The sequence below is a fragment of the Brevibacillus ruminantium genome (genome assembly GCF_023746555.1).
In the GTDB taxonomy this organism is placed as follows: Bacteria; Bacillota; Bacilli; order Brevibacillales; family Brevibacillaceae; genus Brevibacillus; species Brevibacillus ruminantium.
This window is the reverse complement of sequence record NZ_CP098755.1, coordinates 4,698,190-4,755,860: the sequence shown is the minus strand read 5'-3', so window position 1 is coordinate 4,755,860 and position 57,671 is coordinate 4,698,190. Positions and strand designations below refer to the sequence as shown.

Annotated in this window: 48 protein-coding genes (1 of these 48 running past the window's edge); 33 read left to right on the top strand and 15 right to left on the bottom strand. The window is 50.3% G+C overall.

Annotation, left to right across the window (positions count from 1 at the left end; all coding sequences use genetic code 11):
* From NDK47_RS23365 to NDK47_RS23335, 7 genes are all read left to right on the top strand, one after another.
* On the top strand, window positions 1-424 hold the 3' end of the coding sequence (locus tag NDK47_RS23365) for a peptidase U32 family protein (RefSeq protein WP_251872135.1). The gene continues 500 nt to the left of window position 1, outside the view; only the last 424 of its 924 coding nucleotides appear in the window; the start codon falls outside the window, past its left edge; it ends in the stop codon at window positions 422-424.
* Between the two features lie 18 nt (window positions 425-442).
* Window positions 443-1,684 (top strand): peptidase U32 family protein, encoded by a 1,242-nt coding sequence (locus NDK47_RS23360; RefSeq protein ID WP_251872134.1) that lies wholly within the window; start codon window positions 443-445, stop codon window positions 1,682-1,684.
* 211 nt (window positions 1,685-1,895) lie between these two features.
* A complete protein-coding gene (locus NDK47_RS23355; RefSeq protein ID WP_251872133.1) occupies window positions 1,896-2,795 on the top strand; it encodes a hypothetical protein in 900 nt (299 codons plus the stop codon).
* Window positions 2,795-3,616: an ABC transporter ATP-binding protein gene (locus tag NDK47_RS23350; protein ID WP_322112106.1), complete on the top strand. Its 822-nt coding sequence runs from the start codon at window positions 2,795-2,797 to the stop codon at window positions 3,614-3,616. Before NDK47_RS23355 ends, NDK47_RS23350 begins: the two co-directional genes overlap by 1 nt.
* A complete protein-coding gene (locus NDK47_RS23345) occupies window positions 3,597-4,346 on the top strand; it encodes an ABC transporter permease (RefSeq protein ID WP_251872132.1) in 750 nt (249 codons plus the stop codon). The genes NDK47_RS23350 and NDK47_RS23345 overlap by 20 nt, the downstream gene beginning before the upstream one ends.
* 18 nt (window positions 4,347-4,364) lie before the next feature.
* Entirely contained in the window at window positions 4,365-5,858 is a 1,494-nt protein-coding gene (locus NDK47_RS23340) for a sensor histidine kinase (protein WP_251872131.1), read from the top strand.
* Complete coding sequence (locus NDK47_RS23335; RefSeq protein WP_251872130.1) at window positions 5,855-6,544, top strand: response regulator transcription factor; 690 nt, start codon at window positions 5,855-5,857, stop codon at window positions 6,542-6,544. Before NDK47_RS23340 ends, NDK47_RS23335 begins: the two co-directional genes overlap by 4 nt.
* A 379-nt stretch (window positions 6,545-6,923) precedes the next feature.
* Here NDK47_RS23335 and NDK47_RS23330 read toward each other — a convergent pair whose 3' ends face one another.
* Window positions 6,924-7,436: a hypothetical protein gene (locus NDK47_RS23330; RefSeq protein ID WP_251872129.1), complete on the bottom strand. Its 513-nt coding sequence runs from the start codon at window positions 7,434-7,436 to the stop codon at window positions 6,924-6,926.
* 452 nt (window positions 7,437-7,888) lie between these two features.
* Here NDK47_RS23330 and NDK47_RS23325 point away from each other — a divergent pair, with 452 nt between their 5' ends.
* From NDK47_RS23325 to NDK47_RS23300, 6 genes are all read left to right on the top strand, one after another.
* Window positions 7,889-8,899, top strand: a complete 1,011-nt coding sequence (locus NDK47_RS23325) for a hypothetical protein (RefSeq protein WP_251872128.1) — start codon at window positions 7,889-7,891, stop codon at window positions 8,897-8,899.
* A gap of 100 nt (window positions 8,900-8,999) precedes the next feature.
* Window positions 9,000-9,566 (top strand): sigma-70 family RNA polymerase sigma factor, encoded by a 567-nt coding sequence (locus NDK47_RS23320; protein WP_407653341.1) that lies wholly within the window; start codon window positions 9,000-9,002, stop codon window positions 9,564-9,566.
* Window positions 9,557-11,734, top strand: a complete 2,178-nt coding sequence (locus NDK47_RS23315; RefSeq protein WP_251872127.1) for a peptidase — start codon at window positions 9,557-9,559, stop codon at window positions 11,732-11,734. The genes NDK47_RS23320 and NDK47_RS23315 overlap by 10 nt, the downstream gene beginning before the upstream one ends.
* Before the next feature lie 202 nt (window positions 11,735-11,936).
* Window positions 11,937-13,469, top strand: a complete 1,533-nt coding sequence (locus NDK47_RS23310; protein ID WP_251872126.1) for a YcdB/YcdC domain-containing protein — start codon at window positions 11,937-11,939, stop codon at window positions 13,467-13,469.
* Between the two features lie 38 nt (window positions 13,470-13,507).
* Entirely contained in the window at window positions 13,508-14,047 is a 540-nt protein-coding gene (locus tag NDK47_RS23305) for an RNA polymerase sigma factor (RefSeq protein WP_251872125.1), read from the top strand.
* Window positions 14,031-15,605, top strand: coding sequence for a hypothetical protein (locus NDK47_RS23300; RefSeq protein ID WP_251872124.1), 1,575 nt, complete (start codon window positions 14,031-14,033; stop codon window positions 15,603-15,605). Before NDK47_RS23305 ends, NDK47_RS23300 begins: the two co-directional genes overlap by 17 nt.
* A gap of 128 nt (window positions 15,606-15,733) precedes the next feature.
* On the opposite strand, the gene NDK47_RS23295 is transcribed toward NDK47_RS23300, so the two are convergent.
* Window positions 15,734-17,455, bottom strand: coding sequence for a tetratricopeptide repeat protein (locus NDK47_RS23295; RefSeq protein WP_251872123.1), 1,722 nt, complete (start codon window positions 17,453-17,455; stop codon window positions 15,734-15,736).
* A 201-nt stretch (window positions 17,456-17,656) separates the two neighbouring features.
* Between NDK47_RS23295 and NDK47_RS23290 the strand changes: the two genes are divergently transcribed.
* The 3 genes from NDK47_RS23290 to NDK47_RS23280 all read left to right on the top strand — a co-directional run bounded on the left by NDK47_RS23290 (window position 17,657) and on the right by NDK47_RS23280 (window position 21,208).
* Complete coding sequence (locus NDK47_RS23290) at window positions 17,657-18,061, top strand: PilZ domain-containing protein (RefSeq protein ID WP_251872122.1); 405 nt, start codon at window positions 17,657-17,659, stop codon at window positions 18,059-18,061.
* A 226-nt stretch (window positions 18,062-18,287) separates the two neighbouring features.
* Window positions 18,288-19,988, top strand: coding sequence for a methyl-accepting chemotaxis protein (locus NDK47_RS23285; protein ID WP_251872121.1), 1,701 nt, complete (start codon window positions 18,288-18,290; stop codon window positions 19,986-19,988).
* Between the two features lie 314 nt (window positions 19,989-20,302).
* Entirely contained in the window at window positions 20,303-21,208 is a 906-nt protein-coding gene (locus NDK47_RS23280) for a patatin-like phospholipase family protein (protein ID WP_251872120.1), read from the top strand.
* A gap of 23 nt (window positions 21,209-21,231) precedes the next feature.
* On the opposite strand, the gene NDK47_RS23275 is transcribed toward NDK47_RS23280, so the two are convergent.
* A complete protein-coding gene (locus NDK47_RS23275) occupies window positions 21,232-21,843 on the bottom strand; it encodes a TetR/AcrR family transcriptional regulator (RefSeq protein ID WP_251872119.1) in 612 nt (203 codons plus the stop codon).
* A 69-nt stretch (window positions 21,844-21,912) separates the two neighbouring features.
* Here NDK47_RS23275 and NDK47_RS23270 point away from each other — a divergent pair, with 69 nt between their 5' ends.
* From NDK47_RS23270 to NDK47_RS23250, 5 genes are all read left to right on the top strand, one after another.
* Window positions 21,913-24,195, top strand: coding sequence for a GDYXXLXY domain-containing protein (locus tag NDK47_RS23270; protein ID WP_251872118.1), 2,283 nt, complete (start codon window positions 21,913-21,915; stop codon window positions 24,193-24,195).
* A 231-nt stretch (window positions 24,196-24,426) separates the two neighbouring features.
* Complete coding sequence (locus NDK47_RS23265; protein WP_251872117.1) at window positions 24,427-25,476, top strand: DctP family TRAP transporter solute-binding subunit; 1,050 nt, start codon at window positions 24,427-24,429, stop codon at window positions 25,474-25,476.
* Between the two features lie 198 nt (window positions 25,477-25,674).
* On the top strand, window positions 25,675-26,664 hold the full coding sequence (locus tag NDK47_RS23260) for an asparaginase (RefSeq protein ID WP_251872116.1): 990 nt from the start codon (window positions 25,675-25,677) through the stop codon (window positions 26,662-26,664).
* Between the two features lie 46 nt (window positions 26,665-26,710).
* The gene (locus NDK47_RS23255; protein ID WP_251872115.1) at window positions 26,711-27,205 is read left to right on the top strand and encodes a TRAP transporter small permease; all 495 of its coding nucleotides are present in this window, start codon (window positions 26,711-26,713) and stop codon (window positions 27,203-27,205) included.
* 52 nt (window positions 27,206-27,257) lie between these two features.
* Window positions 27,258-28,523: a TRAP transporter large permease gene (locus NDK47_RS23250; RefSeq protein ID WP_251872114.1), complete on the top strand. Its 1,266-nt coding sequence runs from the start codon at window positions 27,258-27,260 to the stop codon at window positions 28,521-28,523.
* Window positions 28,524-28,630: 107 nt separating this feature from the next.
* Here the strand turns inward: NDK47_RS23250 and NDK47_RS23245 are convergent, their stop codons facing one another.
* The 3 genes from NDK47_RS23245 to NDK47_RS23235 all read right to left on the bottom strand — a co-directional run bounded on the left by NDK47_RS23245 (window position 28,631) and on the right by NDK47_RS23235 (window position 31,729).
* Window positions 28,631-29,509, bottom strand: a complete 879-nt coding sequence (locus NDK47_RS23245) for a LysR family transcriptional regulator (RefSeq protein ID WP_251872113.1) — start codon at window positions 29,507-29,509, stop codon at window positions 28,631-28,633.
* Between the two features lie 71 nt (window positions 29,510-29,580).
* On the bottom strand, window positions 29,581-31,065 hold the full coding sequence (locus tag NDK47_RS23240) for a sensor histidine kinase (RefSeq protein WP_251872112.1): 1,485 nt from the start codon (window positions 31,063-31,065) through the stop codon (window positions 29,581-29,583).
* On the bottom strand, window positions 31,055-31,729 hold the full coding sequence (locus NDK47_RS23235) for a response regulator transcription factor (protein WP_251872111.1): 675 nt from the start codon (window positions 31,727-31,729) through the stop codon (window positions 31,055-31,057). The genes NDK47_RS23240 and NDK47_RS23235 overlap by 11 nt, the downstream gene beginning before the upstream one ends.
* 246 nt (window positions 31,730-31,975) lie before the next feature.
* Between NDK47_RS23235 and NDK47_RS23230 the strand changes: the two genes are divergently transcribed.
* Entirely contained in the window at window positions 31,976-32,722 is a 747-nt protein-coding gene (locus NDK47_RS23230; protein WP_251872110.1) for a stalk domain-containing protein, read from the top strand.
* A gap of 159 nt (window positions 32,723-32,881) precedes the next feature.
* Here the strand turns inward: NDK47_RS23230 and NDK47_RS23225 are convergent, their stop codons facing one another.
* On the bottom strand, window positions 32,882-33,760 hold the full coding sequence (locus NDK47_RS23225) for a LysR family transcriptional regulator (RefSeq protein WP_251872109.1): 879 nt from the start codon (window positions 33,758-33,760) through the stop codon (window positions 32,882-32,884).
* 133 nt (window positions 33,761-33,893) lie between these two features.
* Between NDK47_RS23225 and NDK47_RS23220 the strand changes: the two genes are divergently transcribed.
* From NDK47_RS23220 to NDK47_RS23210, 3 genes are all read left to right on the top strand, one after another.
* Window positions 33,894-34,676: a SagB/ThcOx family dehydrogenase gene (locus NDK47_RS23220; RefSeq protein WP_251872108.1), complete on the top strand. Its 783-nt coding sequence runs from the start codon at window positions 33,894-33,896 to the stop codon at window positions 34,674-34,676.
* Window positions 34,677-34,712: 36 nt separating this feature from the next.
* The gene (locus NDK47_RS23215) at window positions 34,713-35,774 is read left to right on the top strand and encodes a GNAT family N-acetyltransferase (protein WP_251872107.1); all 1,062 of its coding nucleotides are present in this window, start codon (window positions 34,713-34,715) and stop codon (window positions 35,772-35,774) included.
* A 188-nt stretch (window positions 35,775-35,962) separates the two neighbouring features.
* Entirely contained in the window at window positions 35,963-36,283 is a 321-nt protein-coding gene (locus NDK47_RS23210; protein WP_251872106.1) for an MGMT family protein, read from the top strand.
* A gap of 72 nt (window positions 36,284-36,355) precedes the next feature.
* On the opposite strand, the gene NDK47_RS23205 is transcribed toward NDK47_RS23210, so the two are convergent.
* Window positions 36,356-37,399 carry an acyltransferase family protein gene (locus NDK47_RS23205; protein WP_251872105.1) on the bottom strand — a complete coding sequence of 348 codons (1,044 nt, stop codon included), beginning with the start codon at window positions 37,397-37,399 and terminating at the stop codon, window positions 36,356-36,358.
* Between the two features lie 172 nt (window positions 37,400-37,571).
* Here NDK47_RS23205 and NDK47_RS23200 point away from each other — a divergent pair, with 172 nt between their 5' ends.
* The 6 genes from NDK47_RS23200 to NDK47_RS23175 all read left to right on the top strand — a co-directional run bounded on the left by NDK47_RS23200 (window position 37,572) and on the right by NDK47_RS23175 (window position 45,494).
* Window positions 37,572-38,303 (top strand): SDR family NAD(P)-dependent oxidoreductase, encoded by a 732-nt coding sequence (locus NDK47_RS23200; RefSeq protein WP_251872104.1) that lies wholly within the window; start codon window positions 37,572-37,574, stop codon window positions 38,301-38,303.
* A gap of 78 nt (window positions 38,304-38,381) precedes the next feature.
* Window positions 38,382-38,945, top strand: a complete 564-nt coding sequence (locus NDK47_RS23195; RefSeq protein ID WP_251872103.1) for a DNA-3-methyladenine glycosylase I — start codon at window positions 38,382-38,384, stop codon at window positions 38,943-38,945.
* 69 nt (window positions 38,946-39,014) lie between these two features.
* The gene (locus tag NDK47_RS23190; RefSeq protein WP_251872102.1) at window positions 39,015-39,497 is read left to right on the top strand and encodes a GyrI-like domain-containing protein; all 483 of its coding nucleotides are present in this window, start codon (window positions 39,015-39,017) and stop codon (window positions 39,495-39,497) included.
* Window positions 39,498-39,819: 322 nt separating this feature from the next.
* A complete protein-coding gene (locus NDK47_RS23185; protein WP_251872101.1) occupies window positions 39,820-41,343 on the top strand; it encodes an ATP-binding protein in 1,524 nt (507 codons plus the stop codon).
* A 110-nt stretch (window positions 41,344-41,453) separates the two neighbouring features.
* Window positions 41,454-44,006 (top strand): WG repeat-containing protein, encoded by a 2,553-nt coding sequence (locus tag NDK47_RS23180; RefSeq protein WP_251872100.1) that lies wholly within the window; start codon window positions 41,454-41,456, stop codon window positions 44,004-44,006.
* Window positions 44,007-44,132: 126 nt separating this feature from the next.
* Window positions 44,133-45,494 (top strand): amidase, encoded by a 1,362-nt coding sequence (locus NDK47_RS23175; protein WP_251872099.1) that lies wholly within the window; start codon window positions 44,133-44,135, stop codon window positions 45,492-45,494.
* Window positions 45,495-45,824: 330 nt separating this feature from the next.
* On the opposite strand, the gene NDK47_RS23170 is transcribed toward NDK47_RS23175, so the two are convergent.
* Window positions 45,825-46,775 carry a tyrosine-type recombinase/integrase gene (locus tag NDK47_RS23170; protein WP_251872098.1) on the bottom strand — a complete coding sequence of 317 codons (951 nt, stop codon included), beginning with the start codon at window positions 46,773-46,775 and terminating at the stop codon, window positions 45,825-45,827.
* A 194-nt stretch (window positions 46,776-46,969) separates the two neighbouring features.
* Between NDK47_RS23170 and NDK47_RS23165 the strand changes: the two genes are divergently transcribed.
* Complete coding sequence (locus NDK47_RS23165) at window positions 46,970-48,664, top strand: methyl-accepting chemotaxis protein (protein ID WP_251872097.1); 1,695 nt, start codon at window positions 46,970-46,972, stop codon at window positions 48,662-48,664.
* Here NDK47_RS23165 and NDK47_RS23160 read toward each other — a convergent pair.
* The 5 genes from NDK47_RS23160 to NDK47_RS23140 form a co-directional block, all read right to left on the bottom strand.
* Entirely contained in the window at window positions 48,648-48,977 is a 330-nt protein-coding gene (locus tag NDK47_RS23160) for a protein YxiS (RefSeq protein ID WP_251872096.1), read from the bottom strand. The two genes, NDK47_RS23165 and NDK47_RS23160, sit on opposite strands and share 17 nt — an antisense overlap.
* Before the next feature lie 110 nt (window positions 48,978-49,087).
* Window positions 49,088-51,541: an ATP-binding protein gene (locus NDK47_RS23155; protein WP_251872095.1), complete on the bottom strand. Its 2,454-nt coding sequence runs from the start codon at window positions 51,539-51,541 to the stop codon at window positions 49,088-49,090.
* A 13-nt stretch (window positions 51,542-51,554) separates the two neighbouring features.
* Complete coding sequence (locus NDK47_RS23150; RefSeq protein WP_251872094.1) at window positions 51,555-51,920, bottom strand: response regulator transcription factor; 366 nt, start codon at window positions 51,918-51,920, stop codon at window positions 51,555-51,557.
* Window positions 51,921-51,963: 43 nt separating this feature from the next.
* Window positions 51,964-53,580, bottom strand: coding sequence for a response regulator (locus tag NDK47_RS23145; protein ID WP_251876343.1), 1,617 nt, complete (start codon window positions 53,578-53,580; stop codon window positions 51,964-51,966).
* A 290-nt stretch (window positions 53,581-53,870) separates the two neighbouring features.
* The gene (locus tag NDK47_RS23140) at window positions 53,871-55,499 is read right to left on the bottom strand and encodes a formate--tetrahydrofolate ligase (protein WP_251872093.1); all 1,629 of its coding nucleotides are present in this window, start codon (window positions 55,497-55,499) and stop codon (window positions 53,871-53,873) included.
* Between the two features lie 206 nt (window positions 55,500-55,705).
* Here NDK47_RS23140 and NDK47_RS23135 point away from each other — a divergent pair, with 206 nt between their 5' ends.
* Window positions 55,706-56,116 (top strand): ClpX C4-type zinc finger protein, encoded by a 411-nt coding sequence (locus NDK47_RS23135; protein WP_251872092.1) that lies wholly within the window; start codon window positions 55,706-55,708, stop codon window positions 56,114-56,116.
* 57 nt (window positions 56,117-56,173) lie between these two features.
* Here NDK47_RS23135 and pdxR read toward each other — a convergent pair whose 3' ends face one another.
* The gene (gene pdxR, locus NDK47_RS23130) at window positions 56,174-57,613 is read right to left on the bottom strand and encodes a MocR-like pyridoxine biosynthesis transcription factor PdxR (protein WP_251872091.1); all 1,440 of its coding nucleotides are present in this window, start codon (window positions 57,611-57,613) and stop codon (window positions 56,174-56,176) included.
* Window positions 57,614-57,671: the final 58 nt, after the last annotated feature.

Here is a 57,671-nt window from a genome sequence, read left to right as displayed (position 1 = left end):
TATGACCTGCATTTTTCATTCGAAGCGCTCCTTGGTCAGCAATTACCTGCATCTGCAGGAGAGCGGAGAGAGCGATGACAGGGAAAAGGAGATGTTCCTGAAGGAAAATTCGCGGGGCGGGCAGCACTACCCGATCTTCGAGGACAGGAACGGCACCCATGTAATGAGCCACGAGGATATCTGCATGCTGGAGCACCTCGGGACGCTCGTCCAAAGCGGGATCAATTCATTGTATGTGGAAACGCTGGGCAAGCCGCTCTCGTACAATTGCCGCGTGGTGTCCATCTATCGTGAGGCCATCGATCTGCTTTCAGAAAATCCGGAGGCCGCGCAAGATCCGGCATGGATGGAAGAGCTGCAAGCGATTCAGCCGGCAGGTCGTCCGCTGGGGACAGGCTTTTATTTTCGGGGGCAGGTTTACTAGGAGAGGAGTGGAGTTGCAATGACGAATCAGAAGATGGCCAAAAAACCGGAATTGCTCGCTCCTGCCGGCAATCTGGAAAAGCTGAAGTTCGCCGTACTTTACGGTGCGGATGCCGTCTACATCGGCGGGCAGCAATACGGGCTGCGAGCAAAGGCGGGAAACTTCACCTTCGAAGATATGCAGGAGGGTGTAGCCTTTGCCCACGAACGGGGAGCGAAGGTGTATGTGGCGTCCAACATCATGGCGCATAACGAAGATTTTGCAGGGATGGCGGAGTATTTTCAGAGGCTGCAGCAAATTGGCATCGATGCGGTGATTATTGCCGATCCCGCTATCGTAGATGTGTGCCGGGAAGCAGCTCCCGATCTGGAGGTGCATATCAGTACACAGGCGTCCATCACCAACTGGCAAGCGGTGCAGTTCTGGGCGGAGGAAGGGATTCCCCGCGTCGTGCTGGCACGTGAGGTCTCGCTCCAGGAAATTCGGGAGATCAAACAGCATGTCGATATCGAGATCGAAGCGTTCGTACACGGCGCCATGTGCATATCGTATTCGGGCCGCTGCGTACTCTCCAACCATATGACGGATCGCGATGCCAATCGCGGCGGCTGTGCCCAATCCTGCCGCTGGAAGTATGAGCTGTACGAGGAAGCAGAGGGAGGCGAGCAGCCGTTGTTCGCTGAGGGGGATGACGTCTTTACGATGAGCTCCAAGGATTTATGCATGCTGGAGCATATCCCTGAGATGATCGAGGCGGGTGTGGACTCGCTGAAAATCGAGGGCAGAATGAAAAGCATCCATTACGTCGCCACCGTCGTCAATGCCTATCGGCAGGTGATTGACGCCTATTGGGAAAAACCGGATACGTTTGTCTTTCAACCGGAGTGGAAAGAAGAGATTATGAAGGCGGCCAATCGTCCGCTGACTACCGGCTTTTATTTTCACCAGCCAACGGAAGATGATCAGATTTTTGGCGTTCCTCCCAAAATGACAGCGTATGATTTTTCCGGGCTGGTGCTGGCGTACGATGAAGAGACAGGCATTGCCAAAATCGAGCAGCGCAACCACTTTACACGCGGCCAAGAGGTTGAATTTATCGGACCCAAACGGGAGAAGTTCGTCCAGCGGATCAAAGAGATGTGGGATGAAGCGGGAAATCCTTTGGAGGAAGCGCGTCACGCCATGCAAACCGTGTTGCTGAAGGTGGAGAAACCGGTGAAGCCTTATGATTTGATGCGGACGGAGAAAGTACGAAAGTAAAATGTATCGGTAAGCTTTTTGCATCAGTCCCCGCTCGGGGATTTTTTTTATTTCACCATGGTATTGCCCCAATCTTCCGTCCCCCGCATCTTTTTTACACTTTTTTTAGACTTTGTTTAGAGCGCTTTTAGAGCCGAAGGTTAGGATGAGGACAGGAGGCGAACTGGCAGACAGGGAGCTTCCCCCAAAAAACAGACGGAGGTACAAAACCATGAAGAAAAAATGGCTGGCAATGGCGGGCGGAATCGGCGTCGGCGCGGTGCTTTTGGTGACCAGCGGTCTTTCAGCGAGCGCCAATTATACCGGATACGAGGCTTACAAAGACGCATGGAAACAGACAAAAGGGATCGACAGTCTCGGCGGACAACTGCACGTGACAGTCAGTGACAACGGAAAGAGCTTGATTGCGGTGGATTCGCGATTCAAGAACAACAGTGACCAGAAGGCGGCCAGCGCTGCGGTGCAGATCGACGATGGCACCCATCATCATGACTTGAACGTTTATCACCAAGCAGATAAAACGGTGTTCAAGAGCGGTGAGAGCGAAACTTACTATGTGATGGAGAAGCAAGGTCCAGCATGGCAAGCAAAAGGGAAGCATCCGGAGATGGCTGCCGAAGTGGAGAACGTCATTGACGGTCTCGTAGGCAATCTGCGAAACAACGTCACGCTGACGGATGATGCCGATGGCGGCAAGCAGGTATCGCTGCACTTGTCAGGAAGCCAGATTCCGAGCGCGGTTCATGCACTCGGTTCGCTGCTGGTAAAGAACGCTTCGCTGCATGATCACGAGGGCATGAAAGAGCAACATGAAAAGGTTCCATTCGCCCCTGCGCAATTGGATGTTGATTTTCCCAAGCTGACAGATCAAATCCGCGTGCAGGAAATCAATCTCGATGCGACGATTGATGCGGAGAATTATCTGAAGCACCAAACAGCCGTATTCAAGATCGCCGGGAAGGACGCTGCGGGAGCAGAGCATGAGGTAGAGGTGAAAGTGGACGTCGAGTTGAACGGCATCAACCAAACCACACCGGATACAGTCGATTTGAGCGGCAAGCAGGTGGAAACCATTCAGCGGGAAAACGGGAAGCAACACAGACCGTGGTAATGAAACGGCCGGGTAGCATCTGTGCATGCTATCCGGCCATCCATCTCGAAAAAGCGGAGGGGAGAATTGCTGTGGAAACCCTAGTCAAAGTGCAGGGACTGACCAAACAGTATCGAAATGGCCGGGGAGTACGGGATGTCAGCTTTGAAGTCGCCAGAGGGGACATCTTTGGATTATTCGGCCCAAATGGAGCGGGCAAGACTACGCTGCTCAAAATGATGACCGGCTTATGCCGAGCGGATCGCGGAAGTGCTATTCTGTTTGGCTATGAGCTGACGAGTGAATTTGAAAAAGCGATGGCGCAGGTCGGCTGCATGATCCAGACGGCTGATGCCTACCCGTACCTGAGCGCACTGGATCATCTGAAGCTGGCAGCCAGGCTCTATCCGGAGCAGCCGAAGGCGAGAATCCAGGAAGTTCTCGATGCGGTCGGCTTGGGTGCGTACCGTCATGAAAAGGTAAAGGGCTTTTCGACGGGGATGAAGCAACGGCTGGCGCTTGCGGAAGCGCTTTTGTCCGCTCCGCAGCTTGTCATTTTAGATGAGCCGACGAACGGCCTGGATATCGAGGGAGTGGTTGAGTTTCGCGAACTGATTCTGCAGCTTGCTCGGGAAAAAGGGGTGACTTTTGTCATCTCTAGCCATTTGATCGACGAAATGGAGCGAATCTGCAACCGGATCGGGATTCTGAACAATGGCAGGCTCATCAGCCAGGGAAATGTTGACGAACTGTTGAACAGCCAGGTGACGCTGGAGCAATTTTACCTGTCCCAAATCCAAAACAGGAAGGAGAAAACTGCGCATGCAGCTTCTGTACGCTAGTACGCTGAACGAGGCCGAGAAACTGCTTTGGCAGAAGAAAACGAAGGTGGTACTTCTTCTATCTATGCTAGTACCTGTCATTTCCGCGATGCTGCTTTCCCGGTTTCAAAGCAATACCGGGATCGCCTTCGGGGCGGGAACTGCATTTCCGCTTTTGATGCTGAATCTCTTTACCACGGTATTGCTGCCGCTGTTTTTGTTCATGACGGTTGCCGACATGTTTGCCGGAGAAGCAGCGTCTCGTGCGCTAAAAAATGTACTGGTGCGTCCAATCTCCCGGGTAAAAATCTTTACCTCCAAGCTTTTGGCCATGGCACTGTTTCTTTTCGTCCAATTGGCGATTATTTGGGTGAGCTCTACCTTGGCGGGGCTATTTTTGGACAGTTCGGCCGTCTTCTCCGGATTTTTGGAATCCGCAGGTGCTTATTTGGCTGCTTCCCTCCCGCTGATGGCGATGGGTCTGTTCGCTGTTCTTCTTTCTTTGTGCTGGCATAGCAGTGTAGGCGCCTATGCGTCGTGCATGGTTGTGTATCTGGCGGCAAAGCTGTTGCCCTATCTCTTTCCGCAAGCTGCGACCTGGTCGTTTTTCAGCTATACGGATTGGCATATGATGTGGATCGGAAATGCAGCTTCCTTCCAAACCCTGTTTCCCGTTTTCGTCTTCCTGCTTTCCAATTGTATAATGGGGTATACAGCAGGGTGGTACCTGTTTGAGAGAAAACAATTCTAACCAAACGGGAGATGCGTGATGACGATCAGGGTAAAGCTGCTGTTGTCTTACATCGGCATGATTTTGATTCCGATGATCATATTTTTTCCGCTTTCTTATCTGCTCAGCGGATTCTTTCTGGGGGACTTTCAGGAAGGAAGCGAATCTCGTCAGGGGACACCTCAGGAGCTGGGACAGGACATCAAAAAGCTGATGGAGCAGAGAGACGAACTGTTTGCCGGCCTCCAGTTTATGGCCCGCTATGAGCCAGAACGATTGACCGACAGGGGGTTTTTGGAAAAGGCAGATGCGGAGTTCAAACAGCTTCAATCTGGATTTGTCGTGTTAAAAGAGGATAGCGTGATCTATGTCTCTTCTTTTCTGGAGGGGGTGGATTGGGCCGCCGAGCTTCAGTCAGGTTCGAAGCAACGAGACAAAATGAATTTTCACGGCAGAGAAATGGATGGACATCTGGCCGTCAATACCTACGAATTTCCGTTCCAGGATCATCGTCCGGGCACCATCTATCTGTTCACGGATACAAAATCGCTCTTTCAGACATTCAAAAAAGTGATTCCTGCCTTCTTTCTTACTTTTCTAATCGTGATTGGTTTAACCAATGCCTTGTTAACCTATTTGATTTCCCGCAGCATCATCAAGCCTTTATATGCATTGAAACGAGCGACAGAACACATCAAGGAAGGAAATCTCGATTACGAAGTAGGGCTAAAACGGAAGGATGAGATTGGCGAACTGAGTGCCGCCTTTGAAGAAATGCGCTGCCGTTTAAAAGAGTCGATCCATCTGCAGCTGCAGTACGAAGAGAATCGAAAAGAGCTGATCTCGAACATCTCCCATGATCTGAAAACCCCGATCACCGGTATCAAGGGATGTGTCGAAGGGGTGCTGGACGGCATTGCCGACACACAGGAAAAGCAGGAAAAATACATGCGTATGATTTATAAAAAAGCGACGGAAATGGACCGGTTGATCGATGAACTGTTTCTGTTTTCCAAGCTCGATTTGAAACGGCTGCCTTTTCACTTTGAACAGATTGATCTGGTCGCGTATTTGACCGACTTCGTCGAAGAGCTGCGGCATGATCCGCGAAAACAGGGAATCTCCTTTTACTTTTCCCCTGGCGTTAATCCATCCGTATACGTTCTGGCAGACCGCGAGAAGCTGAGCAGAGTCATGACGAACATCGTCAATAACAGTGTCAACTATATGCAAGGAGAAAGCAAAGAAATCCGGCTGGGGCTGCGAGATAGCGAAAAACAGGTTACCGTAGTCATCGAAGATAACGGGGTGGGCATCACGAGCGAAGCGCTGCCGCATATTTTTGAGCGGTTTTACCGGGCGGAACCATCCCGTCAGTCGAAGAACGGGGGCAGCGGTTTGGGACTCGCCATCGTGAAACAGATCGTGGAAGAGCATGGTGGACAGGTATGGGCGGAAAGCAAGCAGGGAGAAGGAACCCGTATCTTTTTTACCCTCCCAAAAACAAACGGGGCAAGTGGTGAGCGAATATGAAAAGGATCTTAATCATTGAGGATGATCCCGTCATTGCAGAAGTGCAGAAGGATTATTTGGAGGCGAGCGGTTTTTCGGCTGACGTGGCACAGAGCGGCGATGTCGGGCTGCAAATGGCGCTGAATCACCCGTACGACCTGATTATTCTTGATCTGATGCTGCCGCATACGGACGGCTACGACATCTGCAAACAGGTGCGGCGGGAAAAAAATATCCCCATTTTGATGGTCTCGGCCAAAAAAGAAGAAGTGGATAAAATTCGCGGTTTGGGCATGGGGGCGGATGATTATGTGATCAAGCCTTTTAGCGTGGGGGAGCTTGTCGCCAGGGTCAAAGCCCATCTGGCCCGTTACGATCGATTAATCGGCAGCGACGAACGCAAAAAAGACGAGATCAACATCAGAGGGATTCGCGTTGACAAGCTTTCCCGAAAAGTGTTCGTGAATGAAAAAGAAGTCCTGTTTACCACCAAAGAATACGACCTCTTGCTGTTTTTGCTGATGAACCCCAACCGAGTGTTTAGCAAGGATGAGCTGTTCGAAAAAATTTGGGGACTCGATTCACTGGGCGATATTGCCACCGTGACCGTTCATATCAGCAAGCTTCGTGAGAAAATCGAGGCGAATCCGTCCAAGCCGCAGTATATTGAGACGATCTGGGGCGTCGGCTATCGGTTTAATCTGTAAGATTGTTTGCGGAGACCACCTGTTGGAGGTGGTTTTTTGTGGAGACGGGGCCGTAGCGAGAAGAAGCATGTTTCCCTGCTAAGCTTCGTATTCCGCCCGCTAGGGAGTATACACTGTCCGCTCCTGGGGGATTCGCAGGGGATCGCAAAAGCCGCATCGCTTCGGAGTCATCCCATAGCTGCGCTCCTTTTTCCCGCGAATCTGATGACAATGATTGATAGCATTTTTGGTGGAAAAGATATATTACCTAAGACAGAAGGACATTTTACCTTAGTTTTCTTCAACCTCCAAAACGTTAATATGTAACAACAGCGGAGAACGTCCAAATTTCAGAATTCGGGCAGATAATGGGCTATAACAATTTTAATGTTTCAACAATTCATTCATCTGATTTAATATTAATAAATTGTGTAATCTTGAAATCATCCCAATACCTATCAATTTTAAAAGTTTCATTTTCCGGTAATAGAGTTACTTGAGCTACTCCTAGTATGACATCATTTTTAGCTAAGTTTTTTAAAGAAATCTTGTAACTAATGTCAATTGATCCGGATACCGTATCTCTTTTGAAATCAGTAATTTCGATACCTTCTACAGTTAAAAAGATGTCATTATAAGCTAAATAGGCAGCGATAAAACCTACGCTTTCTTTATCCAGATATTCTATTTCTTTCCCTGTTAGATAAGGTGTTACTTTTTTTTGTATTACTGATATATAAGCAGTAAAGTCATCGGGTGTTTTTATATAGTCTTCTTTTTTAACTTCGTAATTAGCTTTATGAAAATCAATTAATAATTTTTTAGCTTGTTCATTTAGCTCTTCATTGGAAACGTCAGATGAACAGGCAGTGAGACTAAACAACACAAAAAGAGTTGTAAATAAAATCCTCAAATGTATTCAGACCCCTTTCAAGTTCATTTATTGATTTGTTTCAATTTTATCACTTTAGCAGTATGAATGGAAATGACTGTTAATTTTTTTCAAAATGAACTTTCTTTTCAAATGAAATGATCTTGCTTTTATCATTTAAAAAAGCAAGGAAGAAGCAGTATGTCCGGAGAAGAATCATGTTTCCCTGTGGAGCGGACAGTTGAACCTCCTTTGCGGAGCGGAATACGGAGCCAAGCAGGGAAACATGATTCTTCTCCCTACAGCCTCGTTGACACGAACTAAGGTCAGGAGAGAAGCAAAAGCAAATGTTCAAAAGAACAGACCGAAGACAGGAAAAACGCGGTTGCACATCAACATATCCGCGTTTTTGCTATTTCTCATACGAGTGAGTGTCACAAAATCCCTGTAGCTGGATCAAATGGATGAATCGAAAACAGAAAGGATGATTCCAGATGAAAAAATCACTCGTTTCCATAAGCTTGCTCGCCCTGTTCGCCACCGCTGCCCCGACACTTTCCGGCATGCCTTTTACAGCACAGGCAGCCAATCCCACACCGGCACCAGCTGAACAATGGAAAACGATTGCCGAGCTGGACCCGAAAGTTGTTGAGGCGGCAAGGCAAGCCATGCAGGCGCTGGCAGAGGGAAAGGTTATCGAGATGGATGAGGTCAGAGGGGCCAATCAGGACTGCTGGGTACTGGCGGCGAAAAACAACAGAGGGACAGTTCTTGTTACCAAAGACAAGGGTGAGATTGTCTCTGTGCGCGTGAAATTCACTCTCGACGAAATCAATTCGGAGTTGAGAAAGACTTTCCAAAACACGCTGAAGGAGCTCGATCCCAAGAAAGAGTTTTCAGTAAGTGAGGTAGAGCGGATAAAATGGGAAAAGGAAAACATTTGGTCGTTTTTGGGAGAAAAAGGATATGTGTCGATCGATCCGCAAACGGGGAAGGTGATTTCTGCAAACATGAGCTATTCACTTCAGGAGGTCCCCCCGCAAGTCGTCCAAACCGCTCAGCAGACGCTGAAGGCTTTATCCGGTAACCAAGGAAGTTCACTCTATCCCGCGGTCACGCTCTATCATCATCCGCAGGAATTCATCAGTAAGGTCTGGGCGTTTAGGGATGCGGGAGGGAATTACGGTGTAGAGATCGGGGCAGACACAGGCAAAGCGGTATCACTGGATAAGCTTGCGGAAATCAGTGGAGATAAATTTGTCAACCAACAAGACATTCCGAAGGTATTTGCAAAACCGTTCTATACAACAGAAAAAGCCATTGTGGCTGCCAACCCGCTTGTGAAAAAGCATTTTCAGCTTGATTTGACCGGGTACAGCGTAGCGGTACAGTACGATACGTACACGTTTACCAAACCGGGAAAACCGACAGTGATCGGAAAAATTAATAAAAATGGAATCTTTTGGAATTTTTTGGCGACCCCGGAAAACGGGTTGGCGAAATAGGAATGCTTCAGGATAACAGACAAGGTTTGAAAAGCATCTGTCGTCTTTTGGACCGATGGGGAACAGAGAGGGTCAGGGCCATATGACGGGAAGGGGATCTATGAGCGTGTACCAAGATACCAATCAGGCGGATCAGGCGCTTCGCATGACCCATGAGGCTGTCTTGGAACAGATGATGAGACAGTACGGAGACAAAATCATTCAGATGGTCTATCTCATCGTCAAAGACCGCAGCATGGCAGAGGATATTACCCAAGAGGTTTTCCTGAAGGCATTTCGCAGCTTGCATACCTTTCGGGCGGAGAGCAACATGAAAACCTGGTTGTATCGGATTGCCATCAACGAGTCAAAAAAATACCTGCGTTCCTGGTCCTTTCGCCGCATCTTCTCGACCTTCCTCAAAGATGGACTCCCGGATCGCGAGGACGACGAGCGGGTAGAGCAAGCCGTAATCGGAAATTGGACCAAAGAACAAATTGCGGAGAGAGTCATGGCGATGTCACCGCGGTACAGGCAAGTGATTGTGCTTCATTACTATGAAGACTTGCGAATTAAAGAAATCGCGCAGGTGATGGATGTATCGGAAGAGGTAGTGCGGGCGAAGCTGTCACGGGCGCGCAAACAATTCAGGACACTGTTGGAAAAGGAGGGATTGGAATGGACGTAGACAAAGAGCTTCGCGAAGCGGTCCAAAATTCCAGCCGTAAAGTGGTACAGGATGTGACATTCACGCCCGAATTGGAGAAACGAATTTACGATCAGTTGGCAACCAGGCGAAAAAAGTCTAGCCGGATATACATGTTTGGAACGATTGCAGCTTGCCTGGCGCTTGCCCTCGGTGTGTGGACCGGGATGCCTGCGGAGTTTAAGGAGGGCTGGCAGCAATCGGCCTCCATTCTATCGGAACAAAAAGCCAAGGCAATGGTGCAAAAGGCATTGCAGCCGCTCCAAACAGCAATCCCAGAGCTCAGCAGCTATCAGCTGGAAATAAAGGACACAGCCTCAGGGACGATTCAAGCCGTACTGAGAAAAAGCGACCGTGAGTTTGCCAAAGTGGCGATTAATCGGACCAGTCAGGATGTGGAAGTTTTTAAATGGACGACGGGCGAAACGGACCTGCAAGCGCCGTCGGAAGAGATGGCAAAAGAGAAAGCAACTGCGTTTCTCCGCACATTCCTCGGAGAGAAAAGCGAGCAGTACCGACAGGTGGCCGCGAGGGAAATTTATCGCCCCCAGAATGGCTACCTGGAGCTGGATGTGAACGGCATGTATGTCGCCTTTAAACAGACGGGGAACGGAAAAGGGGCCACGTCTTCCGATCTCTCGGTATGGGTAGACGGTTCCGGCCGCATCGTATCCTACGGTTATATCAACCAGGACGAGCAAGCACTCCTGGCCAAACTGGAGAAAGCACTTCCTGAATGGAAAGCTGATTATGTGCTGGCAAACAAAGATGCCTCATCTTCCGGCCATGCGCTGACATTGGCGGGAGCAGACAAAAAAGGGCATACCGCCCTGGTCAGTGTGGGGAGAGACGGTCATACACTGCTTTCCTACCAGGTTGGGAGAATGGGTGATCAGGTCGATCCGCCGGAATGGGCGCCAAAATCGCTCGCGCTCGAAAAAGCCAATCAGTTTTTACAGCAGATCCTGGAGAAAGACTGGAAAAACTATCGCGAAACGGGTAATACCGATATCCCTCGGTACAGGCGCTATCATGATGGTCTTCCGGTGTTGGAGGATCATCTGTACGTAGCTGTCGACAGGGAGGGGCGTGTATTGGGCTACGGGAAGTCGGTGGATCAGATCGATCTGGCGCGTCTGCCCGACCCGTCAAAGGCGTTGCCCTTGCAAGACGCCAAACAGGCTGTAGCCGAGAACATGAAGCTGCGCTATATCGAAAACGTCGTCTTCAAGCGGGACCCGGTTACCCGCGAGCCGGTCGAGGCCGGTCCGTTGCTGGAATACACACCCGCCGTTGCTTATCTGCAGATGGGAGATACTCGCTCACTCTACTGGTATATTGATGCGGAGACAGGAAAAATCAGATACGGACTGGGGAACAACGGGATGGAGTATGATCAACTCTCCACGCACGAACCAATCCGTATGGGGACAGGAAAGCCTGATCAACCCGCTGTCAAAACGAAGGAAGAAGCCGCCAGATTGCTGACAGATGAATGGGGCGTCCATCTTCAGGGATTGAAACTGCATGAATATGACCGAGAAGACGGTAGAAAACAGAAAGTATACAAATGGGAGACAAAAGATCAGAAGCGATTGGAAGTCGTCACGGATGGACAGACAGGGCGTGTCATTCAGGTGGAAATTCCGCGAACAGACACTCAGATCACGGTCTCACAGCAGGATGCCTTCCAGGAAGCGATTCGTGTCCTCAAAACGTATACAGACCCCGGTGTAGAAGAAGTACAGCTCAGTCAGGTGATAGAGCCGGGCCAGTCTACTCCCGTCTCTTCCGGCGACTGGCAGTTTGAATTCATCAAGAGTCATGAGGGCGTACCTGTTCTTGAGCAAAATGCGAACGAAGCGTATATTGTCACGGTCGACCCGTCAACAGGAAAAGCGAATGGATTCTTGAACAGAACCGATATGACCGCTGCAGTGGCGCTCCCTGACAAGAAGCGGGCAATTTCTGTCGAGCAGGCTGCTCAAGCCTACCTGAACATCATGCCGCTTCAACTGGCCTATACCCTGAAGGGGGTAGAGGGAGAGAAGCTGGTGGAGCCCAAGCTGATTTATGTGCCGATGAACGAGGAATATGCCGAACGCATCATCCATCTGGATGCTATCACCGGTAAAGCAGTCATCCGGTAAGGGCAAATAGCAAAATACAGCATCCCGTTTCACTTTTCAAGTGGCGGGATGTTTTTTTGCTGACAGCATACGGTTTTAGTCCACGTTTAGAAATTTTTTTGGTAAAAGTTGAAACGAAAAACGACTTCATTCGAATAAGGGGTGAGTTCAAACAAAAAAGGAAAAAAACACAAGAAGTAATCAAAAAAGTGAGGAGAATACCATGAAAACATTTTCACAAGGCATGTTGGTACTGCTCGCTGCCAGTATGGTGGCGGCGACCCCGATTGGCGCGAGTTCAACGAATGTCTCTGCTTCGGCAAAAGCAGAAAGCAATGCGTCGGCACAGATCGACCCTCAACTGATGGAGAAAATTGAAAAAGGGTTGGAAAAGGCCAATCGCTTGCTTCCTTATCTGAAGGATTACCCCATCCTGGAAGTAAAGCTGGATGAGAAAGAGGCATTGCTTATCGTAACAAAGTACCAGTCTCAGGAGAAGAAGATCCCAAACGTCTCTTTCACCTTTGATCAGCAGACAGGAGACCCCCTTACCTTTCGCCATGTAAAAGGGACTGGAGGTTTCCAATCTACGTATCCGCCCGAAAAAGCCAAGGAAGCAGCCGTTGCCTTCATGAAAGCGTGGTACGGGGAGGATATGGGCGGCTATCAGGTGAATGAGACAGTGGATATGGGCAAAACCTCTGTTATATTCCATAAAATGGTAAACGGCATTCCTTTTCGCAATGATACGGTCATTCTTACGGTGGACAGTGACGGCTACATGCACTCAAAGGCAGTGGATGGCAACCGAAGAAAAGTGGTCCTCAGCAAGGAGCCGAACATCACGTTTGACGATCCGAAAGAAGCCTTGCCCAAGGAGCAGGTGGAAAAGACGTTTGCTGCCCACATGAAGCTCGTATACGCACGTGAGACAGATGGAAAAACCATCAGACTTCTCTATCGGCCGACGTCAGGAGACATCGATGCGCGTACGGGAAAAGCTCGTTCGGATTCCGGCGGCAGTCAGAGCCAGATGGTGAAAATCCAGCCAAAGGGCTTACAGCCGGCTGTGAAAACAAAAGAGGAGGCCGCTTCATTTCTCGCTGCCAAAACCGGCTTTGACTTTACGAAAGGACGCGTGGCGTTCCAGGAAGTGGAGGAGGGGAAAGAGACGAATTATCTCTGGCAGACAGAGACGGGGATCATCGGCTCCTTGTATGCGGACAAACAAACAGGAAAAATCACGCGGTATCAAGTACTGGACGGCCGGCAGAAAAACGGGGCAGACAAGAAGCTGAACGCCGAGCAGGCATTGAAAATCGCTGTGGCAGAGCTGTCGGAATATTTGCCTTTGGATATCAAAGAGGTGATGAGACTGGGAGCCGAACATTATTCTCAATACGATGAAAGCAAGCTGCTCCACACCTTTCAGTTCAGCTTGACTCATGGCGGGATTCCGGTTGAAGACACGATGCTGCTGGCCGATGTCGACGCGGTGACCGGAAAAGTTCTTCAGCTCGACTGGAGGCTCCAGGATATGGACTCGCAGCTGTCGTCGCTTCCTGACCCCAAGAAAGCGATCTCACCGGAAGCAGCGGCCCAAAAATACCTCAAAAAATATCCGCTCCAGCTCAATTATACCTTGGACGAGGGAACCGAGGAGAAGGCCACCAGGCTGGTTTATGCAATGACCGATATGGATTACGAGGTGGATGCGATCACCGGTGAGCTGTACCGCTATGGAGAGGAAGAGTAGGAACCCGTGATAGGTTCAGAAGACGGGGAGGGAGTCTGTTGTCAGATGATCTGGAAAAGCGGATCAGCGAGATTTACGAAACGTATTACGACGCTATTTACTATTTCCTGCTGTACTTTACGAATAGGCAGGAGGACGCTGAAGATCTGACGCAGGAAGTGTTTTCACGACTGTTAAAGGTACTGCCGCAGTACGATGGGCGTGTGACGATGAAGACATGGCTGTTCACGATTGCCAAATACGTGGCGATCGATCAATACCGCAAGCGGAGGTGGCAGCGGCTGTTTTCGGACAACTGGCTGGCCCGTCTCGTGACCAAAGAAGGACTGCCGGAACCGGAATTGGAGCTGAAGGAGGAGATGCGTCACATCCAGCAAGCGCTGCAAAAGCTGAAGCCGCAGCTTCGCATCATCGTGATTCTCCGATACATTGAGGAGTACAGTGTGAAGGAAACAGCTGAAATCCTCTCCATCCCGGAGACAAAGGTGAGAGTGGACTGTCACCGGGGGCTACAGTCATTAAAAAAAATACTGGCGCAGTCAGAGGAAGGGGGGATGGTCAATGGGTTTGTCAAATGATGAAGATCTCATCCAGATGCTGAGGCAAATCAAACAGGAGGCCAGGCTGCCTCGGCAGGATTGGAAGAGGATTGGCAAGGAACGGCTCATTCGTCAAGCGAGAGGTGTTCAGCGAAAAAGCGGGATGACCCAGTTTGCCGCATACATCGGAACGATTGCCGTAGCAGCGCTGATGGGCTTGTGGATCAACAAGGGATACATGGTTGAGAAGATACCACAGAGGTTGCCGCAGACTTACACGGCACAGACCATCGCGGAGCCTTCCTCTGCCATGTTGTCCCAGGAACAGAAAGAGGGGCAGGAGGCTTCCGCTGCGGCTCCGCCCGTCGAGCCGCTGGAATCAGTAGAAAAGCCGACTGCAGGAGGAAAACTCGCTGCAGGAGAATCGCCCGCTGCCCAAGAAACGGGCATGGGGAGCTTGCCCACTGAACACACTGTTCAAACTGGAGAAGGTGTTGTCCCCAACAAGACAGTGGACGCCACACCGCGCAGGATGACGGCTTTGGAAGAGCAGGCCCAGCGCTATCTGCGGGAGAAGCTCGGCGAGCAAGGCAAGGACTACGAGATCGACCCTGCCCATTCGCGTCAGCCAGAAGGATACATTGCTTTTCGGCGGCTGGTACAAGGCATTCCGCTCCAGCAAAGCAGCGCGGTTGTGGAAATAAATCCGGACAACGGCAAAATAAGTCTCCTGCTCTATCCCGAAGTGGAGAAGCCTCGGGTGACACCGCAGACTCCAGTGATCGACAGGGCAGCTGCGGCTCAGAAGCTGGCCTCTACGCTCGGACTGGTGTACGCAGGCAAGGAGCATCCCGTGCTTCAGTACCGGATCGATCCCGATGCGGTCGTCGATGCCAAGACAGGCGAACTCCTGGTAAGCAGGGAAGAAAAACGGGTAGCTTCCGTTCGGGGAGAGGGAAAAAAGCTCATCGTCAAAGATGCGGGCACGGCTGCTCAAGTCATGCAGCAAGAGTTTGGCATCGAGGTAAAAGGCGAAGCATTTATGACGATCGACGAGCAAGGGCTCTCCTTTAACTGGAGTCTAGGTGAAAATCGCAGGGTACGTCTGAAAACCACGGATGATGGCAGCTTTATCGGCTACTCGTTGGAAGGATCGTTTCAGCCGGCCGTCCAATCGAAGTCATCGCTTCAGCAGGCAGAGAAGATAGCGTTGGCCGGGTTGGCGAAATACCTCCCCGCCAATGTGGATCAGGTCCTGGTGAAGTCAGCCGGTCAGAATCAGGGCCAAGCGACCTTTCTCTTTGCGCCTATGTATCAGGGGGTTCCCGTGTTGGACGAATCTTACAAGGTCGCGGTGGAGATGACTAGCGGGATGGTGACCCGTATCGAGGGTGATTTTTCGCAGAGCTCGTTTGTGCTTCCAGATAAAGCGCAGGCACTCCCACTCAAGGATGCTGCCGCCCAATTTGTGCAAAACGTTCCGTTGGAGCTGGTCTATTGGGCGAAAGACAGAAACGAACCCGTTCTGGTCTACCAGATCAGGCAGGATACCCAACAGCCATGGGCAATCGAAGCGCTCACGGGCAAGATTGACTAAATCTGCTTCGGAATCAGCGCTCACGGATTGACTCCTGTCATGTTTCAATTGAAAGCATTGTTTTGGGAATCCAGCAGAAAAAGGGAGACGGGCTATGCTGCACCGTCTCCTTTCTTTGTAAAGCTCGTTTATTCATTATTCCTCGCTTTTGCGCTCTCTTTGTTTGTCTTTCCTTCTTGTTCATCCAAACCTTCCCGCTCACCTGAATCTTCCGGGTCTTCCGAGTAGTCCGGGTCGTTCTCTTCCTCTGTTTCCTCTTCTTCTTCCCAGTCATAGAGATCCTCAGCGGTCAGAAAGACGATTTTGACAGCGACAATCACCCCGTCCTGGTTCTGGCAGACGAAGGCTTCATAGGCACCGTCACCCAGCCCCGAACTGGAAACAGCACCGCCATTGATCAGGCCCGCTCCCAGCTCGCCCAGCGTTTGATCGCAACAGGAGGAATACCATTTGTCTTCCGGCATGAATTCGGTCGGGCCGATGACCGATTCATCATTGCGATAGACAGATTCGTCGAAGACACCTGCCTGTCCGCTGTCTACGCCAATCACAAACGAGCATGGCTCCCACGTAATATGGCCGAATTCCAAGAGCGATTCATGGTACACCATCAAAGCCGAGCAGCGATCTCCCCAATCACCCATATCCAGCTTTTCTACGACGGCGGTCCATTTACCCCGGGCAGCGTTTTCTACCACACCTTGGCACCAGATGTCCCGTTCATAGCAGGGATCCGATACCAGTAATGTACCGCTGTTGCTCTCAAATTCCCCAAGGGGGAAGCTTCTTGCCAACTGATCATAGCGTTCTTGCAGCTTTCGAGCCCGCTCGCGGATGGATGTTTGAAAGCGATCATTTTCTACGGCAGCCTCGCACACAGGGTCATCGGTGATATTTTCGATTAAACTGCGATCCCATTTAATCGCTTGCAGCAGGTAGTCGACCGCAGCTTCGGGCTGATTCAGAGAGCAAAGCGTTTTTCCCATGCCGTAAAGGAGGTCACCGTCTTCTGGAAACTGCTCCAAAGCCGTCTGATAATGCTCCCGCGCCTCCTCCCACCGGTTTTTTTCCATCAGCAACTTTCCCTTTTTGTAAGGGATCATCACATCGTCGGGCGTGACAGCAGTCCACCTCGTGTAGACATCGAGCAGCTTCTCATGGTCACCCAGATTCTCATAGCAATCCGCGAGAAAATGATAGGCGTCCGGGTCATCGGGGTCTTCGTCCACATAACTGACGAAAGCGGCAGCAGCCTGCTCACCACGATCTATCTCTTCATACAGCTTGCCGAGTCTATACCAGGCTACCCGGCAGCCCCCCAGCTCCGTCGCTTGCAGGTAGGCTGCCTCCGCTTCTTCATAGCGTTGCAAGCCTTTGAGCGCATTCCCTTTGTTGACGTATTCCACAGAGGAGGTGCCTCCCGAATTTTGGATGGCGGCCTCAATGTATGTCAGCGATTCCTCATAGCGCTCCAGGTTGTGCAGGGCCCAGCTTTTGTTGTTCAGTGCCGAGTCGAAAGCAGGCTGAATCCCCAGTGCCTGATCGAGAAGAAGCAACGCCTCTTCATTCTTTCCCTGATAGATGAGATACATGGCTTTTTTATTCAGCGCATGATAGTCGCGCGGGTCCTTTTTCAACTGATCGTCCAGGATCGAAAAGGCCTCTTCGGCTTCTCCCTTTTCCCAGAGTCGATCGAGAAGCTCATGGTCAATCGTATCAGGCTTGGTCTCCAGGAAAGGCGGCCGCAGCTTTTTTATCAATCCGAACGAAAGATAGTGAATCAGGAGGAAGAGCAGGTAGAGGACGAAATAAAATAGCAAATACAAAATCACAAACAACCGCTTTAACAAAAATCTCACCCTTTTTACTTTTTAACGGCCTACGAGATGGTGTATTAATTGTAACATTTCTGAATTGGTTTGGGTAAGCGGGATGTCTGATTGGGAGCCGTTCATACCAATACTTTGAAAAGAAACGCTGCCGTTTATGGGAAGGAGGAAAATGCCGATAAGGAGAATAGTAAAAAAAATGATCGAGTAAGGAGCATGATGGTGGAAACAGATTTCATCCATTTTAAAAGGCAAGAAGGTTTTCGATTCACCTTTCCTGCCCCTTTGGCCGCAACGTTTGCCATCCTGAAAATACAGGGGCGGGAAGTTGAAACCAAAAAAGGAGAAATACATTTGCTGGACATCAGCTTGAAAGGGGCAAAGGCCGTTTCACCGCTGAAAGTCCCGGAACATACGCAGGTCTTGATCGAGTTTACCCTAGAACGGACAGCTTTCAGCATCGTGGGGGAGTTTATCTGGCTGAAGCAAAGCCAAGAGGGATTTGTCTATGGCGTCCGCTTCTTACCGGAGAGTTATTCGGAGAATGAATTGCTGGATGAGCTGAAGTACATCTCCAGAAAGCAGCATGAATCGCGGGAAGAACAATCCGATGCTTCCAAGGCCTGATGTACACCGCCACTGACCCGGACAACACTGGAATAAGCTTGTGAGAGATTATGTCATTTTTGTGGAAAACCTGTCTTTATTGTCATAATCGTGGTATGATTTGGAAAACCCACAGTTGTAGTGCGAAAGTCCTAGTCGCCGACATGCATGTGGGTTTTATATTTGCCGATTTTCAGAAGCAGTGTAAAGAGAGAGAATACCAAGGACAGGTGGGAGTGGATTGACGATGAGTATCAAATGGAAAAACGTAGTGGCCGTTGCAGTTATTTTTGTCTCATTCATTGTGATTCAACTGTTTCAATACGTCACATCGGAGGCGCATTGGCGAGAGCTGAAAAAAGTCGAAGATCAGACATTAAAAGCGGCACTGTTGGCTGACGAGTTGAAGATCTCCGTGATCCAGGTGCAGCAGTGGTTTACGGACATCAGTGCCACGCGTGGAAAAGACGGGCTAGATGACGGCTTTGACATCGCTGAAAAGTACGCCAAGCTGTTCCATGAAAAACTGGACGAGATGGCGCAGATTTATCCGGAAGAAGCCGAGATGCTACAGGAGGCAAAAGCCTCGTTTGATCGCTATTACGACATGGGGAAAAAGATGGCGAATCATTATATAGAGGGCGGGCATGAAAAGGGAAACCAGATCATGGGGGATTTTGACAAAACCGCTGAAGACATCAATCAGCGCATTGACAACATCCGCGACAGCAAGCTGAGTGAAATTACGCAGTCGATCCTCAACATTGAAACAAACAACAAAGCGAATAACCAGCTTTCACTGGTCTTCTTTTTGACGGTGATACTGATCGGAATCGCGGTGGTTTACGTGCACAGCCGGGCGATTATCAATCCTTTGAAAAGATTGATTGCCGATACGAAACGAATTGCGGCAGGGGATCTCACCAGCGTGATCACCGTTTCCTCCAAAGATGAAATCGGACAGTTGAGCACCTCATTTGAAGTGATGAGAGTGAAGCTGGCAGAGCTGATCGGCCGGATTAATATCACCAGTCAGCAGGTAGCCACGTCGACCGAGGAATTGACTGCCGGGATTGGACAAACCACGATGGCTGCTGATCGGATTGCGGCTGCGATGGAGGAAGTCTCGAACAACTCCGAAATCCAGGCAAAGGGAACCAGCGAAAGCAGCAAAGCGATTGAGGAAATGGCGATTGGGGTACATCGGATCGCGGAAATATCCGGGGAGGTGGCGGAGCTCTCCAGTGCGACAGCGAAAGCGGCCTACACCGGGAATCAGTCGATCCAGCTGGCGATCAGTAAAATGGATACCATCAGTGATGCAGTCCACCAGTCAGCTTCAGTCGTAACGGAGCTGGGCGAAAGATCAAAGGAGATTAACCAGATTATCGAGGTGATCACGGAAATCACCAATCAGACCAATCTTCTTGCGCTCAACGCTGCGATCGAAGCATCACGGGCAGGGGAGCAAGGGCGAGGATTTGCAGTGGTAGCAGGGGAAGTCAAGAAGCTGGCTGAGCAATCCAAGCAATCAGCAGAAATGATTAGCGACATGATCCGTCTGGTTCAGGAAGACACAGCCAAGGCGGTCCGCTCGATTGAGCAAGGAACACGGGAAGTAGAGGAAGGAAAAAGCATCGTAAACGAAGCAGGGGAAGTCTTCCGATGTATTTTGCAGGATGCGGAAAACACCGCCAGTCAGATTCAAGAGGTGTCGGCTGCCACGGAGGAGATGTCCGCAGGCTCCGAACAGATATCTGCGTCGATTACAGGATTAAACGACATGGCCAAGGTCTCTTTTGAAAAGAGTCGGGGAACAGCGTCCCATGTACAAGAGCAATTGGCTTCCATGGAGGGTATTTCCGAGGCTGTGCACAAACTGAGCGATATGGCGCAAGAGCTCAATGAGCTGGTTCATACCTTCAAGGTCGAGGGCAGCGAAAAATAGAGCGGAAATACACAAATAGCAAACAGAAAAACTTGGGCAAAGCAGATGCGCTCAGGTTTTTTTGTACTTTCGGAAATTGGATTTCGCTAACGCGTTAAATGATGAAAGTAAAACGGAGGCTATCGCTATTTGACTTGGCGATAAGCCAAGTTTTTTTAATGTCGACAGGAATGGATGAAGAACAGCAACCAAGGCTCCTCCCGGAAGCTTGGGGAAACCAAATTTTTCATATGAAAACGCCGAAAAGAGGAACGATCCGGACCTGCATGAAGAGCTTCTCTCCCACTCATACTACCTGCAAGAACGGGAATTGAATGGGTGATGGTATGGAAAAGGTGGGGCTTGTTTTGCAGGGCGGCGGAATGAGGGGAATCTACACGTCAGGGGTCTTGGACTTTTTTATGGAGCGACAGCTGTTTTTTTCTTATGTGTCCGCCGTATCAGCAGGAGCATGCAATGGCGCAGTCTATCTGGCCAGACAAAAGGGGCTTGGCAGAACCACAATCACGAAGTTTATTCAGGAGCGTCGATTTTTTCATCTGGGCAACCTGCTTCGCAAGCAAACATTGCTTGGCATCGACTTTATTTTTGATGAAATTCTGAGCAAACTGGCACCGTTTGATTATGATCGGTTTCACCAGTCAACCGAACATTTCGTAGTGGCGACAACCGATTGTCTGACGGGGGAGAGCGTCTATTATTCCAAGTCGCAGTGCGACGACATCTTCCTGGCCATTCGGGCTTCGTGCAGCCTGCCCTTTGTTTCACGCCAAGTGAAGATCGGGGAACGGTTTTTATTGGACGGCAGTATTGCCGACCCGATCCCTCTGAAAAAATCAATCGAAGACGGGAACGAGCGGCATGTGATCGTCCTGACGGCGCCGGCTTCTACACCTTCTGCCCGCTTTTTCTGGAACGTAAGCCGGCTGTATGATTCTGTATATCCCCGGGCTTCCGGCATCCGCAAGGCGCTGAGCCGCCACCTCGACACCTTTTACGAGAGCCTGGGAGTCGTAGAGAAACTGCGGGCAGAAAATCGTGCTTTTGTCATCTCTCCCACAGAGAGCTGCATCAGCAGTTTTGAACGAAATCACGGTCGGCTCCAGCAATTCTATGAGCGGGGGTATGAGGATGCCCGGGCGTGCTATCCACACCTGATGGATTGGCTGGAGCAGAGTGAAAGGCAGAAGAATGTCTCAACCAGTAGCCTCCGGACGTGACCACGCGTCCTCCTCCGTATCCGCTAGTCTCCCGGTTTTTCAGTCGCGCTGCGCATACCGTCCAGGAAAAGCTGAACGACCTCGGAAGCGAGCGCTTCTGGAGATTTGCGTCCCGGCAGCAGCTGTGTTGTCGTCAGACGCTCAGTGACGCCGACCAGGCTCTCCGCGACCATTTGCATATCGAGATGGCGGGCAAAATAACCGGCTTCCTGCTCAAAGACGAGGTTCTCGTGGAGGATCGACGTTACTTGCTTCTTCATCGCTTCAGCCTCTTCGGACAGGTAAAAACCAATTCGTGTCAGACTTGGATTTTCACTCAAAAAGCGAAAAATCATGGTGAGACCGCCGGTTATCCGCTCAGAAACAGCGCTTGCTTCCATGCCCGTCTCCAGCCTGCTTTTTTGGGTAAGCTCATATAGTCTGGTGCGAAACGTACCAACCAGTTCCTGAAAGATCGCCTCTTTGTTTTGGAAATACAGATAAAAGGCTGGCTGCGTTAAGCCTGCCTTCGCTACGATGGCGCTGATTTTGGCATCGTGGTAGCCATGCTCGGCAAACTCATCGGCTGCGATGGCAAGCAGCAAAGCCCGGCTTTGTTCTCCAACAGCTCCCTTTTTCCGGCCTCTTTGACTCATGTTTGACAACTCCAAGCTCCGTTTTTTTCTTAAATTATTATGAAGTAATATAATAGAGGAATGATTTTCTTGTCAAGGGAGCTAAAAAGGCTTACGATGCTCTCAAAAGGGTATTCTTACATATTTTTCAAATGGGCGCTGGTGTTGCATGAACGAGTCAAGTATGAAGGGGTGACCGCTGTGAAGCTGACTGCTGTACGTTTGGGCTATTTCTTAGCTCTTGCCTGTCTGTTGTCCGCCATCATGTATTTCTTCGCATCCAACTGGCCGGAGATGGGCAGAGGGGAAAAGATTGGCGTCTGCGTGAGTGTTCTCTTCATTTTTTATCTTGCTTCCTATGTCGGCACTCTGCTGTGGAAGCGGCATATCTTTTTGAGCAATTGGCTGTTGGTGGCGGGCGGCCTCGCCTTCGGGATTTGTACAGCGCTGCTCGGGCAGGTGTACAATTCACATGCTGACAGCTACATGCTGTTTGCGGTCTGGTTTCTGCCCAATGCGCTGTTTGCTTTCTTTACCAGATATCAGCCGTTTTATGTAGTCAGCTATGTTCTGGCGCATCTGGCTATCTATTTCTACCTGAAGCCGTCCGCGACATGGATCGTCTTTGAAGAAGAGTTTCTCTTTTTTGCATTTTTGAGTATCGCTTGCGTAAATGCGCTGCTCTTCTGGTTGACTTCACAGGGGCATCTTCAATCTCGTCCGATCCACTATCTATCGTTCTCGGTTTTTCATCTGGTGATGTTTGTCAGCTCGTTCATGGGCGTGTATGGTGCGTTCCCTGGCTTGCTCTATTTTATTGTCCTTGCGGCTTCCTTCCTGTACTTTTTACGAGTCAGGCCGCATCGGGGTTTTTTAATCGCCACTTCCGCAGTAGGAGCTTTGTTTATCTTGGGAAAATTCCTCTGGTTTATCGGGGAGAATTTCTCAGCAGTGTTTTTGGAGGGGATTCTCTTTCTCGGTCTGCTTCTTGCAGCCGGACTCGTCTGGGGCTCAGTCGCACTCCTGAAATGGCTGCGCCAAGGGGTGGGGCCTCACAGCAGCATATGGCAGCGGGCCTTTCAAGAAGCAATGATTGTTCTGGTGACTGTCGTGGCGTCCCTGATTGGAACGATTTGCATCATGTTTCTGCTCTTCTTGACCTATGCGGGAGAGAATGTGCTCTACTTCATTTTTTTTCTGTCCCTGGCAGCCTTTATTGCTCCCGCCGTATTTTTGCAGACGACGCATGAAACCGTCCGCTATACGCTGCTCAGCATGGGCTATTTGATGGGGGCTGTTTCAGCATTGTTCATTTCCTTAGACGGCTGGATGGGAATCGGGTACTTTTGGCTCTTCTTCCTGGTGATTCTGCTGCTTGTCTGGTGGAGGCTCCCGCAGGTCACTGCCCGCATGCTGACGCAATTCACCTTTTTGCTCGTCTTGTTCGTGCAGGGTGAACAACTGTGGGGAAATCATCGCGCAGTGACATTGCTCCTGATCGGCGTCTTCCAGCTTGCCATGTACTTCGTCCCGAGACTTCATCCGCTGCTGCAAAAAAGTGCGTTGATCTACGGCATGGCCTCCTTGTTGATGCTGGCGGAAACGTTACAGGGCGGATATTATTTTGCCGCGAACCTCGCCTTCTTCCTGATGAGTACCGGCCTGCTTTTCTGGACGCACAGCAAAAGAGGGAAATGGGACTTCGGGATTGTCCTGTTATTCTGGTTTGGATTCCTGGTCAGCAAATACTACGATCTGCTCTGGAGTCTCCTTCACAAATCGGTCAGCCTGTTTGCCTTAAGCATTCTGTTCTTCGTGCTTGGCTACTGGTTTGACCGTAGATTGCCTGTACCTTCGCGAGCGAAGGAGAGAGAGATTTTCTCCATCAAACGATATCCGCTCCTGCTCATCATCCTGCTCCAGTTTGGGTTGATCGGGTATCAGGTGTGGGGGAGCGAAACGATTTTGGCGAAGGGGAAAACGGTCAAGCTGGAGCTTGCGCCGATCGACCCGCGGTCCCTTTTGCAAGGGGATTATGTCAGTTTAAACTATGAAATTTCCAGAATCGATGAAATCGAGGATGGACCAAGCTACGGGCGTGTGCGTGTGGTATTGCGGAAGCAGTCAAATGGGGTGCATGCGTACAGCGGCTATTACCAGTACGCAGGGGAATGGAACCAGCCCTATCAGGCGACGCCGGATGATGTGGTCATCAATGGCCAGGTGATCGGCTGGGGGCGGGTCGCTTACGGTATTGAAAACTTTTTTGTGCCGGAGGGTACGGGCTTGGACGTGGAAAGATCAGCTCGTTATGCATATGTGCGGGTCGGGGAAAGCGGAGATGCGATTATCGAGCGTTTGGCTGAACAGTAGGGATTTCAGCAAAGTCACCTTTGAAGGGTGACTTTTTTCATTTAAATAAAATTTTCTTATTTATTAAATAGAATTTAAGTATTTCACTTATTGTCAAACAAAAAATATAATTCTGTTAAATCGTTTCAACCAAGCTCTACAGAGGTGATACAGCTTAGATTTATCAAGGAGTTTCCAGGCATGAACAAATGTGCAGGGGTCAATCTTTACAGAGAGGAAGGAGTTTTCAACATGAAAAAAATGACAGCGCTTTTTTTCAGTATCGCACTGCTGCTGTCCGGCTGTGGCCAAGCCACGGAAAAGAATCCGACAAGCACGACAAGCGCGGCAAGCGAAGGAGGCACAGCGGAAGGGATTCAAAAATTAAAGATTAAAATCACCCATGTGGTCGCTGAAAACACACCCAAGCATCAAGGTGCATTGGCCATGAAAAATTATCTGGAAAGCCATTCGCAAGGATTGATCAAGGTAGAGATCTATCCAAGCGGCGCTCTCTTCGGCGATCAGGACGAGTATCAAAACCTGATTGCAAACAACGTGCAGTTTATCATGCCTTCTACCAACAAGCTGATTGGTCAGGACCCAAGGTTTTACATACCGGCCATCCCGTTTTTGTTTGATTCCGATGAAAGTGCAATGAATTTTTGGGATGGAGAAAAGGGACAGGACATCCTGCACGGACTTCGCAAGGATGGGGTAATCGGTCTGCAAGTATGGCCAAACGGGCAAAAACATATCACCAATAACAAACGTCCGATTGTTTCTCCCGAGGACTTGAAAGGCTTGAAGCTTCGCGCTGACGGCGGAAAGATCGTCGCGGATATTTATTCTCCGTTTAACGTCAGTACACAATCCATCCCGTTTTCGGAGTTGTACACAGCTCTTTCCCAAGGCGTTGTGGACGGGCAAGAGAATCCGTTCAGCAACATTGATTCACAAAAATATGATGAAGTTCAAAAGTACATGACGGTCACTGGACATACTCGCGTAGATTATGTGCTGCTAACAAATTCAGAATTTTTCGATAGTCTGAATGATCCTACTCGCAAACTTATCGAAGAAGCTGTCAAGGAAGGGACGCAAGTGGCTCGCAGTAAAGCAGCCGAACTGAATGCGCAGGCTTATGAAGCGATAAAAAAACGGGGAGATATCGAAATTACGGAGCTAACCCCCGAACAGCGAGAAGTGTTCCGCAAGGCATTCCAACACGTCTATGACAAATACACGCCGATTATCGGGGAAGACGTGATGGAAGAAATCAAGAAACATAACGGTAAGTAAGCTTTTAGAAAGCAGTTAGCAAGCAGTTAGCAAGCAGTTAGTAAGCATGCAATAAGCAGTCAGTAAGCAGTCAGGCGGGCGGAAGATAGAAGCCGTTTTATTGGGATGTCGTCGCCCGTCTATTCTCGAAAAAAGTATCACAGCTATGGTCTCTCTCAGATATCACGTTTTCGCTACAACAATCATTTGGAGGTTTTTATGTCTAAGGTGGTCATAATCGCAACAGGCGGAACAATTTCAGGTTATAGCGGTGATCGGCTGGACTTGAAGGATTATAAATCAGGCAATTTCACGGCCGAGGACTTCCTGGCTGCCATACCGGAGATTCGGCAATTTACCGAAGTGGAATTTGAACAGGTGACCAATTTTAGCAGTACGAACATTACCCCTTACCATTGGGGACAATTGAAAGAGAAGATCGAGCATTATCTGAATGACCGGGATTACGACGGAGTCGTCGTCACTCATGGAACCAACACATTGGAAGAGACCGCATACTTTTTACATTTGACCGTCAATACGGACAAGCCCGTCGTTTTGGTTGGCGCGCAGCGGCCTTTCACTGCGCTGGGATCGGATGCCGCCATTAATCTGCTGCATGCCGTTAGAGTCGCGGTTCACCCTTCCTCGCACGGAAAGGGCGTGCTGGTTGTCTTGAATGACGAAATCAACAGCGCCCGTGACGTCTCGAAGACAAATACCTACAGGTTAGAGACCTTTCAGTCGAATCAACTGGGATTCCTCGGCTATGTGGACCCGGACGGGACGGTACAATACTACCGCTCGCCGGTCAGAAAGCATACAGCTCATTCCATTTTTGCCTCTCTTCCGCTCCAGGACCTTCCAGAGGTGGCGATCGTCTATTCCTACGCGGGAGCCGATGGGGAAATCATCCGATCGATCACCGCGACGAACAAATACAGAGGGATCGTAACAGCAGGCACAGGCGCGGGTAAAATATCCGCAGAAGAAGAGGCGGCGCTGGCCGAAGCAGCACAAAAGGGGATCGTCATTGCCCGCAGCAGCAGAGTGGGAGCGGGGAGAGTGGTAGATTTGGCGTGCTATCGGGACTATCCGTTCATCAGTGGCGATAATTTACTGCCGCAAAAGGCCAGAATTTTGTTAATGCTCTCCTTACTCGTTAGCGACAAGAGAGAAGAAATTCAGCAACTATTTGATGAATATTGATGCCCTTGCATCAATGATGTGCGAAAAGAGAAGGCGGTGAGCAGGGTTGAGTCAATTTTTTCGAGTCATCAGGATTATAGAGGATGCACTGAGCGGTTCTTTATTCATCCTTGCCGTACTGGTGAGTCTGTACGGTATTGTCACACGTTATATTTTGGAAATATCGCAATTCTGGGCAACAGAAATCTACACATTGTTTTTGGTGTGGGGCATCTTCATCGGATTTGGAACGGCCCTCCGGGATGATGCGCATATCTCCATAGACCTTTTATATGATCGTTTTCCTGAAAAATGGAAGAAGGTTTCCGATTACTTCGTCCTTTTGGTCGGATTCGCATTCAGCTTGTTCTTTATCATTACCGGTCTGAAAATGGTTGCTACCGTATACATACAAGGCGGCAAAACCCTAGATGTAGAGATGCCGATGTGGATTCCGTACCTGTCCATGCCGGTAGGAGGGCTGCTGTTATTCACGCATTTTCTCGAAAAGGCGATGAAACGATTCGCACCTCCGCAAATCGAGGGGAACGCAAGCGAATGAACATAACAGAAACAAAACCTATTTTTACGGATGGCGGGTTAGGGGGATTTGGATGGCAGTAGCTCTATTGATCATTCTTTTTATCGTACTTGCATGTTTACGCGTCCCGATTGCGATCAGTTTGGGAGCCTCCAGCGTGATCGCGCTGTGGATGATTGATTTTTCCATCGAAACCGTTGTACAAAAAATGTTCTCTGCAATCGATTCTACGACGCTGATGGCGATTCCCGGTTTTATTTTAGCGGGATTAATCATGGCGCACGGTGGAATTTCCAAATATCTGATCGAAGCATTAAAAGTGTGGATCGGTCATACCAAAGGTGGCCTGGCTGTCGTTACGGTATTGGCCTGCACCGTCTTTTCGGCAATCTCCGGCTCCAGCCCGGCCACAGCTGCAGCAATCGGCTCTATCATGATCCCGGCCATGGTCACTGCCGGCTATCAGAAAAACTATGCCATGGGCTTGGTAGCCACGGCGGGAACACTGGGTATTTTGATTCCTCCCTCGATCACGCTTATCCTGTATGGAATGGTGACCGAACAGTCGACGAAAAAGCTGTTTACCGCTGGGATTATCCCGGGGCTTTTGCTTTCCCTGCTGCTTGTCATCACCGTGACCATCGTCGCATACCGAAAAGGATACGGGGGACTGCCAAAAGTGCCGCTCGCGGAACGCTGGAAGCCAACATTGATGGCAAGCTGGGGGCTGCTGTTTCCCGTTTTTATTCTGGGGAGCATCTACACGGGGATTGTCACACCGACGGAAGCATCCTTTTTATCTGTAGCGTACGCGCTGCTTGTATCGCTGCTGGTCTACCGTGAGCTTACTTGGTCTTCTTTTCGAAAAATTATGACAGAATCAGTCAATACCACAGCCATGATTTTCCTGATCATTGCCTCTGCCACGATTTTCGGCATGTTTTTGACAACCGAACAGATTCCGCATCATTTTGCAGAATGGATCGGGGAAGCAGGTTTTCACAAATGGACGTTTCTCATCTTGGTCTGCCTTCTGTACTTTTTCCTGGGGATGTTCCTGGAAGCTACCTCAATTCTGTTGATCACTGTCCCGATTTTCTTGCCGATCTTGACCCTGCTGGATATTAATTTGATTCACTTTGCGATTATTCTGGTGATTAACATGGAATTAGCGATGATTACTCCACCTGTTGGCTTAAATATTTTTGTCATCAGTGGAATTGCCAAAGAGAGAGTAGAATCAGTCATTAAAGGAGTCTATCTCTTTTACTTTGTCATGCTGGTATGTCTCGCTTTGATTATTATTTTCCCGGAAATATCCCTGTTCTTAGTGAAGTAAAGTCATAACCACGCCGCAACACGCAAAATCCCCTCGAGATTTCTCGGGGGGATTTGCTCGTATGCTTCGTTGGGCTGAATCGCCCCAGGAGTGAGGCGGTTTGCCAGTTATTCCTGAAGGAGGGCGGGTGTCTGATACTCCGTTAGGAAATGGAAAAAGGAGCGTACGATGGCAAAATTCATGGAAGAGTGATGGCAGTATATCCAGGTTTTCCGATGGAGCGAGGTGCCGTCTTCTTTGTGCAACGGCTGGACAAACAATCCCTGCTCATTTTGCAAGCAGATGCTCGGGAGAATGGTGTAGCCTCTTCCTATTTTTACCATTTCCTTGCAAGTCTCCAGGTTGTCGACAAACATGGTAATCAACGAAGGTTCGTGAAATTTTTGTTTCCACCAGTCATCGATCATCTCTTTCAAATGGGGGTCCATCTGATAATTGATCCGGGGCAGACTAGGCAGCTGATCAATATCCAATGGTTCTTTCGACACGACGCAGATCGATTCATCGGACAGCGGGATCTTTTCCTCATGCCAATGATGAGTGCCTTTGACGATAGCGAGGTGGATATCTCTGGACACGAGAAGCTGCATAATATCACAACTGAAACCGGTGATGATCTGTACGTTCACCTGGGGAAAGCGTCCGAGATATTGGTGCAGCATTTCCGGTAAAATATACTGTCCAAACGTGGAAGAGACGCCAATTTTAATCGTGCCTTTTACCTCTGTGCCCATTGATTCAATCGTATCTCGCACCGTCTGCAATCTTTTCTTCATCTCTTCCGCATACTGCACGACCAACTCCCCTTGGGGCGTCAACTGCACACCGTTTCGATTCCGGACAAACAATGTGCTTTTAAAAAACTCCTCCATATGCTGAATCCGATAGGTCAAAGCAGGTTGTGAGATAAACAGTCGCTGCGAGGCTTTGGTAAAGTTCCGTTCTTCATTTAAAACCGTAAGAATGTCCCAATCTTTGTAATCCATACAGACCCCACCTTCTATGGCCTTCAACGGGATGATAAAACGGCTCGGGTTGCCTGTTTACCAGGCAGTGGCTATGCCTTTTTTCTGATAATGGGGATCGAAACGGTAAAGGTGCTTCCCTGACCGGGTACACTGGAAACGGCAATCGTTCCGTTATGGGATTCCACAATCCATTTGGCAATGGACAGACCGAGGCCGGTTCCTCCCATTTGTCGGGAACGGTTTTTTTGGACACGATAAAAACGGTCGAAAATGCGATCGAGATCCTCCGGCGGGATGCCAAAACCGGTATCCTGTACTTTAATCAGCAGTGCAGACTGCTTTTCTGTCGGTTCTATGGACAGTGTCAGGTGAATCTCTCCACCGGGAGGCGTGTATTTGATCGCATTGTCCAGCAGGATATAGAGAAGCTGATTGATCCGCTCGTGGTCGCCGAACACCGGAAGAACATCGGGAATGTGAGAATGAAGCTTCAGGTTTTGTGACTGGGCAAGTGTAGTGGTAGAGCGAACCAACTGCTGGGCGGACGGGGCCAGATCAAAGTGATCAAAGACAAGATCATCGCTGCGAGCGGTTTCAGAGCGGGCGAGCGTTAACAGATCATTGACCATCTTCGCCATCCGCTTTACTTCATTTTTCAAATTGACCAGCACGTTCTTGGAAAAGTCCGAAAGCTGCTCGCCGTCTTCCATTTCAAACACGTCAAGAGAGGAATGGAGGATGCTGAGCGGTGTTCGCAGCTCATGGGAAGCATCGGCCACAAATTCCCGTTGTCTCTGAAAGGATTGCCGGATGGGGATCATCGCCCGTTTGGACATGTAGTAACTGAGCAGGACCGCTACGCCGAGAAACAGAATGCCAAGAGCGATGAGAACGGTCAGTAAATTTTTCGTCAGCTCGTACGTAAAGGTGATATCTCTCCCTGTATACAGGAAGCCGACCAACTGTTTGTCCTGATAGACCGCCCTGCCGGTGATCATCAGTTGAATGTCGCGCTCTTTCTCCAGCATCTTCTGTTTCTCCAGCATTTTCTGTCTGTCCGGATTCTTCTCCCTGCCCGGGCTTTTTTCTTTGTATGGCGGATACGATGCTGGAGCATTTTCACTACGCTTAAAGGCAATCGGAGAAATCGTGATGCTTTCGTAACGAATCTCCCGTTTTCCAGGGACCCAGCCGTTAACCAGGTTGAGCAAATCGGGCCGCAGGCGGCGACTCCACTCATCGCCGAACTGAAGCTTTCCGTCGGAATTGACATAGTAGTAGAAAAATTGTTTGCCGCTTTCCCGGATCATACTGAGGTCGTCCAAATCCTGCTGATCGACCATCCCTTCTGGAAAAGAATCGCGGATGATCTGTACCTGTTGATCGGTAATCGATTGAAGCTGTTTATCCTGTTCAAAGAAAACAGCGAAATCGACCATAAAATAAACGATCGTAATAAAAAAGGAAAGAAAAATGGACATGACGGCTGTGTACTGCAAGGCGAGGCGGGTCTGCGTACGGGTAAAGACGTCCTTTTTCCAAGGACGATAGCGAGAAAACCATTTAGAGATCAAGTTTGTATCCCACCCCGCGAACGCTTTGAATAAAGTCCTTGCCGTTGTTCCAGTTTAACTTTTTTCGGAGCAATTTGACAGTTGCGTCGATGGTCTTCAGCGATACTTCTGCATCGAAGCCCCAAATTCTTTCATAGATCAACTCCCGGGACAAGACTTGTCCTTTGTTGCGAATCAGCAAATCCAGCAATTGAAATTCGCGCGGAGTGAGCTGTATTTCGACTTGATCGTCAAACACCGTACGGTTGGTAAGGTTGATTTTGATCGTGTCCAGCTCAATCAGTTGCTCCTGAAGCGGTGCGAAATTGCGGCGGCTCACTGCGCGAATACGGGCGAGCAATTCATCAATCTCGATGGGCTTGACCAAATAATCATCAGCACCGGCGTCCAGTCCGTTAATCCGGTCCTCCAGAGCATCCTTTGCAGTCAGCATGATAATCGCCCCTGCGTATCCCTCCCTGCGCAAGCGCTGGCAAATATGTACGCCATCCACTCCCGGCAGCATCCAATCGAGGATGAGGACATCGTAATGGGCGTCAATGGCGTAATCGAAAACCTCATCCCCGGTTGTCACCCACTCAACCTGGTATCCACCCTTTTTTTTCAGGAGGTGGGCAATCAGTTGGCCCAGCACGAGATCATCTTCCGCGACCAATATCTGCACGTCTTCTCCCCCTTTTGTACTGTCGACCCGAACATGATTTCCTATATCTTACCGTATTTACGTGAAAAATGAATGAAAAAAAGCTGGAAAGCGGTCACCTGAATTTCACCGATTTTTCACCATCCCCGGGTACAGTAGTCTTGACCCAAAACGTTCAAGTGCTTCGCTGCTTCGAAAGTTGACGGAAATCTCGTACATAGGGTGCAAGAAACAGCCACACGAAAAATGATGATGGGAGAGATCTGTATGTGGAAGAAGAAATGGGTGCCAATAGTGTCGTCAGTGATCCTGGCGGGAGCTGTTCTCATGCCGATCAGCACAGATGCCGCTGTCGGGAAAAAGACAGTTCAAGCCTCTTACAATAACATTAAAGTAATGTATAACGGTGCTGTCGTCACAACGGACCTGGAGCCGTTCATTATCAATGGCAGCACGTTCATTCCGTTGCGGATGATGGCGAATGTCTTCAACAAGGATGTCGTCTGGGACGGAACCAACTACACGATTAACGTCAAAGACAAGCCGGATACGCGCGTCGCTTCGCTGGAAGCACAACTGGCTGAGCGGGATTCCAAGATCAAATCGCTGGAATCCAAAATCTCTGATCTCAAGGATGAAGTTGACAAGCTGGAACGCAAGAAAGGCAGCAGCAGCAAAGACGATTTTGACGATCAGCTTGCCGATCTGGAAAAATACCTCAATCGGGAATTCGGCGATTTTGAAGACATCTCCTGGGATATTTCGCTGGATGGAGACGACGAAGATGATATCAGCGTAGAAATCGAGGTTGACCTGAGCGATTACGAAGATGAGTACGATGATCTGACCAAAAGCCAAATTCGCGGCTTTGTCGAAGATATCTGCGAAGCCATCTGGGATGAATTTAAAGATGCAGATATTGAGGGTGTCATTATCGACTCCGACGAGGACGAAGACCTGTATGAGTTCGAAGGTGACGGCTACAATAATAAGGTGACACTGTCTGCCGTCTAATCCGGTAGGCGAAGATCACTTTCTTGTAAACATGAAAAAGATCTTGCTTCCTTTGGGGGCAAGATCTTTTTGTGTGCGAATCCCCGCAAACGTTATGCTGCGGAGGTGAAGCTCTTTTATACAGCTGGAGCCCGGAGACATGCCGGAAAACATGCTTCTTCACGGAGCCGGTGCCGGGCCGTGCATGTTCAGATAATGTTGGGTGTGCAGAATAAATTCGGCCGCCACCGGGGAGATCTGATCAAAGCTGCGGGTAGCAATCACCAGCTCACGGGTAATGGCCGGGCGCAGCGGGATGGCGACAACGCGGGGCAGCGTTTCGGGCATGTAAAGCTCCGGCAGGATCGTCACCCCGACCCATTCCTGAACCATGGCGAGAAGCGTGGTCACATCTCTGACTTCCAAAGTAATCGTTGACGCCAGCCCGTGGTCCAGCAGCAGCTTTTTGATGCATTCGTCTTTGGGCATGAGGAAGCATTTGTCCTGAATCTGGGAAAAGGTGAGAGAGGGCTCATGGCGCAAGGGGTGGTCTTCGGGCACGAATACCATCATTTCATCCCGGGTGAGCCGCGTGTAATCCATTTCGGGAGCAGGCTTGGTCGTAAAGGCCACATCGACAACGGAACTGGTTATCCAACTGTTTACTTCGGCGTACTCCCCCTCAAACAGCACGATCTCCACCTGGGGATAGAGCTTTCGAAACGACCCGATCAAGCACGGCAGCAATCTGGTCGACACGGTGTGGATCGAACCGATCCTGAGCGTGCCGGTCTCGATTCCCTTGGAAGCGGAGGCCTCCTGTTTCATGCAGGAGATGATTTGCAAGATTTCACGAGCCTGCTTGAGCATGCGCTCCCCGATCGCCGTGGTGGACACTCCTTTTCGTCCCCGGTTAAAAAGAGGAACGCCCAATTCCTTTTCCAGACTGAGGATCATCTGGGAAACGGCTGATTGGGTAAAGCTCAAAGTGTCAGCGGCACGGGTAAAGCTCTTCGCTTCTGCTACGGCGATAAAGACTTGCAATTGGGCCAGAGTCACGTTGATCCTCCCTTTTCATTAGAGAAATCTAATCACTAATATTACTAACAGTTGTTTTACTAATTGAAATTGTGTTCGTATACTCGATTGTAGCCAGACGGCATTCAAAAGACAAGAGGAGGATGAACATAGCATGCATCCGGAGTGGCAAAGAATTTGCAATGAATTTTTGCAAGCGACATCTTATGCGGTCGGCGATTTGGAAAAAGGGTGGGCAGCCCGCTATGATTTTTCCAAAAGACCGCCTACCTATTTGCGTTATGAACAAGCGCTTGTGCGAATCCCTTTGGGGCCAAGTGAATTTCCTGCTTCCCCCGATCTTTGGGAGCTGATGGGTCATCGTCGCTCCAGACGAAATTTTCTGGATCGGCCGCTTTCCTTAAACGAATTGAATATCCTGCTATGGGGGACACAAGGCATCACTGCGGACATGGGTGATTACCAGCTGCGGACGACACCATCGGCAGGTGCCTTATACCCGATCGAAACGTATTTGCTCGTAAATAACGTGGAAGGCTTGGAAAAAGGATTGTACCATCTCGATATAGAAGAATGGTGTCTGGAAGGGCTGAAGCTTGAGGATGTATCGGAGCTGGCCTACGAGCTGACGGAAAATCAGGAGATGACGCGCCGCGCCGCCGTCAATTTTGTCTGGACGGCTGTGGTCGACCGCACGCGAGACAAGTACAAAGAGCGTGCGTACCGGTACATCTGGTGGGATGTTGGCCATGTGGCCCAGAATCTGCACATCGCGGCCAATGCACTGGGGTTGGGTGTGGCTACGGTAGGACATTGGTTTGATCAGGAAATGAATGAGTATCTGGGGATCGACGGACGGGAGCATTTCTCTGTCTTAATGGCTTCCACTGGCAAGGTAGAGGGAAGGGATTGGATACAGGACCGCCGGCCGACATAAGCTGGCGGACTTGGATTAGTATAAAAGAGGTCCATGTTGAGTGAATTTGATTCACAGTATGAAGAAAAAGGTGGGAAGTCGATGACGGCGATTACGGTTCGTTCCATCAGACCGGAAGAATGGGATCTCTTTTTGCAAGCAGGCAGTTCGGATGCGAAGGGCAGGCAGGAGACAGCACGTTATGTGGAACAAATGATTGCCGTCGGTTCGATGCGCCCGGAATGGTGCTTTGTCGCGGAAAAGGAGAATCATGTGCAGGGACGCGTCGCTTTGTGGACGCTGCCCAAGCTGGAAAAACCGCTTGATTTTGTCCTGCTCGATGTGCCGTGGGAACAGGAGGATTATCTCTGCTATGGAAAAGCTTTGTTGCAAACAGCGCTTGAGGTTTTCCAAAGCATGGGCGTAGAAAAAGCAGGCCATGTGCTGGACACACCTCCAATGACCCCGCAGTGGCAGACGTTCCCCGAACAACGCCAGGCATTGCTTACGCAAATGGGCTTTCTGCTTGAGCGAGAGACCTTCCGCTTTGAGTGGAGGCAGGGAGATCGAGTCGATCCGATACGGTCCGAGCGGGCAGACTTCGATCTGACAGAGCCCGAGGCGACCGACTCCGGTCTGATTTTTCGCTCCCTGGCCGAGGTGGGGAACCAGGTGTTTATCGATGCGGTGAAGCGGGTTTCAGCGGGTACGTTGGACAGCCGCATTCTCCAGGACCGTGATCGTCTCGGTGAAGCCGGGATGGCGATGGAGCTGTTTCAGGATCTGCAGCAGCTAGTGTACGACCCGGAATGGTGGCAGCTTGCCTATGCCGGTGAAGGACAGTGTATCGGGTTGGTAATGCCAGCAAAAAGCCCTGCTTTTTCGACGATTGGCTACATCGGTGTCATGCCGGAATACAGGGGACGCGGCTACATTCACAAGCTCCTCAGCCGGGGGACGGAGATTCTCAGGAAAGCCGGCGCCACGGTCATTCGGGCGGATACCGATGTGAACAACCTGCCGATGGCCAATGCCTTCCGAAAGGCAGGATATGTCCAGTTTGCCAGACGTGCGGAATACAGTTGCAAGATTTCAAAACCCCTCCAGATAGGTGAGTAAGCCGGTCTGGAGGGGATGTTGTTGTCTTTACCATCCTCGTCGCAGTGCCTGCTTGCAGCTTATCATGTAAACCAGTATGCTGAAAAGCATCGGTTGCTTTTTTTACCGGGACACGTTCACCGGGAAGCGGTTCGAGCTCAGGATGAATTGCCTCAATTTTATGATAACACGGGAGAAAAAATGGAACCATGAAACCTTTTACGGAAAGAGCTGTACACATCATTCGCCATATTCCGGAGGGCAAGGTGATGACGTACGGGCAGATCGCCGCACTGGCGGGCAGTCCACGAGGGGCCAGGCAAATTGTCAGAATCCTGCATGCGATGAGCAAAAAGCATCGCCTCCCTTGGCACCGGGTCATCAACGCATCTGGGCAAATCAGTCTCCAGGAGGAAGAATTCCGCATGACGCAGATTCTTTTGCTTCGCGGTGAGGGTGTTGTCGTCACAGACTCTGGATCAGTCGATTTGCGTATCTATCAATACCATCCGGATCACCTCGCAGAGTGAGGGGCCTTTTGGAACAAGCCCCATGAAAAAGGCACCCTGTATTACGCGGATGCCTTTTCACACTGTTCATTTTTACGCTTTCGCATGATACCTCTCTTTGAAGACCCTCCAGCGCGTCTTGACCAGGGCTTCGAGGCTTTTGGTGATCCAGACCAGAAGCAAAGCGACAAGTCCCGTACTGGCGTAGACAATCAGCAAATAGATCAGAGAATACCACGTGTTGTTGAACACCCAGGAGACATCGCCAAAATACTGGTTCAGCCAATCCCTGTAGAGAATCAGGAAGGCTGAGTGGATCAGATAGATGAAGTAGGTAAAGCCTTTGCGAAACCTGATCTGAATCTTGTCGACCCACTCCAGAAAGAAGACGACCATGACCAGAAACGTAATCAACGTCGCCAGCACAAAAGACAGATGGACTGCTACATAGATCGTGCTGGACAACACGAAATAGACGGCGCTGATGACTGAGGCACCGGTAAACAGGATCAGGTAGGTCTGCTTTTTTTGCAGATAAGCAAAAATCACATCCCGGTACCAGTAGACCAGATGCCCGACATAAAAGGTAAAGATCCAGGTCGGCAAAAGGTGGCGTGTCGTCAGGCCCAGCCAGCCCTGGTGCAGGTAATTGATATACACATACTGGATTGCCAGAAACACCCAGATGAGCCACAAGATGTTTTTCCTGGTAATGATGTTGCGAAACAGATACGCAAACAGATAGTACTGACAGATCATGAAAATGAAATACAAGTGACCGCCCGTTTTCCCCAGGAAAATATCCTGGTACTCGGTCGCAGTCTGCGGCCATACATCATTGAGCAAATAGTGGTACCACACCCCGCACAACAGGAAAGGAATGTAGATGTAGACTAGCTTTCCCGAGAAAAACTGCCAGAAGGACGGTTTTTTCTGCTCTAATGTCAAGGCAGTCATGTACCCGCTGACGATGGCCAGAAGCACAGTGCCGTATCTGCTGATCTGGTTGAGAGCAGTCACCCAGAAGGGATCGTTAAAGTAAAGAACGGACGCAGTAAAATGACCGGCTACGACCAAAAAGGAAGAAAGCAGTTGGATCAGAAACAAGGCTTTCAGGATCTTCTTGTCGGTTAGCATAAGCAAATGATTCTCCATTCGGTTTAGTTTCGAGCTGAAGGCTAGCCAGCAGGAACGAATCATTCCTATGATAAAGAAGCTTTCTTAGAATGCGATTAGAAAATGTACATGCAGAAGGTAGCACATATAACCAATCCAGACAGCTTACGTGAACAGAGAAAGGGTGAACGCTGTGTTAAAAGAAAAAGTGATTATCGTGACTGGAGCAGCATCCGGCATTGGCGCAGAAATCGCACGACAATGTATCGCGGAAAATGCACAGGTCATCGCTTGTGATCGAGACGTGGCCAAACTCGAGCATTTACGAAATTTCACCAGCCCAGAGTCGATTGACGCTTATCCTCTGGACGTGACGAATTATGAAGAAGTTGCAAGGTTTTTCCACACGGTAAAAGAGAAGTACCCCGGCGTGAATGGTCTGGTCAACAATGCCGGCATCTATTTGGGGAAAAGTCTGCTTGATTATCATGTGGACGAGATCGACCAGGTGATCCATGTCAACGTAAGGGGCTTTCTCTACTTTTCCAAGTTTTTCGGTGAACTGCTGGTGAGACAGGAAAGAGCAGGCGTGATCGTCAATCTCTCCTCAGTTTCCGGTATCGAAGGCAGCTCTGACGCTGTCTACGGGATGTCCAAAGCAGCGGTGCTCGGCCTGACGAAAAGCTGTGCGATGAGCTTCTCGCCCTATATTCGGGTGAATGCGATTGCACCGACACTCGTGGAGACAGCGATGATGGACCAGGTCCCGGACTGGCGAAAAAAGGAGTACCGGGAGCACGAACTGATCAAATCCCCTGTACTGCCGGTTGATGTGGCAAACACGGCGGTATTTTTGCTTTCGGAGAAAGCGAGGAACTACACCGGAGCTACATTTGATCTGAACAACGGATGTTATTTGAGGTAAGAGGAAGCTCGCAGAGTGGCCTAAGAAATGGTAGGATGAGAATGTATGTTCGTTGATGATGGGACAGGAGGAAAACATATGAATCGATGTGGCTGGGTGACGCAGGACCCGCTCTACCTGGCGTACCATGACACGGAGTGGGGCGTTCCTGTGTATGAGGATCGCCTGCTTTTTGAATACCTCAATCTGGAGGGAGCGCAGGCGGGACTGAGCTGGTATACCATCCTGAAAAAAAGGGAGAATTACCGGCAGGCCTTCGACAACTTCGAGCCGGAAAAAATCATTCACTATGACGAGCAAAAAATTCAGGAGCTGCTGCAAAACGAAGGCATTGTGAGAAACAAGCTGAAGGTGCATGCTGTCGTCACCAATGCAAAGGCCTATTTTCGGGTCGTGGAGGAGTTTGGTTCCTTTTCTGCGTACATCTGGTCTTTTGTAGGGGGCAAGCCGATTCAGAACCATTTCGGGGACCTAAGTGAGGTGCCTGCATCGACGGAGATCAGCGACATGATGAGTAAAGACCTGAAGCGACGCGGCTTCAAATTCGTGGGAACGACCATCTGCTACGCGTTTATGCAGGCTGTCGGCATGGTGAACGACCATCTTGTCACCTGCATTTGTTACCCGGGCAAAGAAAGCTGACAACCTGCTGTCAACATTCTCTCCGTACAATGGATCGTAGTAACGAGTAGGTAAAGAGGAGCGATCAGCATGGAACCGAAAATTATTTTCCTGGATGCAATGAATCTGGAGGGAATCGCCGCGCGGACAACCAATGCCCGGGAGGTAAGCGGGGAGGGGGAAATTCCCGGACTGTGGGAACAGTTCTTTCGGGCGAATGTGACCAGCCGGATCGGGCAAATCAAACATCCGCAACGGCTCTATGCCTTGTACGCCAACTATGAGAATGGAGCCGAAGGGACGTATACCGTATTGCTCGGACATGAGACAAAGCCGGGAGAACAAACGGGAGAAGGGCTGGAGGCGATCTCGATCCCAGCCGCGAAATACGCTGTGTTTACAACCGAGAAAGGTCCCGTCGACGTCGTTGTGACCGAAGCGTGGAAGCGAATCTGGGCATGGTCGTCGGCCGCAAATGTGCGGCGTACCTTTACCGGTGATTTCGAGCTTTACAACGCCCATGATTTTGATCCGGGGCAGGCAGTGGTTGAGATTTACATCGCTATCGAATAGGATGGCCCTGTCGGTATACAGAGCAATTTTGCAGAACATAAAAAAACGCGGGAGCATGAACTGCGCCCATTTGTTGGACATATCTAACATTTGGAGGTGCGGTTCCATCTACCGCGTTTTTTTATGGGTAAACCACAAACCACGTTTAAAAAGGTCCGTGTGTAAACGATAAATTCCACGCTGACAAAAGGGATTTACCAGAGGTTGGGAGAATGAATGAAAAGAACTATCAATGTATACATACCATCGTAGAGAAGGAAGGTATCATTTCTCTTACAAGACGGGGAAAGGAGCAAGAATGAACGTCAAGGAAAGTCATTGGATGAGAGATGATGTGCATCTGAGTCAGCTTGCCTCTGTTGGCCAGATCGCCGCAGGGATTGCGCATGAGGTCAAAAACCCGCTCACGGCGGTAAAGGGATTTTTGCAGTTGCTCAAAGAGAGCCATGATGAGATGTACGTAGAAATCGCCCAGGCGGAACTCCAAAATGCACTGGGGACCCTGGAAAATCTACTACATGTCGCAAAGCCCGATCTGGAAAATGAACCCAAACAATTGATCAGTCTTTCAGTGGAATTGCAATCTCTCATCCATTTGTTTCAGGATCAAATTTATCGCGTCCAGATCCAGAAGCATTTATCTGATACCGAAGCTTGTGTATACGGCAAGAAAAATCAACTGAAAAAAGCACTGTTTAACCTGTTGAAAAACGCCTTTGAAGCCATACCGGAAAAGGGAACGATCACGATTCAACACCAAGTTGAAAATGAGATGGTGGTCGTTTCCATAGAGGATACAGGGACAGGCATTCCACCAGAAAAAATTTCGATGTTGGGTACTCCATTCTTCACGACCAAGGTAGAAGGAACGGGGATGGGATTGGCTCAGGTCTTCTCCGTTATTTACCAGCATGGCGGACAGATTCAGGTTTTTAGCAAAGAGGGGGAGGGAACCAAATTTGTTTTGAGCATACCCTTGGAAACGACGAAGCTGACGCATGGAGTGATACGAATGGACTTGCAAGTTAGAGAAGGAGAAGAACTTCGCGATTTTTTTATAAATAATCGAGATGCATTTGAAGAAAGCTTGCTGAGAGAGGCCTCCAATGTAAAAGGGAAAATCGAAGAAATCAAGCAGATCGGAAACATCAATTTGTTGTCCAATGCGCATAAATTGGTGTTATACATTGTCGATGGCCGCGAGCATGAAGTGGTCTCCTTTGCCCAAGAGGAAGGCGTCAACTGGGCAAAAAATTCCTTGACGCTGGCATTCAAGCTGGAGTGGATTCAGGCGATTCGCCGCGTGCTCTGGGACTTCCTTTACAACTATGATCGATTGAACGGCGCGGCGCTGATCCTGGAGCATTTCTACAGCAGAGAAAAGCAGATTAACGAGCTGGTGGATCATTTTCTGAATTATTTTTTTATAAGTTATTCGCAGTACAAAGATCAACTGCTGAATAAACAGAGAGAACTGGTTGATCATTTATCCGTACCGCTCATCCCATTAACGGCTTCGATGAGCATTCTTCCCTTGGTAGGCGCGATTGACAATGATCGCGTGGCGATGATCGGGGAAAAGGTCATTGGACAGATCGGAGAGAGTCGGATTGAAGTACTAATTCTGGATCTCTCAGGGGTGAGCAATATGGAGGGCGAGGTTATCCATCGCTTTCTCGACATTTTGGACGGCATTTCTATGATGGGTTGCCAGGCTGTGATTACGGGACTTCGTCCAGAGATTGTGAAGGTGATGATTCAACAGCGCATCTCTTTTGACAACAAAGCCATTACCAAAGGGACGCTGCAGCAGGCTCTGGTAGAATATCTGTATACAAAAGCATAGAATCTGATAAGGTGCCCGCTTTACGATGCGATCCAAACGCGCAGTAAAGTGGGCACCACCTATTTTTACCCACATATGATATCTCAAAACAGGTATGGGAGCGTACAGAGATGATGTGGGATAAAAATGTGGAAGAGATGGTCCACGCGCTATTGCCAATTGGCGCCAAAATTCTTGGAACAGCCCCCACCCGATTTGTGCAGATGTGTGATCTGGATGGGGATGGAGAGGAAGAGCTGGCCGGTGCCTATCGCTGGGTAGGGGAGACGTTTGTGACAGTGTGGAAGCGTGGAGAGGAGGGCTGGTATACCGTGCAGACGATTTCCAGCAGGCGAGCCCAGATCACGCATTTTCACACGGCTCCCGTCACCAGCAAAAAAAGATCTCAGCTGATCATCGGGTGGCAGCCGGTGGAAGAGAAAAAACCGGTCGAGACGGACGCAAAAACAGAAGCAACAGAGTCCCCGTTTCCGTCTCAGCACAAGTCTCAGTCTGAGCAAAATACAGCCCCTTCCCGATTGGCTGTTTACGAATGGACATCACACGGATTTACGGACAGAGTCAGAAGGCCGCTCACCTTTCATTTGATGGAAGTGGGCGATCTGGAAGCGATCGCCGGAGCGGACGGGATGAGTGAAATTGTCCTTTGGCAGCAGACGGATGGGGATGCGCTTCACGCCAATGTTTATAGATGGAACGGCGAGTATTTTATCGAGGCCAATGATCAATACCCTGTGTACTTTCAGAAGATGGCGGACTACTACCAGACACAGACAAAAGAATATCCAGACGATCCGCTGAACTGGTACCGCCTTGCTTGTGCCCAGCAAAAAGCAAACCAGCCTGCGCAGGCCGTAGCCTCTATGGAGGCAGCTGTGAAGCTAAGGCCTTCAGCGTGGAAAAGCTGGGAGCCGTTTGTCCGCTTGATCCGCACCGAGCTGGAGAGAAGAGCGACCACGCCGCTGTTTCCCGCCTCGGTCAAGTCCGCCGAGGGAGTAAAGTGGGGGTACATCGACAGTGCCGGACGCTTCATTATTACGCCAAGCTACGGGTATGCAGAGAGCTTCCAGGATAACGGGCTGGCAATCGTGCAAGTAAAAAACCGTAGCGGACTGATCAATACGCTGGGTTTGTTTGTCGTGTCTCCGATCTACCAGACCATCACTCCTTTTTCGGAAGGGCGGGCTGTCGTATTGGATGACCGCGGCTTTCAGGTGATCGACGAGCAAGGAAATATTCTTACAGCAGCCCCTTACTCGTTTATCGGATCGTTCAAGGAAGGGCGGGCTGTGTTCAACCAGAGAGGGGAACAAGGCAAGTATCTGTACGGTTATCTGGACCGCAGCGGCAAGGAAGCTATACCGGGGCAGTACTTGGCAGCCAATGATTTTCAGGATGGAAAAGCGGTCGTGGAGGTCAAAGAAGGAGAGCATGCGCTGATTGACCGCAGCGGCAAGGTTTTGCAAAGCTATCCATACGCGTATGTGGGCCCGATGGGAGATGGGCTGCTCGCTTTTTCGGAGTCGCTGGACGGTCCCAAAGGGTATCTGGATGAAACAGGAAAAGTCGTCATTTCACCGCAATTTTCGGTAGCATTGCCGTTTGAAGAGGGGAAAGCGGTGGTCAACGCTTCCAAGGATTTTTCCGAGAATCTGTACGGTCTGATCGACAAGTCGGGCAGCTATCTGATCCCGCCCAAATACAACGATATCCAGCTTTTAGGGGAGGGCCGGGCAGCCGTGGGCAAGGCGCTGAATCCCGGCAAGCCGTATTTTGGTTCCATTTATGCGATTGCCGACACCAATGGGCCGCTGCTGACCGATTTTCTCTACACGGAGGTAGCCGAATACAAAGAAGGAGTGGCCTCCGTGACGGACGGAACCCGCACCTTCTTTATTGACCGAAATGGACAGATCGTCAAAAATCTGCCCGTGGTGGCCGGTAGAGGGACACTGACACTGAAGGGGGGCGTCGTCAGGGCGGATATTGATCAAAGAGTCGCCTATTATGACCGCAGCGGAAATATCATCTGGAAGCAAAATACGATCATCCCGCTGAAAGAACCGTATCGCGTGATCGAGCATAAATACGCGCCCAACAAAGATTATCTGGTCTATTATCCGGAGATCAAGGGAATGGCCAACCGAGCTGCACAGGAAGCCGTTAACCAAAGGCTCAAGGAGCTGTCGCAAATCAAGCCGATCGAGCGAAATGTGCAGCTGGACGCCAGCTATTTCGGCGATTTTTCCGTTTCCTTTTTCAAAAACCGGCTGGTTCAGCTAGAGCTGACGGGCTACAATTACCCATTCGGGGCTGCCCACGGAATGCCTACGAAATACTATGTGCCGATCGATCTGGTCAGCGGGACGATTTACAGTCTGAAGGCTCTGTTTAAGCCCGGCAGTGATTACGTCAGCGTACTGAGCGAGATTGTCGCCAAGCAGATTAAAAATGATCCTCAGTACTCGTATGTGTTCGAGGGCAGCTACAAAGGTATCAGCGCTGACCAGCCCTTCTATGTGAAGGAGGACGCTCTTTATCTCTACTTCGCGCCTTATGAGATTGCCCCTTATGCAGCCGGCTTCCCTACCTTTCGCATCCCGTTCCCTCAAATCTCCAGCATCATCGACGAGAACGGAGAGTTTTGGAAAGCATTCCATTAACCCCATGAATAGCGTAGACCATCTATTCTGAAAAGGATATGATAGGTTCAAAGGGACCGCGGCGATGGCCTCGGATATCCGGTAGGCTCTCAGAGGGCAAAGAAGCAAGCAGTGGAGGGGTACAGAATGGATGTATGCGCGCTGTCAGAAGCAATCCGCGAGAAAAAGCTGTCGCCTGTCGAATTGGTCGATCAGACGCTCAGCGCTATAGAGAAACAAAATGAGATCGTGAACGCCTATATTACCGTGTGTGCGGAATCGGCTCGTCAGGAGGCAGCGAAAGCGGAAGCGGCCATTATGCGGGGGGAATGGAAAGGAATCTGGCACGGGATTCCTGTGGCCATCAAGGACATGATCTTTACCCGAGGCGTTCGGACGACGATGGGTTCCAAAATCTATGAAAACCACATTCCCGCATACAGCGCGACGGTGGTAGAGAAGTGGCAGGAAGCGGGCGCCATCCTGATCGGGAAAACCAATACGCATGAATTTGCCTACGGTCCGACAGGTGACAAATCGTATTTTGGACCGTCTCGCAATCCATACGACCCGAGAAAAATTACGGGCGGTTCCAGCGGCGGTTCCGGGGCGGCAGTAGCGGCAGAGATGGCTCTGGCCGCACTTGGCACGGACACCGGGGGATCGGTTCGGATTCCGGCTGCAGCCTGCGGCATCGTCGGCATGAAGCCCACCTTTGGACTCGTCAGCAAATACGGTGCCTTTGATCTCGCCTATACCCTCGACCACGTCGGTCCGATGACCAAAAGCGTCAGGGATAATGCCAGCCTGTTGAATCTGCTTGCGGGCAGCGATCCGAATGATCCCTATTCCACATCCCGTCCGGCGGAAGACTTTACCCGTCTGCTCGGGGAAAGTCTTCGGGGAAAGGTCATTGGCATCCCGGGCTGGTATTACCAGCATGTTGAGGAAGAAATCCGGCAGGCACTTCAGCAGGTGTGCCAGGTCTATCGCGATCTCGGAGCAGAAGTGCGCGAAGTAGAGCTTCCAGGGATCGATGAATTGCTGAACGGACAGCGGATTACGATTCAATCCGAGGCTGCCGCGATTCATGAACATACCTTGAAGCATCACGTCGATGAGTTGGATGGGGAAGTGCGGGAGCGTCTCGCAGATAGTGTGGAAATCCGAGGCTATCAGTACGTCCAGGTGCAGCAGCGCCGAAGCATGCTGACCGCGCAGTTCAACGAAGTGTTTGCAGGGGTAGACGTTCTGTTGACGCCGACACTGCCGATCTTGCCGACCGATATCGGTCAACGGGAGATCATGATCGGCGATCACCCGGACGGCGTACGGCCAGCCCTTCTGCGGCTCACATCGCCGACCAACTTTACTGGCAACCCCAGCTTATCTGTGCCATGCGGTTTCTCACAGACAGGCTTGCCAATCGGCTTTCAATTGATTGGAGCGCATGGACAGGAAGCCAAGCTTTATCAATATGGCCATGCCTACGAAAGCGAGACCTGCTAAAGCAGCAAGCGGAACTGATCGGGCAGGCACCTGACCGATAGGGTGATTTTTCCTGATCAGGAAGTTGGAAGCAAGCAGGAAAGCTGTGTTTTCACAGCTTTCTTTCCCTGTATGCAATAAGTGTTACACGCTTGTCCCTCATCAAAGGAGAGTGATGAAAAAAAGAAACCCCCTTTAAAAAGGGGTTTCTTTTTTTACGTAAAGGGAAAAATTGTATGAGTAGTGGCATGACGTACAATGTTTGTTGTACGACAAAATTCAGCAAAATTCACTCCAATTATAGATAATTGTTCCAGTTGAATCAACTACATAAGTTCTTTTTTACTGCGTCTAAAGTCTTAAAGCATCTTGTAGACAATTTTCGACATAATCAGGAGCTGCCTTTTGTAACTGCTCAACCGTATGCAGGTATCGTTGAGTGGTTGTAATGTGGGCATGTCCCAGATTTTCCTGTACTTGCTGAAGCGATGCCCCATGGAGCAGGGCGAGTGTAGCGTTGGTATGGCGAAGCCAGTGGGGAGTAACCTTTTTCCCGATCTGGCAGTTCTCTCTGGCTGTACGGATAATGCGCTCAACCTGCCGTACGGACAGGGGAAAAACATGATCCAGAGGATCCTTCGGTTCATAAAGTGCCGCGTATTCCTTGTACAGGCGCCATAGTTTTTGCGGAACCTTTACATCCCGTTGTTTATTCCCTTTTCCCCGTTCTACCGAGAGCCAAATGGAGCTCTCCGCCGGATCTGTATGAAAGTCCGTCCATCTCATCGCGGTCAGCTCGGAGACACGCAGCCCGAGGAGCACCAAAGACAGACCCACTAAATAATCACGCCCTCCCTGATGCTTTAGCTGGTTCAACAAAAGGACCGTTTCCCGCTGCGTCAAATAGTGATGCTTGCTCGTGATCGCAACCTTGGGGGCACGGATCGAAGTGGTGGGATCATGAGAGAACAACTTTACATTCGGGTCGCTTCCCCATTTAAAAAAGGAGCGCAAAGGAGCGAGCAAGCTTGCCACTGTAGCAGGAGCATAAGGCATGTTTCTTTTGCTGTAAGTTCCCTTCGACAAGTGGTATTGATATAATTCAATGTCCTTCCAGGTAACCTCCCGAAGCGGTTTATACGAGATAAATTCTCGAAAATGGGCGATCGCCCTTTGATAGTTTCGAAATGTATAGACTGAATTTGTCCGTAACGCCAAAAACAGCGAGACGGTTTGCTCGTCTGTTATCGTTCCTTGCTTGATTTCCACCCATTCATTCGTCAGCAGAAGTTCTTTTGCCACTGGTGATATTCTCCTTTCTGTGTCGTACAACAAACATTGTACGTCATCAGAAAGAATGTTGGACGGCGGGAAAAGGTTTGATCGAAATAAATTCCCCTATTCTAACCGTTCCGAGTGCGAAGAGAGATACATCTGCAATAAAAAACAGGCAAAACAGTCATGACTGTTTTCCACAGAAAAAAGGAGTGTGAAACATGAGGGTAACGATAGGCAAGAAATTGATTGCAGCCTTTTTGAGCATCGCTTTTCTGTTGGCGTTGACGTCGGGAGTGGCCTACTACTATTTCAAGCAGGTAGACGATTCGTATTCGGACCTGGTCGACAGAAGAGCTATCATTTTGCAAAAGGCGCAAAGCATACAAGCAATGTCAGTAAAGCAGTCCAACAGTTTGCGCGGTTATCTGCTGACAGCGGATGATCAGTTCGTCACCAGTTTGAAAAACAATGAACAGCAGTTGCTGCAGCTAACCGAAGAAATAAAGCCCCTGATTCGCCGTGATGAAGACATGAAGGCGTTGGAGTCCTTTTTGGCAATCTACGAAAATTTCAAACAAGAGTCGAACAAACTCGTCCAGATGGTGGGCCGAAAAGAAGACCAGGCGCGCATTATGGATGAATTCATGGAGCGCGTTTTGCCTTTGGGAAGACAGCTGGAACCGGCGATTGACGAAGTGGTGGTCAAACAGCAGCAACTGATGGAGGATGGCAGCAAGGAGAATACGGAAGCCGTCGACGTGGCTGTTGCCAATTTGGTCTGGTTCAGCATTGGGGCTTTGGTATTGTCCATTTTGATCGGCTATTTGGTCTCCCGGATGATTTCCAAGCCGATTGTACAAGTAGCCCATTTGGCCAAACAAGTAGCGATGGGCGATTTGAGACAGGAGGACCTGCGCGTCAAAAACAGGGATGAAATCGGGGATATGGCTCACGCATTCAACCAGATGGCAGCCAATTTACGCCATCTGATACAACAAATCAGTATCGGTGCAGAAAGCGTAGCCGCTTCTTCCGAACAGCTGTCCGCAAGCGCAGAGCAAACCAGCCGGGCGTCGGAAACGATCAGTCTCGGTATTCAGGAAGTCGTCGTGGTAGCGGAGAAACAAGCCAGAGGGGCGGAGGAAAGCGTCGAAGCGATGAGTGACATGGAGCAGGGCATTCAGCATATCGCCGAGCAGACAGAGCAGACCTCAAGCTTGTCGGTTTCCGCTGCAAAGAAATCAGAAGAGGGAAATGAGACGATCCGGCAGGCGGTCCTGCAAATGGACGCGCTGGACCAAACGATTTCGCATCTGTCAAAAGCTATAGAGGAGATGGGTGATCACTCCCAGCAAGTCGGGAAAATTGTGGAGGTCATTTCCGGTATCGCGACACAGACGAATCTGCTGGCACTGAACGCAGCGATTGAAGCGGCAAGAGCGGGCGAACACGGACGCGGCTTTGCCATTGTCGCCGATGAGGTTCGCAAACTGGCGGAGGAATCGGCACGCTCATCCGATCAAATTTTTGAATTGATCGCCAGCATCCAGAAGAATTCGGAACAAACCATGGAGCGGATGGAGCAAGGAATCGCAGAAGTGGGAGAGAGCATCAAGACGGTGAATATGGCCGGGAAGCAATTTCATGAAATCAAGGAATCTGTCGAGAAAGTCTCGGAGCGGATTCATGCGATTTCGGCTTCCGCCAAGCAAGTGTTTGCCAGCAGTCAACTGGTCACCGAAGCTGCTCAGATGATTCTGGATGGCTCCAGAACAGTAGCGGCCAGCTCACAAAATGTGTCGGCCGCTTCTGAAGAGCAGCTCGGTGGTGTAGAGGAAGTAACCTCCTCGGCTGAATCCTTGGCCAAAATGGCAGAGGAGCTGCGCTCTCTGGTGTCTACGTTTCGCGTGTAGCAGAGCCGGAAGACGACCGCTTTTCGATCTCTTCCTGTACCACAAAGGCCAGATCGTCGTTGCCAAAAAGGGAGAGGACTCCCAGCAGGGTATGGTCGGGGATTTCCTCGGCTTCCTCCTTGGGCACAGACAGCTCGACCATTTGCTGCAAAAGCGCGTTTTCTGTTTGAGCAGGGTACGCCCGGCGATACAGCTCATGGGCATCCAGCCCGTGGTTGACGCACCATTGGGCGAAGACGAGAATCATCATACCCTCGTCTCGTTGATAGCTTTCCACAATCTTTTCTTCCGTTTTTTTGCGGTCTTGATTCATGATTACACACTCCTTGAGTCAGACATTTAGAGCGAAGGTGCACCGGAGCAGAGTCTCTATGCACCTTCGTTTTTTACGAGGTTTGATCGGGAATTAAAATCTGTCTTTTGTCACCGCTGTTGCTGATCCGCCTGCAGGATGGCTTTGGACAATTGATCGGGATGATACGGCAGTGTAACCGAAAAGGTACTGCCGGCACCCAATTCAGAGGTGACAGCGATTTCCCCGTTGTGCATTTTCAATATCTCCTGCACAATTGCCAGCCCCAGCCCGGTGCCTCCAATCTCCCGGCGATCAGAGTTGTCGACCCGGTAGAATTTACTGAAAAGATGGGGGATGGACTCGGACGGTATTCCGAGTCCATCGTCTTGAACCTCGATAATCAGGTGTTGCCCGTCAGAACGGCAGGTGACCGTGATCGTGCCGCCGTCCGGTGAGTATTTGATCGCATTGTTGATCAGGTTGGTCAGCACCTGCCGCAGCTTCTCCCGATCTCCCGTAACCGTGAGCCGATCTGTCAGCAGATCAAGCTGGAGGCGATGTCTGGGGGCGTGCTCCTGCTGAAGCGCAAATACCTCGCGGATCAGGTCATCCATCACAACTTTCTTGGGATCATAGAGTTGCCGCCCGGATTCCATCCGCTGCAAATCGAGAAAGTCGTTGATCAGGGATGTCAGCCGATTGGCTTCCTGGTAGATGGCAGAAAGATAGCGATGCTGTCTCTCCGGTTTCAGCTCCTTGTAAAGCAGAAGCTCGGCAAATCCCAAGACGCTGGCCAGCGGTGTGCGCAGCTCGTGGCTGACCGTACTGACAAATTCCGATTTCATCCGATCGATTTCATATTCTTTGGTGATGTCCCGGTACACCAGCAACGTACCCAGCATTTCCTGCTTGCTGTAGAGAGGCTCGGCATACAGCTGGATGTAACGCTTCCGGGTGCCCTCCCATTCAAAAACATGACCCGCCAGCCGTTTTTCCTCGTCTCCCTGGAGAACTGCCTCCAGATAATCGATAAGCTGTTCACCGTGCTTCAGCTTTTCGCGCAACCAGGTAAAGAATGCAGGGAAACCGGGCCAGGTTACTGCTTCGCGAGAGCCGATTTCAAACAAATCACGGAAGGTGCGGTTGACCTGCACGGTTTCCCCGTCCAGATTGAGCAGTTGCACCCCTTCCTGGATCGTATCCAGCATGTCCTGGGTAATCTGCCGCTGCTTCTCTGTCTCCTCATACATCGCCAGCTTGTCCAGTGCCAGGGAGATTTGTTGGGCGAGTGAGGCAGCCAGCTGTTTTTCCTGCTGGGTAATGGTCTGGTCCAAACGTGTCAGCACGATACAGGCAACCAGCTCTTTTTCTGCATTCCATAAGGGAAGATACAGGTCGTGCACCGACCATCCGTCCTCGTGATAACCGCGTTCAGCCGCGTTCGCTTCCCGATGGACCACATACAGCTGCCCGGTCTCTTTGACACGTGACAAGGGACCCTGCTCCAGCGAGCCGAGCAGCTGGGAGACACCCTGCTCCGAGACCCCGAAGCTGGCGTGGCTTCTCTCCTGATTGAGCAGCACGATGACGCCTTTCTCCGCGTCCAGAATCTTCGTGAGATGAACGATGATGCTGCGCAGCAGCTCGGGCTTGTCCAGCGTGTTGGAAAGCGACTGGATAAACAGATTCCGCTTTTCCAGATAGCGCTCGTTTTCCTCCATTTTTAAAACGGCTTCCTGCAGTTCCTCCTGCTGCATCATCAGCTCGTCCTGTTGAGCTTGCAGCTCCTCGTTTTGTGCGGTCAGTTCCTCTTCCTTGGCCTGGATTTGCCTGACCATGAAATCAAAGGAATCGGTCAATTTGCCAATCTCATCTTCTTGTTTCCGTTTGGGCAAAAGGACGGGCTCTCCTTTGGCGAAGCGGTCCGCTTCCGCGGCAAGATGCTCCAGCGGCCGTCCGATGTCGCGTGTCGCTTTGGTTATCACCCAGATGGAGATAATCAGGATCATGAAAATAAAGCCCAGGAACAACAGACCTTGCCGGGATAAATCCTCGAACAGCTGGGTGCTTTCCTGCAGCAGCAGCTCATCTGTCTCCTTCTGATACTGCGCGGCGTATTTTAAAAGATCGTTGACAGACTGGTTGATCCCGCTGGATGAGAGCTTGCGCAAAGACTCATAATCTCCCGAGCCGGCGTACTGGGACATGCGCGGAAAGACATTGGTGAAAAAGTCAGTCATAAAATTTTGGATGGACTGCACCATTTCCTTTTCCTGCGGGTCCAACGGCAGTTTGGAAAAAGCGTGAAGCGTGCTTTCCAACTGTTCTTTTTCTTTAAAAAGCTCGTTGTATTCAAATTGATTCAGAAACGCATAATATCCCCGCGCACGGAAGAATATCTGGTTGGCATGTGTGGAAATCTGGGAGACCAGCTCTTGTTTTTGCTGGTACTGATTCAAAGTAGACTGGTAGTGCTTGAAGGTGTTGTAGCTGTTCCAGAGCAAAAAGACGGCACCCGCAAAGATCAGGGTGACAAACAGCAGCATCATCACAATAAAGCGTCTGGAAATGCTATTTTTCAAATAGGCCCGGCTCCTACCCATTCAGCATATCCTCCACTTTGCGCGCCAGTTCCATGGGGCTAAATGGCTTGGGCATAAAGTCATCGGCTCCGGCAGCCCGCAGCTTTTCCTGTTCGGCATGCTGGCTTTTGGCAGAGAGGATCAGGATGTTCAGGTGTTTTTTGGACGGCATGGCCCTGACAGCGGTCAGCACGTCCAGTCCGGTCTTTTTCGGCATCATGTAGTCGAGTATGACAAGGTCGTAGTCGCTTTTCTCAATCTTTTGCAAAGCTTCCTCTCCGTCACATGCGATGTCCAGCACATGTCCCTCGTCTTCCAGTGTGTCGCTGATCAGCATGCGCAGCACTGCCTCGTCTTCTGCTAATAAAAGATGTGCCATGATTTCTCCTCCAAGCTTCATCCGAGAGGCTTCTCTCGTCCGTTTACTTCATTTTTTTAACCAGCCTCCGGATTCTTGCCTCCAGCTCCTTCAAACTGAACGGCTTGGTCATATAATCATCGGCGCCGAGCTGAAGGGCGCGGACGATATCCTGTTCTTCTTTGCGGCCTGTCAGCATGATGACCATGTAATGATCCGCGTTGGGCAATTCCTGGATTTTTTGAAGGACCTCCAGTCCATCCATGCCTGGCATGACACCATCGAGAATCACCAGATACGGCTCGCTGCCTCGATGCCAGTCGTCGGCAAAAAAGGATTCACCGTCCTGAAATACACGGATATCTGCCTGAATCCAGCCGTCGAAGCACTTCGTAACGGACTCGGTCAGCATCGTTCTGATCATCGAGTCGTCATCGATGATCGCCGCGCGCAGTTTTACTTTTGTTGCAACCTGCTGCAATTGCAAGGCGGCCTCAATACGGCGGCGTCCCCGTTTTTTCGCTTCGTATAATGCGGTGTCTGCCAGCTCCAGCCAGTGGGACAGGCTTTGGCTTCTGTCTTGCATCTGGACGACCCCGGCCGAAAAGCTGAGTGAAAAACTGCCCAGCGGCGAAGAGAACGAGAGGGAGCAATACGCCTCCAAAGCCTCCTCCAATTCCTGCTTGGCTTCCTGCCAGGTGCGACGGGGCAATAACAGGATAAATTCCTCGCCTCCATAACGGAAAAGCACTTCGTTTTGCTGGAAGCGCGACTGGAGAAAGGAAGCAAACCCTCGCAAGACTTCATCACCGATCAGATGGCCGTATGTGTCATTGACGCGTTTGAAATAATCAATATCCAAAAAAGCGAGGGAAAACGGTGAGTCGTTTCGGCCGCACTCATGAAGCACCCGCTCGAAGGTATCGGCAAGCGAGTTGCGATTGAGTGCGCCCGTCAGCTCATCGACGAACAAAATACGATTCATCCAGCGCTTCCGATGCAGTTGTCGTTCCAGACGGACCGCCATCTCATCGATGTCCAGCGGCTTGCACATGAAATCATCGGCTCCGAGACGATAGGCTCGCAGCCGTGTGTCTTTGGAGCAGTCATTACTGATGATCGTCGTGGGGACGTATTGTTTTTTTATTTTTTCGCTCAGGGTTTGCATAATTTGAAAACCACCGGTTTCGGGGATATTCAAATCGAGTATCAGACAATCTGGCTGCATGTCATGGAAGTAGTCCAGAGCCTTATGAGGATAAACTGTCGCAATCACGGACCATCCCAGCTCTTCCAGCTGTTCTTTCAGATACATCAGAAGAGTGACGTCATCATCCAGAATCAGCAGCAAAGGCTGGTTTTCATAGCGATCATTCGACTCGGGATTCGTGCTGACGTCGTGCAGCTCCGCACTGTCCCGGTAGTTGTGACTGACGGTAAGCAAATCTAGTAAAAATTCTCGTAAATCCTCAAGCGGCCACTCTTTGAAAGGGATGTGCTCTAATTTCTCCAAAAGCTGCTCGGAGAGGGTGGAGAGGTCATCTAATCCAATCGTTCCGGATGTACCTTTGAGTGAGTGAAGAAAGCGGTAGACTTCTTCGCGAGGAATGGGATGGGGTTGGTCAAACCAAGTTTCCAATTGTTTATGGATGCTGGCCATCAAAGCATCTCTGTATTTCATCACATCTGATGAACTCCTGTCTGCTTAAAATAAATAGGCATGAATACTGCTTAATAGGTCGAAGTTTACCATATCAGGCAGGTTTTCGCTATGGAACGATTGATAGTTTTCTACTTTCGTGCGGCGTTAAATACAGCGGGAATCTCTAACGGAGGATGATTCACTACCTCATAAATATCAGTTTGGTCAGAACGATAACCATGGATTACAAAATGACCCACAGAATGGACACTTTTTTCAAAATATCCATCCCGGGGATCATAAATTTTTGAAGCATCTGTCCGTGTTTTCTACGCCAATCCTTCTACCTGGCCCTGCTCTGTCAAAAACACGGATTCCGCTGCCGGTTTTTTGGGCAAACCAGGCATCGTGACCAGACTGCCTGTCAGCACGACGAGGAAGCCCGCACCCGCTGAAATCCGAATTTCACTTACACTGATCGTAAAATCAGAGGGCGCGCCGAGCTGATCCGGCTGGTCAGAAAAAGAGTAGGGGGTCTTTGCCATACAGACTGGGAAATGCGAAAGGCCCATCTCTTCTACTTTTCGCAGGGTTTGCAGGGCTGCTTTTGAAAAATGGACTCCGGAACCGCGGTACAGCTTTTTCACGATGGTTTCAATTTTTTCCTGGATCGGCAGCTGATTCTCGTATAAGAAGGAGAAGGAAGATTCGGTTTCCGCGGCTTTGATTACCTTGGCTGCGAGATCGAGTCCGCCTTCGCTTCCCTCAGCCCAAACACGAGAGAGGGCGACATCCGCGCCAAGTCCCTCGCACATGCTGATAACGGCGTGTTGCTCAGCCTCTGTATCTGTGACGAAGCTGTTGAGGGCCACTACGACAGGTACACCAAAGGAACGCAGATTTTCGATATGACGTCTGACGTTGGCAAAGCCAGCACGCAGAGCGTCCAGATTTTCTTCGTGGAGCTGGGCGACAGGGATGCCGCCATTGTATTTCAGTGCCCGGACCGTGACGACCAACACGGCCGCAGAGGGAGTCAGGCCAGCTTTTCGGCATTTGATATCAAAGAATTTCTCCGCTCCCAAATCGGCGCCAAAGCCTGCTTCTGTGACGACATAATCGGCCAGCTTCAGAGACAGACGGGTTCCGATTACACTGCTGCAGCCATGCGCGATATTGGCAAACGGTCCGCCGTGCACGATAACAGGCGTGCCTTCGGTCGTCTGTACCAGATTGGGTTTGAGCGCATCCTTCAAGAGCACACACATTGCGTCGACTGCATGGATGTCGGCAGGCGTAATCGGCTTGTCATCCAGATCGTAACCGATGATGATCCGGCTCAAGCGCTGCTTCAGGTCACCTGCATCTTCACTTAGACAGAGGATCGCCATGATCTCGGAAGCGGTCGTGATCAGGAAGCCGTCCTCTCTTGCCTGTCCGTTGCCCTCTCCAAGGCCGATCACGATGTTGCGCAAAGCCCGGTCATTCATATCCATCGCCCGTTTCCAGACGATCTTTTTGGGGTTCAGCCTGAGCGCATTGCCGTGATGGATGTGGTTGTCGATCATGGCTGCCAGCAGGTTATGGGCTGCCGTAATGGCATGAATGTCACCGGTAAAATGCAGGTTGATCTCATCGGCGGGCAGAATTTGCGCCTGTCCACTGCCGGTCGCACCGCCCTTCATGCCGAAGCTGGGACCGAGCGAAGGCTCGCGAAGTGCCGCGATTGTCGTTTTTCCCGTTTTGTTCAGTGCTTGGGACAGGCCGATGGTGGTCAGTGTTTTGCCAGCCCCGGCGGGGTTGGGATTCATCGCGGTCACCAAAATTAATTTGCCGTCCGGACGATTTTTTACCTTTTCCCAAAGATCGGGGGCGAGCTTTGCCTTGTATTTTCCGTAAAGCTCCAAATCCTCTTCTGAAATATCCACGAGCTTAGCAATGTCGGCGATTGGTTTCATCAAATCGATGCCTCCATAGATGCTTTTTTTTTTCGATCACATACTATTTCAACAAAGCCGTCCGATGTCCTTGAAACATTTGGGACAGACGGGGGAATTTGCAGGAGCGCAGAGAAATTTGTAGATAATGTTTTTCGTATATATATAGAAGAGAAATGTATTTGCGTCACCAACGGACTTATCAAAAGATAGGAGGTGATTTTTTTATGGATCAGGATTTTCGGAAACACAAAGGGAGCGACATCCGAATCAAAGAGGCGATTCAGGAGCTGGAGACATTGATCCAACGGTGTGAAACAAATGTATCCAACAGTGATTCACTTGCCAAACTGCGCTATTACGAGGGAATGGCCGTTGCCTATACGACGGTTTCCATGAAGCTGAAGGGGGAGATCGATGCGATCGATCCTGCCGTCGTCGATTATCTGTACGAGGCGGCTGATAAGACAGGTGCAAGCAGACTGCCGCAAACAATACACAGCGAGACTTGTTCCTTTTGCGGCAGGAGCAAGAATACGGCGGGCGAGCTGGCTCTGGGACCGGGAGTCTCTATCTGCCTGGACTGCTTGCAGTTTGCCAAGGCGGTGGTGGAGTCACACACAAAAAAGGGTGAATAGCGCTTCGCTGATCCTTATCCAAATCGTTCATCCCCCTGATCCAGTTTTTTCAGCTTGCTACTCTCCTGCAATTGCCTCGTACGCCTCGGCGAACCGCCTGATCCCCTCGCCGATAAAGGCCCGATCTGCCCGGCCGAACGTAAACCGGACGGCATGCTTGTCAGTGCCCAGGACATTCCCCGGAACGAAGACGACACCCCGACGAATTGCTTCGGCCAACAGCCGATTGACATCCAGTTCCTGACGGAGTCGGCACCAAAGATGAATGCCGCCCTCGGGGATGATCAGCTCCACCTGGTCACCGAGCTGATCACACAAGGCTTCAACAAACAGATCGCGTTTCAGCTGCAGGGCTGCCCGCAGCTTGTCCATATGCCCTTTGCAATCCGTCGATTGTAAAAACTCGTGTGCTACCCACTGGGGAAAGATACTGTGGCCGAAATCTACCTGCTGCTTGGCATCCGCCATCCGTTCAATCACCGTTTGCGGACCGATGACCCAGCCGATACGGAGGCCGGAGGCGACAATTTTGGTCAGGGAGCTGATATACAATACCGTTCCGTTGCGATCCATGGATTTCAGGGTAGGGATGCGTTCCCCGGAAAAAGCAGTCATAGAATACGGATCGTCTTCGATTACCGGGATGCCCAGCTCGCTTGACAGCTCCAGTACGCGCTGTTTCCGTTCGAGGGAGAGCGTAATCCCGGTCGGATTCTGAAAGTGCGGATTGAGAAAAACCATTTTCAGCCGATGCTTGCGGTGCAGTGCGACCAGATCTTCCGGGTTAATCCCTTCCCGGTCCAACGGAAGGTGAAAGATCTTTAAGCCCGCTGAACGAAACAACGGCAAAGAGAAGCAGTAGGACGGGTCTTCGATGGCAATCGCGTCCCCAGGTTTGAGCAGACACTGGACTGCCAGATACAAAGCCTGCTGGGAACCGGATGTGATCAAAATCGAGGACGGCGTGGCGTCGATCCCCCGTTCTTTTCGGATGTGTTCGGCAATCAGCTCGCGCAGGTCCGGACTCCCTTGGGGATGATCGTAGCCAAGCTGCCAGTGAAAGGGATGCTCTGCCAATATCCGCTGAAACGACTCCGCCGGAAACAGGTCCGGGGAAAGCTCGCCACTGGCGAAATCAATCAGATCATGCTCCAGCGTCTCTTTGCGGATATGGCGCATCAGCGGTGCATTGGGCAGAAATGCGCCATTTTCCACCAGCTTTGGCCAGTTGGGCAGTCGATGCCGGGTCAGCCCCCAGATATCCGTGCTGACCCGAGAACCGCTTCCTTGTGTACGCTCGACCAAACCCAAGGCTCGCAGCTCCTCATAAGCAGATACCACAGTGCTTCGATTGACGTTCCATTCTTTGGCCAAGGCCCGCTCTGAAGGCAGCTTGCTGCCGGGCGGGAACTCTCCTGTCGAAATCCTTCTCTCCAATTCCTCGGCGATGATCCGGTAGATGGAACGTTTTTTCGGTTCAAGCTTTTTTGGGGACATCGTTTTCCCTCCGTTGGATTACTTTTCCTCTTCTCTTTCTAGGATAGTAAAGTGGATG

Coding starts and splice junctions, on each gene's coding strand:
- NDK47_RS23360 (WP_251872134.1), top strand. CDS start 443: ATGACGAATCAGAAGATGGCCAAAAAACCGGAATTGCTCGCTCCTGCC.
- NDK47_RS23355 (WP_251872133.1), top strand. CDS start 1,896: ATGAAGAAAAAATGGCTGGCAATGGCGGGCGGAATCGGCGTCGGCGCG.
- NDK47_RS23350 (WP_322112106.1), top strand. CDS start 2,795: ATGAAACGGCCGGGTAGCATCTGTGCATGCTATCCGGCCATCCATCTC.
- NDK47_RS23345 (WP_251872132.1), top strand. CDS start 3,597: ATGCAGCTTCTGTACGCTAGTACGCTGAACGAGGCCGAGAAACTGCTT.
- NDK47_RS23340 (WP_251872131.1), top strand. CDS start 4,365: ATGACGATCAGGGTAAAGCTGCTGTTGTCTTACATCGGCATGATTTTG.
- NDK47_RS23335 (WP_251872130.1), top strand. CDS start 5,855: ATGAAAAGGATCTTAATCATTGAGGATGATCCCGTCATTGCAGAAGTG.
- NDK47_RS23325 (WP_251872128.1), top strand. CDS start 7,889: ATGAAAAAATCACTCGTTTCCATAAGCTTGCTCGCCCTGTTCGCCACC.
- NDK47_RS23320 (WP_407653341.1), top strand. CDS start 9,000: ATGAGCGTGTACCAAGATACCAATCAGGCGGATCAGGCGCTTCGCATG.
- NDK47_RS23315 (WP_251872127.1), top strand. CDS start 9,557: ATGGACGTAGACAAAGAGCTTCGCGAAGCGGTCCAAAATTCCAGCCGT.
- NDK47_RS23310 (WP_251872126.1), top strand. CDS start 11,937: ATGAAAACATTTTCACAAGGCATGTTGGTACTGCTCGCTGCCAGTATG.
- NDK47_RS23300 (WP_251872124.1), top strand. CDS start 14,031: ATGGGTTTGTCAAATGATGAAGATCTCATCCAGATGCTGAGGCAAATC.
- NDK47_RS23285 (WP_251872121.1), top strand. CDS start 18,288: ATGAGTATCAAATGGAAAAACGTAGTGGCCGTTGCAGTTATTTTTGTC.
- NDK47_RS23280 (WP_251872120.1), top strand. CDS start 20,303: ATGGGTGATGGTATGGAAAAGGTGGGGCTTGTTTTGCAGGGCGGCGGA.
- NDK47_RS23275 (WP_251872119.1), bottom strand. CDS start 21,843: ATGAGTCAAAGAGGCCGGAAAAAGGGAGCTGTTGGAGAACAAAGCCGG.
- NDK47_RS23265 (WP_251872117.1), top strand. CDS start 24,427: ATGAAAAAAATGACAGCGCTTTTTTTCAGTATCGCACTGCTGCTGTCC.
- NDK47_RS23260 (WP_251872116.1), top strand. CDS start 25,675: ATGTCTAAGGTGGTCATAATCGCAACAGGCGGAACAATTTCAGGTTAT.
- NDK47_RS23250 (WP_251872114.1), top strand. CDS start 27,258: ATGGCAGTAGCTCTATTGATCATTCTTTTTATCGTACTTGCATGTTTA.
- NDK47_RS23245 (WP_251872113.1), bottom strand. CDS start 29,509: ATGGATTACAAAGATTGGGACATTCTTACGGTTTTAAATGAAGAACGG.
- NDK47_RS23230 (WP_251872110.1), top strand. CDS start 31,976: ATGTGGAAGAAGAAATGGGTGCCAATAGTGTCGTCAGTGATCCTGGCG.
- NDK47_RS23220 (WP_251872108.1), top strand. CDS start 33,894: ATGCATCCGGAGTGGCAAAGAATTTGCAATGAATTTTTGCAAGCGACA.
- NDK47_RS23210 (WP_251872106.1), top strand. CDS start 35,963: ATGAAACCTTTTACGGAAAGAGCTGTACACATCATTCGCCATATTCCG.
- NDK47_RS23205 (WP_251872105.1), bottom strand. CDS start 37,399: ATGCTAACCGACAAGAAGATCCTGAAAGCCTTGTTTCTGATCCAACTG.
- NDK47_RS23195 (WP_251872103.1), top strand. CDS start 38,382: ATGAATCGATGTGGCTGGGTGACGCAGGACCCGCTCTACCTGGCGTAC.
- NDK47_RS23190 (WP_251872102.1), top strand. CDS start 39,015: ATGGAACCGAAAATTATTTTCCTGGATGCAATGAATCTGGAGGGAATC.
- NDK47_RS23185 (WP_251872101.1), top strand. CDS start 39,820: ATGAGAGATGATGTGCATCTGAGTCAGCTTGCCTCTGTTGGCCAGATC.
- NDK47_RS23180 (WP_251872100.1), top strand. CDS start 41,454: ATGATGTGGGATAAAAATGTGGAAGAGATGGTCCACGCGCTATTGCCA.
- NDK47_RS23175 (WP_251872099.1), top strand. CDS start 44,133: ATGGATGTATGCGCGCTGTCAGAAGCAATCCGCGAGAAAAAGCTGTCG.
- NDK47_RS23165 (WP_251872097.1), top strand. CDS start 46,970: ATGAGGGTAACGATAGGCAAGAAATTGATTGCAGCCTTTTTGAGCATC.
- NDK47_RS23160 (WP_251872096.1), bottom strand. CDS start 48,977: ATGAATCAAGACCGCAAAAAAACGGAAGAAAAGATTGTGGAAAGCTAT.
- NDK47_RS23150 (WP_251872094.1), bottom strand. CDS start 51,920: ATGGCACATCTTTTATTAGCAGAAGACGAGGCAGTGCTGCGCATGCTG.
- NDK47_RS23145 (WP_251876343.1), bottom strand. CDS start 53,580: ATGAAATACAGAGATGCTTTGATGGCCAGCATCCATAAACAATTGGAA.
- NDK47_RS23140 (WP_251872093.1), bottom strand. CDS start 55,499: ATGAAACCAATCGCCGACATTGCTAAGCTCGTGGATATTTCAGAAGAG.
- NDK47_RS23135 (WP_251872092.1), top strand. CDS start 55,706: ATGGATCAGGATTTTCGGAAACACAAAGGGAGCGACATCCGAATCAAA.
- pdxR (WP_251872091.1), bottom strand. CDS start 57,613: ATGTCCCCAAAAAAGCTTGAACCGAAAAAACGTTCCATCTACCGGATC.